This is a genomic window from Kushneria indalinina DSM 14324, assembly GCF_003385845.1.
In the GTDB taxonomy this organism is placed as follows: Bacteria; Pseudomonadota; Gammaproteobacteria; order Pseudomonadales; family Halomonadaceae; genus Kushneria; species Kushneria indalinina.
In genome coordinates this window covers 1-56,603 of the sequence record NZ_QRDJ01000011.1, presented here as the reverse complement: position 1 = coordinate 56,603, position 56,603 = coordinate 1, and the positions used below count along the sequence as shown (strand labels likewise).

General features: G+C 60.0%; 54 protein-coding genes, 5 tRNA genes and 1 other RNA gene (1 of these 60 running past the window's edge). 21 read left to right on the top strand and 39 right to left on the bottom strand.

The genetic code is table 11. The features are described from left to right. The 10 genes from nusA to rlmE form a co-directional block, all read right to left on the bottom strand. Positions 1-288, bottom strand: partial view of a transcription termination factor NusA gene (gene nusA / locus C8D72_RS16585; RefSeq protein WP_115855572.1) — the start only. The gene continues 1,197 nt to the left of window position 1, outside the view; only the first 288 of its 1,485 coding nucleotides appear in the window; the start codon lies at positions 286-288; its stop codon lies beyond the left edge, outside the window. 40 nt (positions 289-328) lie between these two features. Next, complete coding sequence (gene rimP / locus C8D72_RS16580) at positions 329-790, bottom strand: ribosome maturation factor RimP (protein ID WP_170140636.1); 462 nt, start codon at positions 788-790, stop codon at positions 329-331. A 152-nt stretch (positions 791-942) separates the two neighbouring features. After that, positions 943-1,019, bottom strand: a tRNA-Met gene (locus C8D72_RS16575). 75 nt (positions 1,020-1,094) lie between these two features. Continuing rightward, positions 1,095-1,181 (bottom strand) — tRNA-Leu (locus C8D72_RS16570). 146 nt (positions 1,182-1,327) lie between these two features. Next, on the bottom strand, positions 1,328-1,732 hold the full coding sequence (gene secG, locus C8D72_RS16565) for a preprotein translocase subunit SecG (RefSeq protein WP_115855570.1): 405 nt from the start codon (positions 1,730-1,732) through the stop codon (positions 1,328-1,330). Positions 1,733-1,736: 4 nt separating this feature from the next. Then, positions 1,737-2,486 (bottom strand): triose-phosphate isomerase, encoded by a 750-nt coding sequence (gene tpiA / locus C8D72_RS16560; RefSeq protein ID WP_115855569.1) that lies wholly within the window; start codon positions 2,484-2,486, stop codon positions 1,737-1,739. Between the two features lie 109 nt (positions 2,487-2,595). Then, entirely contained in the window at positions 2,596-3,957 is a 1,362-nt protein-coding gene (gene glmM, locus C8D72_RS16555) for a phosphoglucosamine mutase (protein WP_115855568.1), read from the bottom strand. A gap of 2 nt (positions 3,958-3,959) precedes the next feature. Further along, positions 3,960-4,814, bottom strand: coding sequence for a dihydropteroate synthase (gene folP, locus C8D72_RS16550; protein WP_245955315.1), 855 nt, complete (start codon positions 4,812-4,814; stop codon positions 3,960-3,962). 95 nt (positions 4,815-4,909) lie between these two features. Further along, on the bottom strand, positions 4,910-6,886 hold the full coding sequence (gene ftsH / locus C8D72_RS16545; protein ID WP_115855567.1) for an ATP-dependent zinc metalloprotease FtsH: 1,977 nt from the start codon (positions 6,884-6,886) through the stop codon (positions 4,910-4,912). 87 nt (positions 6,887-6,973) lie between these two features. Beyond that, positions 6,974-7,621 carry a 23S rRNA (uridine(2552)-2'-O)-methyltransferase RlmE gene (gene rlmE, locus C8D72_RS16540; protein WP_281271633.1) on the bottom strand — a complete coding sequence of 216 codons (648 nt, stop codon included), beginning with the start codon at positions 7,619-7,621 and terminating at the stop codon, positions 6,974-6,976. A gap of 158 nt (positions 7,622-7,779) precedes the next feature. On the opposite strand from rlmE, the gene yhbY reads away from it, so the two are divergent. Next, a complete protein-coding gene (yhbY, locus tag C8D72_RS16535) occupies positions 7,780-8,091 on the top strand; it encodes a ribosome assembly RNA-binding protein YhbY (RefSeq protein WP_115855565.1) in 312 nt (103 codons plus the stop codon). 96 nt (positions 8,092-8,187) lie between these two features. Here the strand turns inward: yhbY and greA are convergent, their stop codons facing one another. From greA to dapB, 4 genes are all read right to left on the bottom strand, one after another. Further along, positions 8,188-8,667 (bottom strand): transcription elongation factor GreA, encoded by a 480-nt coding sequence (gene greA, locus C8D72_RS16530; protein ID WP_115855564.1) that lies wholly within the window; start codon positions 8,665-8,667, stop codon positions 8,188-8,190. Then, positions 8,664-11,894: a carbamoyl-phosphate synthase large subunit gene (carB, locus tag C8D72_RS16525; protein ID WP_115855563.1), complete on the bottom strand. Its 3,231-nt coding sequence runs from the start codon at positions 11,892-11,894 to the stop codon at positions 8,664-8,666. Before carB ends, greA begins: the two co-directional genes overlap by 4 nt. Before the next feature lie 89 nt (positions 11,895-11,983). After that, positions 11,984-13,138: a glutamine-hydrolyzing carbamoyl-phosphate synthase small subunit gene (carA, locus tag C8D72_RS16520; protein ID WP_211308879.1), complete on the bottom strand. Its 1,155-nt coding sequence runs from the start codon at positions 13,136-13,138 to the stop codon at positions 11,984-11,986. Between the two features lie 265 nt (positions 13,139-13,403). Further along, complete coding sequence (gene dapB / locus C8D72_RS16515; RefSeq protein WP_115855562.1) at positions 13,404-14,237, bottom strand: 4-hydroxy-tetrahydrodipicolinate reductase; 834 nt, start codon at positions 14,235-14,237, stop codon at positions 13,404-13,406. Positions 14,238-14,324: 87 nt separating this feature from the next. Here dapB and C8D72_RS16510 point away from each other — a divergent pair, with 87 nt between their 5' ends. After that, positions 14,325-15,308, top strand: coding sequence for an esterase-like activity of phytase family protein (locus C8D72_RS16510; protein WP_115855561.1), 984 nt, complete (start codon positions 14,325-14,327; stop codon positions 15,306-15,308). A 37-nt stretch (positions 15,309-15,345) separates the two neighbouring features. Here the strand turns inward: C8D72_RS16510 and C8D72_RS16505 are convergent, their stop codons facing one another. After that, positions 15,346-16,425, bottom strand: coding sequence for a substrate-binding domain-containing protein (locus C8D72_RS16505; protein WP_115855560.1), 1,080 nt, complete (start codon positions 16,423-16,425; stop codon positions 15,346-15,348). Positions 16,426-16,570: 145 nt separating this feature from the next. On the opposite strand from C8D72_RS16505, the gene C8D72_RS16500 reads away from it, so the two are divergent. The 7 genes from C8D72_RS16500 (at position 16,571) to C8D72_RS16470 (ending at position 25,145) form a co-directional block, all read left to right on the top strand. Further along, the gene (locus C8D72_RS16500; protein ID WP_115855559.1) at positions 16,571-17,077 is read left to right on the top strand and encodes a formate dehydrogenase subunit gamma; all 507 of its coding nucleotides are present in this window, start codon (positions 16,571-16,573) and stop codon (positions 17,075-17,077) included. Beyond that, on the top strand, positions 17,077-18,645 hold the full coding sequence (locus C8D72_RS16495; protein ID WP_115855558.1) for a formate dehydrogenase beta subunit: 1,569 nt from the start codon (positions 17,077-17,079) through the stop codon (positions 18,643-18,645). The genes C8D72_RS16500 and C8D72_RS16495 overlap by 1 nt, the downstream gene beginning before the upstream one ends. Positions 18,646-18,770: 125 nt before the next feature. Next, positions 18,771-21,605 (top strand): formate dehydrogenase subunit alpha, encoded by a 2,835-nt coding sequence (gene fdhF, locus C8D72_RS16490; RefSeq protein WP_245955316.1) that lies wholly within the window; start codon positions 18,771-18,773, stop codon positions 21,603-21,605. Between the two features lie 40 nt (positions 21,606-21,645). Then, positions 21,646-21,909, top strand: coding sequence for a formate dehydrogenase subunit delta (locus C8D72_RS16485; RefSeq protein WP_115855556.1), 264 nt, complete (start codon positions 21,646-21,648; stop codon positions 21,907-21,909). A gap of 299 nt (positions 21,910-22,208) precedes the next feature. Next, complete coding sequence (locus C8D72_RS16480; protein ID WP_245955314.1) at positions 22,209-23,339, top strand: ABC transporter substrate-binding protein; 1,131 nt, start codon at positions 22,209-22,211, stop codon at positions 23,337-23,339. After that, positions 23,332-24,402, top strand: a complete 1,071-nt coding sequence (locus tag C8D72_RS16475; protein WP_115855554.1) for a FecCD family ABC transporter permease — start codon at positions 23,332-23,334, stop codon at positions 24,400-24,402. Before C8D72_RS16480 ends, C8D72_RS16475 begins: the two co-directional genes overlap by 8 nt. After that, positions 24,396-25,145 carry an ABC transporter ATP-binding protein gene (locus C8D72_RS16470; RefSeq protein WP_115855553.1) on the top strand — a complete coding sequence of 250 codons (750 nt, stop codon included), beginning with the start codon at positions 24,396-24,398 and terminating at the stop codon, positions 25,143-25,145. Before C8D72_RS16475 ends, C8D72_RS16470 begins: the two co-directional genes overlap by 7 nt. Positions 25,146-25,169: 24 nt before the next feature. Here C8D72_RS16470 and C8D72_RS16465 read toward each other — a convergent pair whose 3' ends face one another. The 5 genes from C8D72_RS16465 to grpE form a co-directional block, all read right to left on the bottom strand. Next, complete coding sequence (locus tag C8D72_RS16465) at positions 25,170-25,523, bottom strand: septal ring lytic transglycosylase RlpA family protein (protein WP_115855552.1); 354 nt, start codon at positions 25,521-25,523, stop codon at positions 25,170-25,172. Between the two features lie 134 nt (positions 25,524-25,657). Then, the gene (locus C8D72_RS16460; protein WP_115855551.1) at positions 25,658-26,062 is read right to left on the bottom strand and encodes an Ohr family peroxiredoxin; all 405 of its coding nucleotides are present in this window, start codon (positions 26,060-26,062) and stop codon (positions 25,658-25,660) included. 124 nt (positions 26,063-26,186) lie between these two features. Further along, positions 26,187-27,338: a molecular chaperone DnaJ gene (dnaJ, locus tag C8D72_RS16455; protein WP_115855550.1), complete on the bottom strand. Its 1,152-nt coding sequence runs from the start codon at positions 27,336-27,338 to the stop codon at positions 26,187-26,189. A gap of 87 nt (positions 27,339-27,425) precedes the next feature. Continuing rightward, positions 27,426-29,348, bottom strand: a complete 1,923-nt coding sequence (gene dnaK / locus C8D72_RS16450) for a molecular chaperone DnaK (protein WP_115855549.1) — start codon at positions 29,346-29,348, stop codon at positions 27,426-27,428. 144 nt (positions 29,349-29,492) lie between these two features. Then, positions 29,493-30,119 carry a nucleotide exchange factor GrpE gene (gene grpE / locus C8D72_RS16445; RefSeq protein WP_115855548.1) on the bottom strand — a complete coding sequence of 209 codons (627 nt, stop codon included), beginning with the start codon at positions 30,117-30,119 and terminating at the stop codon, positions 29,493-29,495. Positions 30,120-30,410: 291 nt separating this feature from the next. Between grpE and recN the strand changes: the two genes are divergently transcribed. Then, positions 30,411-32,084 (top strand): DNA repair protein RecN, encoded by a 1,674-nt coding sequence (recN, locus tag C8D72_RS16440; protein ID WP_115855547.1) that lies wholly within the window; start codon positions 30,411-30,413, stop codon positions 32,082-32,084. Between the two features lie 82 nt (positions 32,085-32,166). Here recN and fur read toward each other — a convergent pair whose 3' ends face one another. Then, complete coding sequence (fur, locus tag C8D72_RS16435) at positions 32,167-32,616, bottom strand: ferric iron uptake transcriptional regulator (RefSeq protein WP_090136096.1); 450 nt, start codon at positions 32,614-32,616, stop codon at positions 32,167-32,169. A 73-nt stretch (positions 32,617-32,689) separates the two neighbouring features. On the opposite strand from fur, the gene C8D72_RS16430 reads away from it, so the two are divergent. Beyond that, positions 32,690-33,130: an outer membrane protein assembly factor BamE gene (locus C8D72_RS16430; protein ID WP_115855546.1), complete on the top strand. Its 441-nt coding sequence runs from the start codon at positions 32,690-32,692 to the stop codon at positions 33,128-33,130. Between the two features lie 23 nt (positions 33,131-33,153). Here the strand turns inward: C8D72_RS16430 and C8D72_RS16425 are convergent, their stop codons facing one another. Both C8D72_RS16425 and C8D72_RS16420 read right to left on the bottom strand, forming a co-directional pair. Then, positions 33,154-33,462: an RnfH family protein gene (locus C8D72_RS16425; protein WP_245955313.1), complete on the bottom strand. Its 309-nt coding sequence runs from the start codon at positions 33,460-33,462 to the stop codon at positions 33,154-33,156. Further along, a complete protein-coding gene (locus tag C8D72_RS16420; RefSeq protein WP_115855545.1) occupies positions 33,459-33,893 on the bottom strand; it encodes a type II toxin-antitoxin system RatA family toxin in 435 nt (144 codons plus the stop codon). The genes C8D72_RS16425 and C8D72_RS16420 overlap by 4 nt, the downstream gene beginning before the upstream one ends. A gap of 153 nt (positions 33,894-34,046) precedes the next feature. Between C8D72_RS16420 and smpB the strand changes: the two genes are divergently transcribed. The 3 genes from smpB to C8D72_RS16405 all read left to right on the top strand — a co-directional run bounded on the left by smpB (position 34,047) and on the right by C8D72_RS16405 (position 36,690). Next, positions 34,047-34,523: an SsrA-binding protein SmpB gene (smpB, locus tag C8D72_RS16415; RefSeq protein WP_115855544.1), complete on the top strand. Its 477-nt coding sequence runs from the start codon at positions 34,047-34,049 to the stop codon at positions 34,521-34,523. Between the two features lie 112 nt (positions 34,524-34,635). Continuing rightward, positions 34,636-35,017: a transfer-messenger RNA gene (gene ssrA / locus C8D72_RS16410) on the top strand. A gap of 701 nt (positions 35,018-35,718) precedes the next feature. Then, positions 35,719-36,690 (top strand): ATP-grasp fold amidoligase family protein, encoded by a 972-nt coding sequence (locus C8D72_RS16405; protein ID WP_115855543.1) that lies wholly within the window; start codon positions 35,719-35,721, stop codon positions 36,688-36,690. Positions 36,691-36,735: 45 nt separating this feature from the next. Here C8D72_RS16405 and C8D72_RS16400 read toward each other — a convergent pair whose 3' ends face one another. Continuing rightward, positions 36,736-37,548, bottom strand: coding sequence for a hypothetical protein (locus C8D72_RS16400; protein WP_115855542.1), 813 nt, complete (start codon positions 37,546-37,548; stop codon positions 36,736-36,738). Between the two features lie 156 nt (positions 37,549-37,704). Here C8D72_RS16400 and C8D72_RS16395 point away from each other — a divergent pair, with 156 nt between their 5' ends. Then, positions 37,705-38,298: a Yip1 family protein gene (locus tag C8D72_RS16395; RefSeq protein WP_115855593.1), complete on the top strand. Its 594-nt coding sequence runs from the start codon at positions 37,705-37,707 to the stop codon at positions 38,296-38,298. A gap of 155 nt (positions 38,299-38,453) precedes the next feature. On the opposite strand, the gene C8D72_RS16390 is transcribed toward C8D72_RS16395, so the two are convergent. From C8D72_RS16390 to C8D72_RS16360, 7 genes are all read right to left on the bottom strand, one after another. Then, complete coding sequence (locus C8D72_RS16390) at positions 38,454-38,657, bottom strand: cold-shock protein (RefSeq protein WP_086620861.1); 204 nt, start codon at positions 38,655-38,657, stop codon at positions 38,454-38,456. A gap of 437 nt (positions 38,658-39,094) precedes the next feature. Then, positions 39,095-39,170: transfer RNA gene (locus C8D72_RS16385), tRNA-Thr, on the bottom strand. Between the two features lie 25 nt (positions 39,171-39,195). After that, positions 39,196-39,270, bottom strand: a tRNA-Gln gene (locus C8D72_RS16380). A 5-nt stretch (positions 39,271-39,275) separates the two neighbouring features. After that, positions 39,276-39,351, bottom strand: a tRNA-Phe gene (locus C8D72_RS16375). 74 nt (positions 39,352-39,425) lie between these two features. After that, on the bottom strand, positions 39,426-39,698 hold the full coding sequence (locus tag C8D72_RS16370; RefSeq protein ID WP_115855541.1) for an oxidative damage protection protein: 273 nt from the start codon (positions 39,696-39,698) through the stop codon (positions 39,426-39,428). 25 nt (positions 39,699-39,723) lie between these two features. Continuing rightward, on the bottom strand, positions 39,724-40,812 hold the full coding sequence (gene mutY / locus C8D72_RS16365) for an A/G-specific adenine glycosylase (RefSeq protein ID WP_245955312.1): 1,089 nt from the start codon (positions 40,810-40,812) through the stop codon (positions 39,724-39,726). 87 nt (positions 40,813-40,899) lie between these two features. Further along, a complete protein-coding gene (locus C8D72_RS16360; RefSeq protein ID WP_115855539.1) occupies positions 40,900-43,233 on the bottom strand; it encodes an AsmA family protein in 2,334 nt (777 codons plus the stop codon). A gap of 262 nt (positions 43,234-43,495) precedes the next feature. On the opposite strand from C8D72_RS16360, the gene hisB reads away from it, so the two are divergent. The 4 genes from hisB to hisF are packed head-to-tail and all read left to right on the top strand — an operon-like array spanning position 43,496 to position 46,375. Beyond that, positions 43,496-44,095: an imidazoleglycerol-phosphate dehydratase HisB gene (gene hisB, locus C8D72_RS16355; RefSeq protein ID WP_115855538.1), complete on the top strand. Its 600-nt coding sequence runs from the start codon at positions 43,496-43,498 to the stop codon at positions 44,093-44,095. Positions 44,096-44,145: 50 nt separating this feature from the next. After that, positions 44,146-44,790 (top strand): imidazole glycerol phosphate synthase subunit HisH, encoded by a 645-nt coding sequence (gene hisH, locus C8D72_RS16350; protein WP_115855537.1) that lies wholly within the window; start codon positions 44,146-44,148, stop codon positions 44,788-44,790. Positions 44,791-44,837: 47 nt separating this feature from the next. Next, entirely contained in the window at positions 44,838-45,584 is a 747-nt protein-coding gene (gene hisA / locus C8D72_RS16345) for a 1-(5-phosphoribosyl)-5-[(5-phosphoribosylamino)methylideneamino]imidazole-4-carboxamide isomerase (RefSeq protein ID WP_115855536.1), read from the top strand. A 17-nt stretch (positions 45,585-45,601) separates the two neighbouring features. Next, a complete protein-coding gene (hisF, locus tag C8D72_RS16340) occupies positions 45,602-46,375 on the top strand; it encodes an imidazole glycerol phosphate synthase subunit HisF (RefSeq protein WP_115855535.1) in 774 nt (257 codons plus the stop codon). 60 nt (positions 46,376-46,435) lie between these two features. On the opposite strand, the gene C8D72_RS16335 is transcribed toward hisF, so the two are convergent. Both C8D72_RS16335 and C8D72_RS16330 read right to left on the bottom strand, forming a co-directional pair. Then, a complete protein-coding gene (locus C8D72_RS16335) occupies positions 46,436-47,038 on the bottom strand; it encodes a YjaG family protein (RefSeq protein WP_342768081.1) in 603 nt (200 codons plus the stop codon). A gap of 142 nt (positions 47,039-47,180) precedes the next feature. After that, a complete protein-coding gene (locus tag C8D72_RS16330) occupies positions 47,181-47,474 on the bottom strand; it encodes an MGMT family protein (protein ID WP_115855534.1) in 294 nt (97 codons plus the stop codon). Positions 47,475-47,595: 121 nt separating this feature from the next. Here C8D72_RS16330 and C8D72_RS16325 point away from each other — a divergent pair, with 121 nt between their 5' ends. Continuing rightward, a complete protein-coding gene (locus C8D72_RS16325) occupies positions 47,596-48,222 on the top strand; it encodes a type 1 glutamine amidotransferase (RefSeq protein WP_342768080.1) in 627 nt (208 codons plus the stop codon). A 3-nt stretch (positions 48,223-48,225) separates the two neighbouring features. On the opposite strand, the gene mnmH is transcribed toward C8D72_RS16325, so the two are convergent. The 6 genes from mnmH to C8D72_RS16295 form a co-directional block, all read right to left on the bottom strand. Further along, a complete protein-coding gene (gene mnmH / locus C8D72_RS16320; RefSeq protein WP_115855532.1) occupies positions 48,226-49,347 on the bottom strand; it encodes a tRNA 2-selenouridine(34) synthase MnmH in 1,122 nt (373 codons plus the stop codon). After that, positions 49,334-50,371 (bottom strand): selenide, water dikinase SelD, encoded by a 1,038-nt coding sequence (gene selD / locus C8D72_RS16315; RefSeq protein ID WP_115855531.1) that lies wholly within the window; start codon positions 50,369-50,371, stop codon positions 49,334-49,336. Before selD ends, mnmH begins: the two co-directional genes overlap by 14 nt. A gap of 101 nt (positions 50,372-50,472) precedes the next feature. Then, entirely contained in the window at positions 50,473-51,849 is a 1,377-nt protein-coding gene (gene radA, locus C8D72_RS16310; protein WP_115855530.1) for a DNA repair protein RadA, read from the bottom strand. Between the two features lie 96 nt (positions 51,850-51,945). Then, on the bottom strand, positions 51,946-52,425 hold the full coding sequence (locus C8D72_RS16305; RefSeq protein ID WP_115855529.1) for a copper resistance protein NlpE N-terminal domain-containing protein: 480 nt from the start codon (positions 52,423-52,425) through the stop codon (positions 51,946-51,948). Between the two features lie 127 nt (positions 52,426-52,552). Further along, positions 52,553-53,662, bottom strand: coding sequence for an alkene reductase (locus C8D72_RS16300; protein WP_115855528.1), 1,110 nt, complete (start codon positions 53,660-53,662; stop codon positions 52,553-52,555). 122 nt (positions 53,663-53,784) lie between these two features. Then, entirely contained in the window at positions 53,785-55,365 is a 1,581-nt protein-coding gene (locus C8D72_RS16295; RefSeq protein WP_115855527.1) for a sulfatase-like hydrolase/transferase, read from the bottom strand. Positions 55,366-55,521: 156 nt separating this feature from the next. On the opposite strand from C8D72_RS16295, the gene hisC reads away from it, so the two are divergent. Next, positions 55,522-56,589, top strand: a complete 1,068-nt coding sequence (hisC, locus tag C8D72_RS16290) for a histidinol-phosphate transaminase (RefSeq protein ID WP_115855526.1) — start codon at positions 55,522-55,524, stop codon at positions 56,587-56,589. Positions 56,590-56,603 lie beyond the last annotated feature (14 nt).

Sequence of the window (56,603 nt, the reverse complement as noted above, 5' to 3'; positions counted from 1 at the left end):
CACCACGGCATTCAGACCCAGCGGCTCATCGCGCTCTTCTGCGGCACCCAGTGGTATCTGACGTGCCGAGGTGGTGTAGTCCTCATCAGGCACGACCGTCCAGCGCCTGAAGGTATCGTAATCGCCGCTGTTGCGATCGATACGCACACGAATGTCGACATCCTTGCCTTCGTAGCGCTTGCGGGAGGCGCTGGCCAGCGCCGCCTCAACGGCTTCGAAAATAATGTCGCGGGGGACACCCTTTTCATTCGATATTGCATCGACGACCAGCAAAATGTCCTTGCTCATGCCTGTGCCTCGCCAGAAAAGTCCTTGTTATCATCAAGCATCAGTTATCAAACCCGGGCACAACACGTGCCTGCTCAATGGTCTCGATAGGAAATCCATACTCTTCGTCGTTAAACTGCAGCAGCACTTCATCACCCTCGACACCTGCCAACAGCCCCTTGAAACGACGCTGCCCTTCAAAGGGCGCACGCAGCTTCAATGTAATCGTGTGACCGGCAAATCGGGTGAAATGTGACAGGAAGTAAAGCGGGCGATCCATCCCGGGAGAGGACACTTCAAGTTGATACTGTCCGGGAAGAGGATCTTCTACATCCAGAAGAGCACTTACCTGCCGACTGACATCGGCACAATCATCCACACCAACACCATTTTCGTGTTCGATATAGACCACCAGCTTGGAATGCTTGCCCTGGGCGCTGTAATCGATGCCCCAGAGTTCGAAGCCGAGCGCTGCGACGGCGGGTTCTATCAGCGTATGCAGTGTTTCTTGCCTGGTTGGCACGACATGGCCTCCTGCAGTGGCATCAGGCACCTGAGCGAAAATACAGGAGAGCAGATGAGGTGACTGATGAGCGATCTTGTTGCGCTGTAACAAAAAGCCCCTTCGATGGAAGGGGCTTTTCGGGAAAAAATTTCCATCCATTAACACCTGGATGGTAGCGGGGGCCGGATTTGAACCGACGACCTTCGGGTTATGAGCCCGACGAGCTACCAGGCTGCTCCACCCCGCATCAATAGCGCAATCAGTATAAGGACTTTGTCCTGCCGAATCAACATGATCCGTCTGTCGCGACTTTCAGTTCCGATGGTGCCGAAGGCGGGACTTGAACCCGCACGACCATACAGTCACTACCCCCTCAAGATAGCGTGTCTACCAATTCCACCACTTCGGCTTTCGGTTTGACAGAAACCTGCTTTCTGTCATGCCCGACAACTTCTGTCAGACAAGTGATAAAGCGCTACTGTGTAAGCGCCTCATCACTGGCGCGAGATTATGCATCCCCTGACGCGATTCGTCAAGCGATGCATGAAACCTGCATTAATTACCGCTATTGTCATCTGTAGAAGGCACGGTCAGACCCTCTGCATCGCTACCGCTACCCTGCTGGTTCGCAGGTGCCCTGGGGGCATCGTCGCCATCATCCAGGCTCGGTGCGCTGCTGCGCTGCTGCTCGATGACGCTGGCGTCGGGAATACCGCTTTGAGATTCATTGCCGCTATCCACCAGCCAGGCAATGCCCAGCGATGTTGCGAAAAACAGGGCAGCCAGTACGGCGGTCAGGCGTGCAAGCGTCTTGGAAGCGCCCTGCGAGCCCAGTACCGTTTGCGAGGCACCGCCGCCAAAGGCAGCACCGGCCTCGGCTCCCTTGCCGCGCTGCAAGAGCACCAGCGCAATCAGGCTGATGGCAAGAAGGACGTGAATCAGAATGATGGCAACGTACATTTAATCAACCTGCTGCGTGACAAATCGCAATAAAGTCATCGGGTTTAAGCGAGGCGCCGCCTATCAGCCCCCCATCGATATCCGGCTGGGAAAGAAGATCGCCAGCATTGTCGGCCTTCATGCTGCCGCCATAGAGCAGACGCATGCCTTCTCCCAGAGCTGGATCCTTGTCTGACAGCCAGGAACGAATCATGGCATGTACCTGCTGCGCCTGCTCGGGGGTCGCCGTACGGCCCGTACCGATGGCCCAGACCGGCTCATAGGCCATCACCAGTCTTGAGCGCTCCTCTGCGGAAAGGGCATCAATGACGGTTTTAACCTGGCCCAGCACCACCGTTTCTACCCGATCAGCTTCCCGCTCTTCGAGCGTTTCACCGATACACAACACGGGGGTCAGTCCGGCGCCGAGGGCTGCCCTGACCCGAGCCAGCACGGCCTGATCATCTTCAGCGAACAGGGTACGGCGCTCGGAATGGCCCACCAGCACATAGCCGACACCGCACTCTGTCAGCATGGAAGCACTGATCTCACCGGTGTAGGCGCCTGATGATTCGGGATGAAGGGTTTGCGCGCCGAGTCCTGTCGAACTTCCCGCCAACACCTCTTTTGCTGACATGAGCAGCGTGAAGGGCGGAATGATGGCGACATCAACGCTGGAGGAAATCTGTGCAGACGTCAGTGCCTGCTTCATTGTTTCCAGCAGCTCCAGCGAACCATTCATCTTCCAGTTGCCGGCAATCAGTGGCTTACGCATGGTGACTTCTCCCTAGCCTGTCGGGAACAGGAAAGTAGTGGTAGACGCCTCCGCAAGGAGGGCGATGTTAATGGAGCGATGGCGTGAACACAACCACGCCCCGCCTTCTTCAATCACTGGCAGCCGACATCCCCTGTTCGATTTCATCGGCGATCTGCCGGGCCAGCGCCTGAACATCAAAGCGTGGACGCCCTTCCACCATGACGCGAATCAATGGTTCAGTGCCTGAAGGCCTCAGCAGCACACGACCGGATTCGCCGAGCGTCTGCTCGACATCCCTGACGGCCGCTGCAACCGGAGCACTCTCCATCAGCGCTGCCTTGTCGATGCCGGGGACCAGACGAACATTGACCAGTGCCTGCGGCGCCTTTTCCATTCCCTCCAGCAAATCGGCAAGGCGTCGCTCTTCGATCACCATGGTCGCCAGGACCTGAAGTGCAGAAACGATCCCGTCACCGGTGGTCTGTGCATGACCACACAGAATATGGCCCGAGGATTCCCCGCCCAGCTGCCAGTCACGCGCCTGCATCTGTTCGATGACATAGCGATCGCCGACCCTGGCACGCTCAAAGGGGATACCCAGTTCTTCCAGCGCTGACGCCAGGCCAAAGTTGCTCATCAGGGTGCCGACGACCCCACCGCCCAGCACACCACGACGCTGGCGGTCGCGTGCGATGATATAAAGGATGTCATCACCGTCCACAATGCGACCGGAATGATCCACCATGATCACACGGTCACCGTCACCATCAAAGGCGATGCCCAGATCCGCGCCGGTCTCGAGCACCTTGTCACGCATGATCTCAGGATGGGTGGAGCCGACCTGCTGATTGATGTTGAGTCCGTCAGGTGTCACACCCAGCGTAATGACTTCGGCGCCCAGCTCACGAAAGACATTGGGAGCAATGTGGTAAGTGGCGCCATTGGCGCAGTCGATAACGATCTTCAGGCCATGCAGACCGAAGCGGTTGGGCACCGTCGACTTGCAGAACTCTATATAGCGTCCGGCGGCATCCTCGATACGTACCGCCTTGCCCAGCCGGTCAGGCCCTACTGTTTCCTGAAGCCCTTCCAGCTCACGCTCGATCTCGTCTTCCAGCGCATCCGGGAGCTTGGTGCCATGCTGCGAGAAAAACTTGATGCCGTTGTCCTGATACGGATTGTGCGAGGCGCTGATGACCACGCCGGCGCTGGCGCGCAGCGTACTTGTCAGATAGGCAATGCCGGGCGTGGGCATCGGCCCCAGTAGTGCCACATCCACCCCGGCCGCCGAGAAGCCGGCCTCCAGTGCAGACTCGAACATATAGCCGGAGATACGGGTATCCTTGCCGATCAGCACACGCGCCCGACGATTCTGACGCGCAAAGACACGCCCGGCCGCCCACCCCAGACGCAGCATGAAATCTGCCGTGATGGGCGCCTGACCGACCGTGCCGCGAATACCATCCGTACCAAAATATTGTCTTGCCATTGCTATTTGCCTTCCTTGAGTACTGCACAGGTCATGCCAACGGCATCAGCGCTGGCCGCGACATCATGTGTTCTGATTATCCAGGCCCCCTTGCTGACGGCAAGAGCTGTCAACGCCAACCCACCATGGAGACGTTCATCAACCTTGCGAGACAGCGCACGACCGATCATGCCCTTGCGAGAGGTACCGACCAGCAGGGGGTAACCCAGACGCTGGAGATACTCTAGGCGATTCATCAGACGCAAATTGTGCGCAAGCGTCTTTGCAAACCCAAAGCCCGGATCGACCAGTAGTCGCTCGGCAGCGATGCCGGCGTCACGGCAGCGGGCGAGCTGCTGGTCCAGAAAGGTCGCCACTTCCTCTTCAATGGGACGCTCATATTGCGGATCATTTTGCATGTTATCGGGCTCACCCACCATATGCATCAGGCATACCGGCAATCCCGATTCAGCCGCCGCCTCAAGCGCACCCGGACGCCTTAGTGAGCGGACATCGTTGATCATGCCGGCCCCCGCGGCGGTGATGGCGGTCATGACCTCCGGTGCACTGGTATCTACTGATACCAGCGCCCCCAGCTCGCCTGCCAACCGCTCCACGATCGGCGCGACCCGATCCATCTCCTCCTGTACGCCGACAGGTGTCGCGCCGGGCCGGGTGGATTCTCCCCCGACATCGATAATATCAGCGCCCTCTCGAAGCATCTCTTCAGCACGACGCAGCGCAGCATCACCCACGGCATGTTGCCCCCCATCGGAAAAGGAGTCCGGAGTGACGTTGAGAATTCCCATCACATGAGGCCTGTCCAGCGCCAGCTGGTGGCGCTCGCCGCATGTCATGTAGGTAGATGCATTCGACATGGAGATTCCTGAAACCTGGACTAACGATCCGTCATTGTAATCGTCGGGCATAAAAAAACCGCCCCGAAGGGCGGTCATGATACGTAAAACCTGGGTCAATGTCCGGAGGAACCGCCCAGCGGATCCGACGGGCGACGCCGTGTATCGTCAGCGCTGTCCCCTTCCGGATCATCATCGGCCGGACGGACATCCGAAGGAGTGGTATCGGGAGTCCCCAGACCACCGCTCGGACCACTGCTGCCCGGCTCCTTCGGCGGACGTGGATCACGTCCTTCCATGATGTCGTTGATCTGTTCGGCATCGATGGTTTCGAACTTGATCAAGGCGTCCGTCATCGCATCCAGCTTGTCGCGATTGTCGTGCAGAATCTGTTCGGCCTGCTGATAGCACTCATCAATGATGCGGCGAATCTCACGATCCAGCCTCGACGATGTTTCCGCCGAGCTGAACTTGCTGCCTCCGCCACCCGGGCCACCCAGGAACTGATGCGACTCATCCTCGTCGTACATCAGCGGGCCCATCTCCTGCGACAGCCCCCACTTGGCGACCATGTTGTGAGCCAGCTCGGTGGCACGCTTGATATCGTTGGAAGCCCCGGTCGTCACGCCATTGGGCCCCAGCGTCATCTCTTCGGCAATACGCCCGCCGAACAGTGAACAGATCTGACTGATGATCTGCTGGCGCGTATAGCTGTAACGATCCTCGTTGGGGAGGAACATGGTCACACCCAGTGCCCGGCCACGCGGAATGATGGTGACCTTGTAGACCGAATCATGCTCCGGCATCAAAAGCCCGATAATGGCATGCCCGGCTTCATGGTAGGCCGTATTGCGCTTTTCCTTCTCGGACATGACCATCGAGCGCTTTTCAGCTCCCATCATGATCTTGTCCTTGGCCATTTCGAGCTCGGCCATACCGATCAGTCGACGGTTCTTGCGAGCTGCAAAAAGAGCGGCCTCGTTCACCACGTTGGCAAGCTCGGCGCCCGAAAAGCCCGGCGTCCCGCGTGCGATCATCTCGGGCTTGACGTCATCGGCCAGCGGCACCTTGCGAAGGTGTACGCCCAGAATATGCTCGCGGCCTCGAATGTCGGGGAGTCCGACGGTCACCTGACGGTCAAAGCGGCCCGGGCGCAACAGCGCAGGGTCAAGTACGTCAGGGCGGTTGGTCGCGGCAATGATGATGATGCCTTCATTGGCTTCAAAACCATCCATCTCGACCAGCAGCTGATTGAGGGTCTGCTCGCGCTCATCATGACCGCCACCCATGCCGGAACCACGCGAGCGGCCCACGGCATCGATCTCATCGATGAAGATGATGCAGGGCGCCTGCTTTTTGGCCTGCTCGAACATGTCACGCACTCGAGAGGCGCCGACACCCACGAACATTTCAACGAAGTCCGACCCCGAAATGGTAAAGAAAGGTACCCGCGCCTCGCCGGCGATGGCCTTTGCGAGCAGGGTCTTGCCGGTGCCGGGAGGGCCTACCAGCAGCACACCCCGTGGGATCTGTCCGCCAAGACGCTGAAACTTGGAAGGATCCTTCAGGAAGTCGACCAGCTCTTCGACTTCCTCCTTGGCCTCGTCACATCCGGCCACATCCTTGAAGGTCGTCTTGACCTGTTCATGAGAAAGCAGCTTGGCCTTGGACTTGCCAAAGCTCATGGGGCCGCCCTTGCCGGTGCCACCGCCCTGCATCTGGCGCATGAAAAACAGGAAAATGCCCAGAATCAGCAATATCGGGAAGCTGGCAATCAACAGCCGCGACCAGATGCTTTGCTGATCGGGCTCCTTGCCTACCACCGTAACGTTGTTGCTGAGCAGATCATCCATCAGGCGCGGGTCTTCGGCAGACGGCCTGATGGTCTGAAAGCTGGAACCATCGTCACGCTCACCACGAATGTCGTAACCATCGATGGTGACCTGACGGATCTGGTTGTTTTGCACCTGCTCGACGAACTGGGAGTAGTTCATCGCCTGCGGCGAATTATCGACGCTGAAGTTGTTGAATACCGTCAGCAAAACCGCTGCGATAATCAACCATAGGATCAGATTCTTGGCCATGTCGTTCAAGGGGACACCCTCACTACGTGATTCTGCCTGCCAGGCGTGGCCCGGTATGTGTCGAATAGCTTGGGGCGCGGCCTGTCGATTACAAGCTCAAGCGCGAAAACCACGCCCCAGCAGATATACTTCTCGCGATCTTGGACGCGAGGCATCGGGCTTGCGAGTCACTACCTTATCGAACCGGAGACGCATTTCCTTTAGATACTGATCAAAACCTTCGCCCTGGAAGATTTTGGTCAGGAAATCGCCACCCGGCATCAGCACCTGCTGAGCCATATCAAGCGCCAGCTCTACAAGATACATGGCGCCTGGCTGATCAATGGCCATCTGCCCACTCAGGTTGGGCGCCATGTCCGATAACACAACATTGACCCGCCGATTCCCGAGCGCCTTGAGCATAGCATGCAGCGTCTGCTCTTCCGTAAAGTCACCCTGAATGAAATCCACGCCTGCAATGGCATCCATGTCGAGAATATCAGTGGCGATCACCTGCCCCTGCTCCCCTACACGCGCCATGGCGACCTGACTCCATCCACCCGGTGCGGCACCAAGATCCACCACACTCATGCCCGGCGCAAACAGACGATCGCGATCGTCTATTTCAAGCAGCTTGTAGCTGGCGCGGGAGCGATAGCCATCGGCCCAGCTGCGCTTTACCCAGATATCGTCAAAATGTTCCTTCATCCAGCCGTTATCGGCTGAAGCCTTTTTGCCGACAGGCGGCTTTTTGGCTCGTGTCACGTTAACTTCCGAAAAAAGGGATTGCAGTGCTACAGCGATCAAACGCCAGCATGACCAAAGGATAAGGCCACCGAACGCGATACAACCGTTGGCGCCACTGCCGTTGTCTGGAGTAAGATGGTTGCACATGAAAAGGGATCGAGAGTTTTCAACATATCATGAGCCTTACAGCGGCACAAAAGAAAACCCTGCGAAGCGTCGGCCATATTCTCAATCCGGTTGTCCGGATCGGTGACAAGGGCCTGACCGAGGGTGTCATGGGCGAGCTGGAGCGTGCACTCGCCGACCACGAACTGATCAAGGTCAGCATTGCCGGCGCCGAGCGCGACGAGCGGGCCGAAATCATCAATCACCTGCTGGAGCAATCCGGGGCCGAACTGGTACAAAGCATCGGCAAGACTGCCCTGCTTTATCGCCACAACCCGAAGGCAGACCCCAGACTCTCCAACGTGGCACGCTATACGCAGTAATCGCCACGCAGTACCTGCCTGCGACAGGTGAGCACCATGCAAAAGCCCCCGACAGTGTCGGGGGCTTTTTTCGTGGCGCAGATCACATGGCCTGAATCAGCCGACATGCTCGACGCTGTCGATTTCATACTCAACGTCGCCGCCGGGCGTGCGCACATTGACCACATCGCCTTCGGCCTTGCCTACCAGCGCACGGGCGATGGGGGAATTGACCGAAATCTTGCCGTCCTTGATGCTGGCCTCATCCTCACCGACGATGCGGTAGGCCACCTCCTCGTCAGTATCGAGGTTTAAAAGCCTGACCGTGGTACCAAAGATGACCTTGCCGGTATGCGGCATCTTGGTGACATCAATGACCTGAGCATTGGACAGGCGCGATTCGATTTCCTGAATGCGCCCTTCGATAAACCCCTGCTGCTCACGCGCGGCGTGATACTCGGCGTTCTCCTTGAGATCGCCGTGTTCGCGCGCCTCGGAAATGTCCGCGATCACACGCGGACGATCAACACTCTTGAGCTGGTTGAGCTCTTCACGCAGGGCCTGTTCGCCCTGCACCGTCATCGGAACCCTGGTCATGCCGTTACACTCGTATGGAGTTCCTGAAGTCGCCGCACGGTAATCTCGTTACCATACTCAAGCGCCATGCACACAGCACGGGCCCCGGCCAGTGTCGTGGCATAGGGAACCTTGTGTGACAGCGCCGAACGGCGAATCATGGAAGAATCGTTAATGGCCTGCCGCCCCTCGGTCGTATTAACAATGTAGGCAACCTCATCGTTTTTGATCATGTCGACAATATGGGGGCGGCCTTCAAACACCTTGTTGACCGGCTCGACCGGCAGACCGGCAGCATCGAGTGCCTGTGCCGTACCGTGCGTGGCGATCAACGTAAAGCCTAATGTTAACAGAGAACGCGCTACCTCAATAACGCCTTCCTTATCCGGGTCACGTACGGACAAAAATGCCCGGCGATCGCCGCTGAGCGCTGGGATGGCCTCCCCTGCACCCAGCTGCGCCTTGTAGAAGGCTTCGGCAAAGGTGGTTCCGGTACCCATGACCTCACCAGTCGACTTCATCTCCGGCGTCAGGATCGGATCCACCCCCGGGAACTTGTTGAACGGGAAGACCGCTTCCTTGACGCTATAGAAATCCGGAATGTGCTCACGGGTAAACTCAAGCTCTACCAGCGTCTTGCCGGCCATGACGCGAGCCGCCAGCTGTGCCAGCGAGCGCCCGATGCACTTGGAGACAAACGGCACGGTACGCGAGGCGCGCGGATTGACCTCGATGACATAGACCTCGTTATCCTGCCAGGCCAGCTGCACGTTCATCAGGCCCACAACATTGAGTTCCAGCGCCATGCGCTGCACCTGATCACGCATGCGATCCTGCACTTCACTCGGCAACGAATAGGGCGGCAGCGAGCAGGCCGAGTCACCGGAGTGGACGCCAGCCTGCTCGATGTGCTGCATGATGCCGCCGATCACGACATCCTTGCCGTCGCTGATGGCATCGATATCCACCTCGATGGCGGCATTGAGGAAGTGATCCAGCAGGACCGGCGAGTCGTTGGAGACCTTGACCGCATGGGTCATATAATTCTCGAGCTCGTCGGCCGAATAGACAATCTCCATGGCGCGCCCACCCAGCACATAGGAGGGACGTACGACCAGCGGATAGCCAATCTTTGCCGCCTTGACGAAGGCGTCTTCAAAGCTGCGCGCCGTCGCGTTGTTGGGCTGCTTGAGGCCGAGCTTGTCGATCATCTGCTGAAAGCGCTCACGATCCTCGGCGCGATCGATCGCATCCGGGGAGGTGCCGATAATGGGCACGCCTGCCGCTTCCAGATCACGTGCCAGCTTCAGCGGCGTCTGACCACCGAACTGCACGATCACGCCGACCGGCCTTTCCGTTTCAACGATCGCCAGCACATCTTCCAGCGTGACCGGCTCGAAGTAGAGACGATCGGAGGTGTCATAGTCGGTCGACACGGTTTCCGGGTTGCAGTTGACCATGATGGTCTCATAGCCATCCTCGCGCATGGCGAGTGCGGCATGGACGCAGCAGTAGTCAAACTCGATGCCCTGACCGATCCGGTTGGGGCCGCCGCCCAGTACCATGATCTTTTGTCGATCGCTGGGGTTGGCCTCGCACTCCTCTTCATAGGTGGAGTACATGTAGGCCGTGGACGTTGCAAACTCGGCCGCGCAGGTATCGACCCGCTTGAAGACCGGTCGCACATCCATCGCCTGACGATGCTCACGGAAGGCCTTTTCGCTGACGCCGATGAGGCGGGCCAGGCGCGCATCGCCAAAGCCGCGACGCTTGTAGAAATAGACCTGCTTGCGACTGAGCTCCTTCAAAGAGGTCTTGGCGATCTGGCCTTCCAGAACCATCAGCTCCTGAATCTGGATCAGGAACCAGCGATCGATTTTGGTGAAGTTGAACACTTCATCCAGCGACAGCCCCGCCCGGAAGGCATCGGCCACATAGAAGATACGATCGGCGCCCGGGCGCTGCAGCTCGCCCTGCATCAGCTGACGTGACGTCTCGTCAAAATTCGCAAGCTTCGGATCCAGCCCGTCGACACCGATCTCAAGACCACGCAGCGCCTTTTGCAGCGACTCCTGGAAGGTGCGCCCGATGGCCATGACCTCGCCCACCGACTTCATCTGAGTGGTCAGACGGTCGTTGGCCTGGGGAAACTTCTCGAAGGTAAAACGCGGAATCTTGGTAACCACGTAGTCGATGGCCGGCTCGAACGAGGCGGGCGTGGCGCCGCCGGTAATCTCGTTTTGCAGCTCATCAAGCGTATAGCCCACCGCCAGCTTGGCGGCGACCTTGGCGATCGGGAAGCCGGTTGCCTTGGACGCCAACGCCGACGAACGCGACACGCGCGGGTTCATCTCGATGACCACCATGCGCCCGGTCTCCGGATCAACGCCGAACTGCACGTTGGAACCACCTGTTTCCACACCGATCTCGCGCAGCACCGCAAGCGATGCGTTGCGCATGATCTGGTATTCCTTGTCGGTCAGCGTCTGGGCCGGCGCCACGGTAATGGAGTCGCCGGTGTGCACGCCCATCGGATCGAAGTTCTCGATCGCGCAGACAATGATGCAGTTATCGCTTTTGTCGCGCACGACCTCCATCTCGTACTCTTTCCAGCCCAGCAGCGACTCATCGATCAGCAGCTCATGGTTGGAGGAGAGCTCGAAACCGCGATGGCAGATCTCTTCAAACTCTTCCCGGTTATAGGCCACGCCGCCACCGGAGCCGCCCATGGTGTAGGACGGACGAATGATGCAGGGAAAGCCCAGCTCGGCCTGAATCTCCCAGGCTTCCTCCATCGCATGTGCAACCTTGGCCTTCGGGCACTCAAGGCCGATATTTTTCATCGCCTTGTCAAAGAGGTCGCGATCCTCGGCCTTTTCGATCGTCTGGGCATTGGCGCCGATCAGCTCCACGCCAAACTCATCAAGAATGCCGCGGCGGTCCAGCTCGAGGGCGCAGTTGAGTGCTGTCTGACCGCCCATGGTCGGCAGCACCGCATCGGGGCGTTCACGCTCGATGATGCGCGCCACCGTCTCCCAGGTCACCGGCTCGATATAGGTGGCATCCGCCATGACCGGGTCAGTCATGATGGTGGCCGGGTTGGAGTTGACCAGAATGACCCGGTACCCCTCCTCGCGCAGCGCCTTGCAGGCCTGGGCGCCGGAATAGTCGAACTCACAGGCCTGGCCGATAACGATGGGGCCTGCGCCAATGATCAGAATGCTTTTCAGGTCGGTACGTTTTGGCATGACGATTTCACTGCGTCGAAAAATGGGATGCGAACAAGTCGAATGCGATGGCGGCCCGAACGGCGGCGTACGCCGCCGTCGGAGCCGGATCAGGCCGCCTGACGGCGGCGTTCCATCATGGCCACGAAGCGATCAAACAGCGGGGAAACGTCATGTGGCCCGGGACTGGCTTCCGGATGTCCCTGAAAACTGAATGCCGGTGTATCGGTCAGCTCGATCCCCTGGAGGGTGTGATCAAACAGCGACCGATGGGTGGCGCGCACGTTGGCCGGCAGTGACGCCTCGTCAACGGCAAAGCCGTGGTTCTGACTGGTAATCATGACATGGCCGCCATCGATATCCAGCACCGGATGATTGGCACCATGGTGGCCCTGCTTCATCTTGACGGTTGTGGCACCGCTGGCCAGCGCCAGCAGCTGATGCCCCAGGCAGATGCCAAAGACCGGCGTATTGGTCGCCAGAATCTCCTGAATGGCCCGGATGGCATAATCACAGGGCTCCGGGTCGCCGGGGCCATTGGCCAGGAAAACACCGTCGGGATTCATCGCCAGCACCTCGCTGGCCGGTGTCTGGGGCGGTACCACGGTCAGACGACACCCCCGGCTGGTCAGCATGCGAAAGATGTTGTGCTTGGTGCCAAAGTCATAGGCCACCACATGCCAGGGGCGCTCGCGCTGGCGAAAATCGGCGTAGCCCTTGCTCAGCTGCCATTCACCATCATGCCATTCATGAATCTCGCGAGTGCCGGCCTCGCGGGCCAGATCCATGCCCTTGAGTCCCGGAAAAGCGTTGGCCGCCGCCAGCGCGCGTGCCACCGCCTCTTCGCCCTGGGCATCGGCGCCGGCAATAATGGCACCGTTTTGCGCGCCCTTGTCACGCAGCAGACGCGTCAGACGGCGGGTATCGATATCGGCAATGCCCAGAATGCCGTGGGCGGCGAGATAGTCGTCCAGTGCCCGCACGCTGCGGAAATTGCTGACCAGACGAGGGAGGTCGCGAATGACGAGACCGGCGGCATGAATGCGGTGGGATTCGACATCCTCTTCATTGATGCCGGTGTTGCCGATATGGGGATAGGTGAGCGTGACAATCTGGCGAGAGTAGGAAGGGTCGGTCAGGATCTCCTGATAGCCCGTCATGGCCGTATTAAAGACCACCTCGCCACTGGTTTCTCCGTCGGCGCCGATGGAGACGCCGTGAAATACGCTGCCATCCTCGAGCGCCAGAATCGCGGGTTTGATCAATGCAACGTCCTCCACAGGGCAAAAGAGACTGTCAGCGAAAGCGACATGCCACAACGCTGACCGCAAAACCGGCCGTTTGCCGACCCCGTCGACCATGCCCTTCCTGCGCGCCTGACGGTAAAGCGCGACCCCGGGCTGCAAAAAAGCGGGACGAAACCCTGAAGGGTTTCATCCCGCTTTTATTATCGCCATGGTCTGCGGGTTCGACCCGGCCAAATTGTGCCGATAATATCGGATTTCATCCCCGCATGCCATCACGCAATGATCACTGCCCTGCAGTGTCAGGCCGGGACTGCTTGAGTCCCAGCACATCCTGCATGTCGTAATGACCTGTCTGCTGATCCATAAGCCAGTGCGCCGCCCGTACCGCACCGCGACCAAACGTCAGCCGGCTGGAGGCCTTGTGGGTGATCTCGATCCGCTCACCTTCGGCGGCAAACAGCACGGTGTGCTCGCCCACGATATCGCCGCCGCGCACGGTGGAAAAGCCGATCTCGCGTGCACTGCGGGGCCCGATCTGGCCGACGCGCTGATAGACGCCATCGGCCTTCAGATCACGCCCCAGCGGCTGCGCTACGGCACGCCCCATCATCAGGGCCGTGCCCGAGGGCGCATCGACCTTGTGGCGGTGATGGGCCTCGATGATCTCGATATCAAAGCCGGCATCGCCCAGCGCCCGCGCCGCCGTGGCGAGCAGATTGAGCGAGAGATTGACGCCGGTACTCATGTTGGCGGCAAACACGAACGCCACTTTTGAGGCGTAGCCTTCAAGCGTTTTCAACTGCTCGTCATTGAACCCGGTTGTCCCGATCACGAGGCGCTTGTCGTGTTCGGCGCAGAAGGCCAGATTGTCGAGCGTCAGAGCCGGCGTGGTGAAATCGATCAGGACATCAAAATCATCGGCGATCTCCTCGAGACTGCCGGCAAGCACCACGCCCAGACGTCCCTGACCGGCCAGTTCACCGGCATCGGCCCCTTTCAACGAGCTGTCCGGGCGCACCACGGCACCGGTCAATCGAGCCGTGTCATCACCGCTGACCGCCTCGATCAGCATTTTGCCCATACGCCCTGCAGCGCCCATGATGGCAATTCGTGTCACACATCCCCCTGTTCGTTTCATGTTCATCGTTTGCCCACGCGCATATCTGCCACTATAACCCATCACAATACGCAACCGGACGGCCTCATGGCGGACAGACGCGCTCACTACTTTCTTTCTGCAGTCACGCTGGGTCTGTGGCTGGCGATGCTGCCCGGCTGTACCCGAGCCGGCGTCATCGACCCGGGCGGCCCGCCGGGCGGGTCAAGACCCGAGCAGCTCGAGTGGTGCGGCATGCTGGAGCTGCCGGACCGCATGCCCGACGGTCAGCCGCTGGGCGGCCTGTCGGAGCTGGCGTATGACCCGCAGGGCAACCTGTTATACCTGCTTTCCGATCGCGCCCGGCTCTATCGCGCCCGCCCCCATTTCGATGACCGCCAGCAGCTGAGTCGCCTTGAGCTGCTCGACTCGACGCCCCTGCAGGATCAGGAAGAAGAGCCGCTCGAGATGCCCTGGGCCGACAGTGAATCGATGGTGCTGATCGAGGGTGACAACGGAGAGCCGGAGCTTCTGATCGGTTTTGAGCGCCGCCACCGGCTGCAGCGCTTCACGCCTGAGGGCGCGCCGCTGGGCGAGGCCATCGTACCTTCGGCGCTGGAAGGTGCCCAATACAATGGAAGCCTGGAAGCGCTGGTCAACCATCCCGCCCACGGCATCATCGCCGGCCTGGAATTTGCATCAGAGGGGATGGCCGACAATGAAAGCCGCCTGTTCGATCTCGACGGCCACCAGTGGCGCTGGCAGCGCACTGGCAATGACAGCGGGCTGACGGCGATGGCCCCACTGGGGGAGGATCTTTTGATGCTGGAGCGCGACTTCAAGGTCGGTCGCCCCCTGATCATCTCGCTGCGCCGCGCCCGTATCACCGACGGGCCACACAACAGCGTGATCCCCGGCAATACCATCGCCCGCCTGCCCAGCGACGAGGGCTGGCGGCTGGACAATTTTGAAGGGCTAACCCGCATTGCGCCGCAGCGCTATCTGATGGTCAGCGATGACAACTTCAGCTGGCTGCAGCGCTCGCTGCTGGGATGTTTCGAGGTGCCTGACGACCCGGCCGCCGGCTCATGAGCTGGCGTATGCCAGTGACGGCTGCCAACAGTGGCCTTCAGACACTCCCTGCGTTTTCCGCCAGCAGCGCCTCAAAGGTCGTCACTTCACCACAGTGATCCGGAGCGTAGCCATTCAGCGCGGCCACTTCAGCCAGAAAGCCCTTTGACGCCATATAGGTCAGCAGCGCCTGCATGTTCTCCTGGGCCAGGCGCTCGGCCTGGCAGACCAGCAGGTAGTGCTCGGTCGCCAGCGGGACAAAATCCAGCCCGAACTGCGTGGCGGCTGCCTCCACCCCGAAACCGGCATCCGCCATCCCTGCTGCCACATAAGCCGCCACCGCCGTATGCGTAAACTCCTCGTGGCGCGCATCGGGAATATCGGTCTCGTTAATCCCATGCTCTGCCAGCAACAGATCGAACAGCATGCGGGTGCCGGAGCGCTCGTTGCGCGGGATGAATCGAATATCACCGCGTGCGAGATCCTTCATGGCGCGAATTCGGTCGCGATCCTCGTGACGCAGCATCAACCCCTGCCGACGGGTCACGAAGCGGATGACGTTCAGATTCTGTCCTGACAGATACGGGCGATAGACCGCCATGACCTGCTCGGCCAGCTGCGTCTGCACCGGCAGATGAAGGCTGGCCAGATCGCACTCGTCGCGACGCAGCGCCTCGAGCGCCTCCACGGAGGAGCAGTAGCGCAGGTCCAGCTCGCCCGGAAAATCCGGCAGAAGCGCCACGGCATAGCCATGACTGGCGTGCAGACGCAGCACGGGGTGCGCGCCGTCCAGCAGCTGCTGCAGCTGGTGGTTGAGCTCGGAGGCCATGCTGTCGATCTGAGGACCCAGTCGCGCCCGCACCCGCTGCTCCGCCCACAACAGTTTCTCCCCCAGCGGTGACAGCCGCGTGCCATGCCCGCGGCGCATTTCCACCAGCGCCATGCCGAAAAAGGCCTCGGCCCGATTAAGCAGATTCCAGGCGTGGCGATAGGAAATGTTCGCCCTGCTGGCGGCATGGGTCAGCTTGCCGGTTTCTCGCAGACCACCCAGCAGCACGAACAGCACCGGATCAAGCAGCTCGCCATCATCGCGATAAAAGCGCCATGTCGGGACGATGTTCAACTTTTTGCTAAGCATTTTCGTTCATATTTTGCCGCCGTATCGAGAGTGCTAGTTTGGTCCCGAAGGTGACCCTGACTTAAAGCAGTTATGAACAACGATTCCTATAAGACGATCGGATGAGCGCTGTCGCTTCAATCCTCCGACCTGATGAGATCCGGCCATGTCACAGACCCATTCCCCCGTCGCCGACGCCTGGACGCCGGCGCAACTGCAGGCAGTGATCGACGCCCACAGCAGGATGCCGGGCGCCATGCTACCGACACTGCACGCCATTCAGGACCGCTTCGGCTTCATCCCTGATGCCGCAGTGCCCATGATCGCCGAAGCGTTGCGTCATACCCGCGCCGAAGTTCACGGCATCATCAGCTTCTACCATCACTTTCGCACCCACCCCCCGGGGCGCAGCGTGATTCAGATCTGTCGCGCCGAGGCATGCCAATCGGTTGGCAGCCGCCAGCTCGAGGCCCACGCGCGAAAGGCCCTGGGCATCGATTATCACCAGACAACGCCGGATCACGAGTTCACGCTCGAGCCGGTCTACTGTCTGGGCAACTGCGCCTGTGGCCCCTCCGTTCGCGTCAATGACGACGTTTACGGGCGCATGAGCCCCGAGCAGTTCGATCAACTGACCGATGAGCTGTCGGCGACCGTCGTGGAGGTGAAGTGATGGCCATTACCCTGTATGTCCCGCGTGACACCACCGCCCGGGCACTGGGTGCCGACCGGGTCGCGGCCCGCATCGAGCGCGGCGCCCGTGCACGCGACGTGGCGCTCAACCTGGTACGCAACGGCTCCCGCGGACTGTTCTATCTGGAGCCGCTGATCGAGGTCGACACCCCCGAGGGGCGCGTCGCCTATGGCCCGGTCACGCCGGGCGATGTCGATGCCCTGATCGAGGCCGGACTGTTCGAGGGTCGCCAGGACCACGCGCTGTCACTGGGGCTGACCGAAGAGATCAAGTATCTCAAGCGCCAGCAGCGCCTGACCTTTTCGCGCATCGGCATCACCGATCCCGTATCGCTTGAGGACTACACCGCGCTGCGCGGCTTTGAAGGCCTGAAAAAGGCCTTGTCGCTGGACAGCCAGGCCGTTGTCGACGAGGTCAAGACCTCGGGGCTGCGCGGTCGCGGCGGAGCGGCCTTCCCGACCGGCATCAAGTGGCAGACCGTGCACGACCAGCCGCCGGGAGAGAAGTACGTAGTCTGCAATGCCGATGAGGGCGACTCCGGTACCTTTGCCGACCGTCTGGTGATGGAGTGCGACCCCTACATGCTGATCGAGGGCATGACCATTGCCGGTCTCGCCACGGGCGCCGATCAGGGCTACATCTATCTGCGCTCGGAATATCCGCTGGCTCACGACATTCTCGATGAGGCGATCGAGCGCGCCGTGGCCGCCGGCTATCTCGGCGACAACATTCTGGGCAGCGGTCGCACCTTTCATCTGGAGGTCCGCCTCGGCGCCGGTGCCTATATCTGTGGCGAGGAGACCTCATTGCTGGAGAGTCTTGAAGGCAAGCGCGGGCTGGTGCGTGCCAAGCCGCCGCTGCCCGCCATCGAGGGGCTGTTCGGCCGGCCCACCGTGGTCAACAACGTGCTGTCGCTGGCGGCCGTGCCCTTCATTCTCGACCAGGGCGGCCAGGCTTACGCCGACTACGGGCTGGGACGCTCGCGCGGAACGCTGGCCATCCAGCTGGCCGGCAACGTCAAGCGCGGCGGGCTGGTCGAGCTGGCCTTTGGCACCAGCCTGAGTGAGCTGATGGAAGGCTTTGGCGGCGGCACCCTGAGCGGGCGCCCGCTCAAGGCCGTCCAGGTCGGTGGCCCGCTGGGCGCCTACCTGCCACAAAGCCAGTGGGACAATCCGATCGACTACGAAGGCTTTGCCGCCTTCGGTGGCGTCGTGGGGCACGGCGGCGTGGTGATGTTCGACGACAGCGTCGACATGGGCGATCAGGCCCGCTTTGCCATGGAGTTCTGCAGCGTTGAATCCTGCGGCAAGTGCACGCCGTGCCGGATCGGCGCGGTGCGCGGCGTGGAGGTGATCGATCGCATCCGCGCCGGCGAGTCGGCTGACAAGAACCTCGTGTTGCTCACCGAGCTCTGCGAGACCATGGTCGATGGCTCCCTGTGCGCCATGGGCGGCATGGCGCCGTTCCCGGTCCAGAGCGTCATGCAGCATTTTCCCGATGATCTGACACCTCGACAGGCCGCAACGGCGGGAGGTACGACATGCTGAACCATTTTGATCCCAAAACCGAAAAAGCCAATCCCCAACAACCGAATGCCCAACAGTTCAATGCAGGACTGGGCGGCGTCGGTGAGTACCAGAACACCTTCAACCCGGCCTTTTTTGACCGCGACATGGGTACGCCGGCGCGCGTGTCCGAAACACCGGTCGAGCTGACCATCGACGGCACCGCGATTCGCGTGCCGGAGGGCACCTCGGTGATGCGTGCCGCAGCACTGGCCGGCATCACGATTCCCCGACTGTGCGCCTCGGACAATCTCGAGGCGTTCGGGTCCTGCCGACTCTGCGCGGTGGAAATCGAAGGCCGTCGCGGCATGCCGGCCTCGTGCACCACGCCGGTGGTTGAGGGCATGGCCGTCACCACGCAGAACGCCAAAATCGCGAAGCTGCGTCGCAACATCATGGAGCTCTACATCTCCGACCACCCGCTGGACTGTCTGACCTGTCCGGCCAACGGGGATTGCGAGCTGCAGGACATGGCCGGCGTCGTGGGGCTTCGCGAGGTGCGCTACGGCTTCGATGGCGCCAACCATCTCGACGCCGAGGTCGACGACTCCAACCCCTACTTCAGCTTTGACCCCAGCAAGTGCATCGTCTGCTCACGCTGCGTGCGCGCCTGCAACGAGGTGCAGGGCACCTTTGCCCTGACCATCGAGGGCCGCGGTTTTGATTCGAAAGTGGCCGCCAGCCAGAACGAGCCGTTCATGGATTCGGAGTGCGTCTCCTGCGGCGCCTGCGTACAGGCCTGCCCGACATCGACGCTGATGGAGAAAAGCGTCATCGAGGAGGGCGTACCCGAGCACAGCGTGGTGACCACCTGCGCCTACTGCGGCGTGGGCTGCTCGTTCGAGGCACAGATGAAGGGCGACAAGCTGGTGCGCATGGTGCCGTACAAGGGCGGTGACGCCAACCACGGCCACTCCTGCGTCAAGGGCCGCTTCGCCTTTGGCTACGCCACCCACAAGGATCGCATTCGCGAGCCGATGATTCGCGACTCGATCGACCAGCCCTGGCGTGCCGTCTCCTGGGAAGAAGCCATCAGCTTTGCCGCACGGCGCCTCAGGGAAATTCAGACGCAGTACGGTCGTGACAGCGTTGGCGGCATTACCTCGTCGCGCTGCACCAACGAAGAGACCTACCTAGTCCAGAAACTGGTCCGCGCGGCGTTCGGCAACAACAATACCGACACCTGCGCCCGCGTCTGTCATTCGCCCACCGGCTACGGTCTCAAGACCACGCTGGGCGAGTCCGCCGGCACCCAGACGTTTGACTCGGTCATGAAGGCGGACACCATTCTGGTGATCGGTGCCAACCCCACCGATGCCCACCCGGTGTTTGCCTCCCAGATGAAGCGCCGGCTGCGCCAGGGCGCCACGCTGATCGTTGCCGACCCGCGCCGCATCGACCTGCTCAGCACGCCTCACGGCGGCAAGGGCCTGCACCTGGCGCTCAAGCCCGGTACCAACGTGGCGCTGGTCAACGCGCTGGGCCATGTGGTGGTCACAGAAGGGCTCGAGGACACCGACTTCATCGCCCGGCGCTGTGACACCGAGGGCTATCAGCGCTGGCGCGCGTTCATCTCCGATGCGCGCCACGCGCCGGAAGCCGTGGAAGCCGAGACCGGCGTGCCTGCTCAGGCGGTTCGCGATGCCGCGCGCGCCTATGCCAGTGCCGGCAACGGCGCGATCTATTACGGGCTGGGCGTCACCGAGCACAGCCAGGGCTCGACCACGGTCATGGCGATCGCCAACCTGGCGATGGCGACCGGCAACATCGGTCGTGAAGGCGTCGGGGTCAACCCGCTGCGCGGACAGAACAACGTGCAGGGCTCCTGCGACATGGGCTCGTTCCCGCACGAGCTGCCGGGGTACCAGCATGTCTCCGACCCCGAGATCCGCCAGCGTTTTGAAACCGTGTGGAACGCCAAACTCGACGACGAGCCGGGTCTGCGTATTCCCAACATGTTCGACGCTGCCATCAACGGCACCTTCAAGGCGCTCTATGTGCAGGGCGAGGACATCGCGCAGTCCGACCCCAATACGCAGCACGTCGAATCGGCGCTGTCGGCGCTGGACTGTCTGATCGTGCAGGACATCTTCCTCAACGAGACGGCGAAATACGCCCATGTGCTGTTGCCGGGCGCCACCTTCCTCGAGAAGAACGGTACCTTCACCAACGCCGAACGGCGTATCAACCGCGTGCGCCGGGTCATGCCGCCGGTGGCCGGCAAGGAGGACTGGGAGGTCACGCAGGATCTTGCCAACGCACTGGGTTATCCCATGAACTACAGCCATCCTTCCGAAATCATGGACGAGGTGGCCAGTCTGACGCCGACCTTTACCGGGGTGAGCTACGACAAGCTCGAACAGCTCGGCAGCATTCAGTGGCCCTGCAATGACGATTACCCGCTCGGCACACCCACCATGCATGGCGTGGACTTCCCGATCGGCAAGGGGCACTTTGCCATCACCGAGTACGTGGCCACCGAAGAAAAGGTCAACGCACGCTATCCGCTGCTTTTGACCACCGGACGCATTCTCAGCCAGTACAATGTTGGCGCGCAGACACGACGTACCGCCAACAGCAGCTGGCATTCGGAAGACGTGCTGGAGATCCACCCGGCAGATGCCGAGGATCGCGGCCTGCGTGACGGTGACTGGCTCGGCATTCGCAGCCGGGTGGGTCATACGGTGCTGCGCTGTCTGGTCAGCGATCGCATGGCGCCGGGCGTGGTCTACACCACCTTCCACCATCCGGGCAGCGGTGCCAACGTGATCACGACCGACAACTCCGACTGGGCCACCAACTGTCCCGAGTACAAGGTGACGGCGGTGCAGGTCGAGAAGGTCTCGCAGCCCTCGTCGTGGCAACAGCAGTTCCAGCGCTTCGACGAACGTCAGCAGCGCTACCTGGCCGATGCCGATGCCCCGGAACCGGCGCTCAAATGAGCGCCGGTTGTCATGACCTTACCCGGACCACGAGGTTGCCATGAACGATTCCATAACGCCGCTGATCAAAATGGTCAATCAGATCAGCCTCAATAACCGTCATCATGACAGCGATGAGGCGGCGGCCGAGCAGATTGCCGGCCATCTCAAGAAGTTCTGGGCCCGCGACATGAAACGCCAGATCATCGACTATGCCGACAATGACGGCAGCGAGCTGGACCCGGTCGCCCGCCTGGCCGTGGCACGACTCAAGACCCTGTCGGGCGTGGTGAGAGACTGGGAGGAGACCTCCGACGCGGGGTAATACAAACGCCCTGCCACCCTGTCGTGGCATCACGAAGGGCCCCGTTCGCAGTGTGCGAACGGGGCCCTTTTTTATGCCCGCGCCGCCCCGGGGTGTATCCGACTCGAGTGCGCCGCCCAGGTGCCCGGATGCGGTTTTGCCCGCGGCGTGCGATTTCTATCCGGCACCGCTCGACGGTGTGTTTGAAACCTCGCATAATGCCGAAAAATGCAAATGATAAACCTTATCATCAATCGACATGACGCTCTCCGGTACCGCACTGGTGACGAGTGTCTCCCTCTCTGGCCATGACAACCATCATGAAACGACATCTGCTGTTTACCGCTGCTGTAGCGCTTGCCCTGCTCTCCTGCCTCGCTCAGGCACGAGAAGTGACCGTCACCGATGTCGCAGGCCGCCAGGTCGAGATCGACACGCCGGTCAAACGCATGATTCTGGGTGAAGGGCGCCAGATCTATCTGCTGAGCGTGCTGCAGCCACAGACGCCATTCGAGGGTGTGGTGGGCTGGCGCGAGGATCTGGCCCAGGCCGACCCCGAGACCTATGCCGCTTATGCCGAGCAGTTTCCCGAGGTGAAGGAGATTCCAACCTTTGGCGGTTTCAAGGACGGCACCTTTGATGTCGAGCAGGCAGCAGCCCTGAGACCCGACGTGGTTTTCATGAACATCGAGGCCAGGACGGCCACCGAGGATGCCGGCTATGAAGACAAGCTCGCGGCACTGGGCATTCCTATCGTTTATGTCGACTTTCGTGAAGATCCCATCAAGCACACCTCGGCCTCGATCCGACTGATGGGCCAGCTTCTGGACAAGAGTGATGAGGCAGAGCGCTTCATCGAGTTTTCCGACGAGCAGATGGCGCGCGTCACCGACGTGATTGAACAGGCCAACCCTGAACGTCCACGCGTGTTCATCGATCGCGCCGGCGGCTATTCTGATGACTGCTGCATGAGCTTTGGCCCGCACAATTTCGGCGAATACGTCGACATCGCCGGTGGGCAGAACATTGCCGACGACATCATCCCCACCACCTTTGGCACCCTCAACCCCGAACAGATCATCGCCTCCAATCCGGAGCAGATGGTGGTGACCGGCGGTGACTGGGAAGCCTATGTGCCCGGCGGTGCCTGGGTCGGTGTCGGACCGGGCACCGACATGAATGAGGCCCGGCGCAAGCTTGAGGCCCTGACGCATCGCACCGCCATGACCGGCATCGATGCGGTCAAGCAGGACCAGGTGCATGCCATCTGGCATCAGTTCTACAACAGCCCCTACTACTTTGTCGCCATCCAGCAGCTGGCCAAATGGTTCCACCCCGAGCTTTTCGAGGATCTGGACCCTGACGCCACCCTGCGCGAGCTTCATGAGCGCTTTTTGCCACTGAGCTATCAGCCGGGGTACTGGGTATCGCTTGAGGCGGGTCATGAGTAAGCCAACGGCCGCCATGACCTCCCCCGAACAGGGGCGCACCTTCTATCGCGCCATGGTTCTGCGCCGGCAGCTGATCCTGATCGGCCTCCTTGTCGCGCTGTTTCTGAGCTTTTGCGTTGATCTGGCGCTGGGGCCGGCCCGCTATGACCTGAGCCAGGTGCTGAGCGCCCTGCTGACCCCGGGCTCGGTCAGCGAGCAGGTCAGCGTCATCGTCTGGCAGATCCGCATGCCGGTGGCACTGATGGCGATCGTGGTCGGCGCCAGCCTGTCGATTGCCGGGGCGCAGATGCAGACCATCCTGAGCAATCCACTGGCGAGTCCCTTTACACTGGGCATTTCAGCCGGCGCCGGGTTCGGTGCCGCCCTGGCGCTGGCCTTTGGCGTCTCGATCGTGCCGGCCGCGGTGGATTACATCGTGCCGATCAATGCCTTTCTGGTCGCCATGCTGACGGCACTGATGATTCATCTGCTGAGCATGCGCCGGGGCGTGACGATTGAAACCATCGTCCTGCTGGGCATTGCCATGGTGTTTATCTTCAATGCCCTCATGGCGCTGATCCAGTTCTTTGCCAGCCAGCAGGCCCTGTCGGCCGTGGTGTTCTGGACCATGGGCAGCCTGACCAAGGCGACCTGGCCCAAGTTCTGGGTGGCGCTCACGGTGCTGGCGATTGCGATTCCGCTGCTGGCCCGCCATGGCTGGGCGCTGACCGCCATGCGGCTGGGCGATGCCAAGGCCGAGAGCATGGGCGTGCGCCCGCGACGGTTGCGGCTTCAGGTGTTGATGCTGGTATCGCTGCTGGCGTCAGTATCGGTGGCCTTTGTCGGCACGATCGGCTTTATCGGACTGGTGGGTCCGCATATTGCGCGGATGCTGGTAGGCGAGGACCAACGCTTCTTTTTGCCGGCTTCGGCCCTGTGCGGCGCCCTGATCCTGTCGGTAGGCTCGGTGATTTCCAAGATGCTGATCCCGGGCACGGTGATCCCCATCGGGATTATCACCTCGCTGGTGGGCATCCCATTTTTCCTCTTTCTTGTTCTCAACCAGAAGAAATCGACATGGTAAGCCTGACGCTGGAACAGGTCACCGCCCATTACGGCAAGCGCGAAGTGCTTTCAAGCATTACCACGCCGACGCTGTCGGGCGGTCAGGTGGTGGCGCTGCTGGGCCCCAACGCCGCGGGCAAGTCAACGCTGTTTCGACGCATCCTGGGGCTTTTGTCCGGAGCAGGACACGTTCGAATTGCCGGGACACACGCCGAGCGCCCGGTGGCCTACATGCCGCAGGAAACCCGCATTGATGCGGTGTTAAGCGTCTATGAAAGCGTGCTGCTGGCGCGCATGCAGGGCCGGCGCCTCAAGGTGCAGCCCGAGGATCTCGCCCAGGTGGATGCGGCACTCGATGAGTTGAACCTGCAGCATCTGGCGCAGCGCGATATCGGCGATCTCAGCGGTGGCCAGCGTCAGCTGGTCAGCGCCGCCCAGGCGCTGGTACAGGCGCCGGACATCCTGCTGCTCGATGAGCCGACCTCTGCACTCGACCTGCATCGCCAGATCGGCCTTTTGAGCGTGCTTCGCCGGCTGGCCGAACAGCGCCAGATGCTGATCATCGTGGCCCTGCATGATCTGGGGCACGCCCTGCGCTTTTCCGATCAGGCCATCGTGCTGGCCGGGGGTGCCCTGAAGGCGTGTGGCCCGACGCGGGCGGTGGTCACGGCAGAACTCCTGCGGGAGGTCTATCAGGTCGAAGGACGGATCGAAACCTGTTCAAGAGGCACACCGCTGCTGGTGGTCGAAACCGCCCTTTGATGCGCGACATCCAAAGGCCCCGGCTTATTTCAACACTTCCAGCCTGACCGGTACCACGCCGCTGCGGATCATGCCGATCCGCTCGGCCGCGGCGCGGGAGAGATCGATCACGCGACCGCCAGTAAAGGGGCCCCGATCGTTGATGCGCACAACGGCCTGACGCTGATTGTTCAGGTTGGTCACCCGCACCCGGGTGCCGAAGGCCAGTGTCCGGTGGGCTGCCGTCATGGCACTTCTGTCATAGCGCTCACCGCTGGCGGTTCGCGCGCCCTGATGCTGATCGCTGTAATAGGAGGCCTTGCCTGACGAGGTCGCCCCGGGCGTATCGGACAGCTGGCTGCCGGCGCATCCGGCCAGTCCGAGCAGACACACCAGCATCAGAAATCGCCATCCTCTTGATCGGCAAACTGCCTTCGTTGACACCATCGATATGACCCCGTGACCTGTATAAAAAAACGCACCGCAGTCTATCAGAGCTGCGGTGCGTTGTTGGCAAGGCTCACCGGGTTATGTCAGTGGCCCTTCACTTCGATATCGACCTGAATATTGCCGCGTGTGGCCTTGGAGTAGGGGCACATCTCGTGGGCCTGTGCGATCAGCTTTTCCGCCTCGTCCTGAGGCAGGGCAACCTCTGCCGTCAGCTTGACCGTCAGATTGTAGTCATGATTTTCAGAGTCCAGCGCGACGTGAGCCGCGACCGGAATATCATCAAGCTTGTGCCCCTGCTGGCGCGCCACACCCATGGCGGCGCTGGCAAAACAGGCGGCATAGCCGGCCGCAAAGAGCTGCTCCGGATTGGTTGCATCAGTACCGCTGCCCGGCATGGCAAGATCGACATCGAGAATGCCGTCATCACTTCTGGCGTGTCCCTTGCGCCCGCCGGAAACGTTGACCGTGGTTTCATACATGACTGCCATGATGCTCTCCCTGTCGTGAAAACCTGTGGCAAGCGTAGCTGATGTCTCCTCACTACGCCTCCCCCTGCGTGTGGCCATAAAAAAACCCTGCCGGTTGGCAGGGTCCTGATATCGATGCGAGCGCTTACGGACGCATGTCATCGAAAAACTTTTTCACGCCGTCAAACCAGCGGCTTTTACGCGGCGAATGACGCGTGTCCGTGCCGTCCAGGCTTTCCTGGAACTGGCGCAGCAGCTGCTTTTGCTCTTCGTCGAGATTGATGGGCGTTTCCAGCACTACCTTGCACATCAGATCGCCCGGCGCGCCGCCGCGTACCGGCTTGACGCCCTTGCCGCGCAGCCGGAAGAGCTTGCCGGTCTGGGTCTCGGGCGGAATGCGCAGCTTGACGCGGCCTTCAAGCGTTGGCACTTCCAGCTCACCACCGAGTGTGGCATCCACGAAGTTGATGGGCACTTCACAGTAGAGATCGCGCCCGTCACGCTCGAAAATGGCGTGGGTCTTGATGGCCACCTGGACATACAGATCGCCTGCGGGGCCACCGTTGACGCCGGCTTCACCTTCACCGTTAAGGCGAATGCGGTCGCCGGTATCCACGCCGGCCGGGATCTTGACCGACAGGGTGCGCGTTTCCTGAATGCGGCCTTCGCCATGGCACTTGCGGCACGGCGTATCAACGCTTTGCCCCTGACCATGACAGGTCGGGCAGGGCTGCTGCACGGCAAAGAAGCCCTGCTGCATGCGAACCTGGCCCATGCCGTTACAGGTCGAACAGGTGCGCTTGCTGGTACCGGGCTCGGCGCAGTCCCCGTGACAGCGATCGCACTCTACAAGACGCGGTACGCGAATATCGACGGTCGTGCCGGCAACGGCCTCTTCCAGGTCGATCTCCAGGTTGTAGCGCAGGTCACTGCCGCGAGCGGCACCACCCGGACCACGACGCCCGCCGGCGCCGCCGAAGATGTCACCAAAGACATCGCCGAAGATATCGCTGAAGCCACCTGCGCCACCGGCACCGCCGAAGCCGCCGCCACCAAAGCCACCGCCCTGACCATCAACGCCGGCATGGCCGAACTGGTCGTAGGCGGCCCGCTTTTCGCTGTCGGCCAGGACTTCATAGGCGTCAGAGACCTCGCGAAACTTTTCGGCGGCAGTCTCATCGTCCGGATTGCGATCAGGATGATATTTCTGTGCCAGCCGGCGATAGGCCTTCTTTATTTCCTTGTCGTCGGCGCCGCGCTCGACGCCGAGGACCTCATAATAGTCGCGCTTGGACATGGTGTAACGGATCCTCCGAAGTCTGACACCTGCAAAAACAACGCGGGAGCAAGGCCCCCGCGTTGGACAGATCAGGCGTTAAAAGCCTTACTGCTTTTTCTGGTCGTCGTTGACTTCTTCGTAGTCCGCATCGACCACATCATCGCCGCTCTTCTGCTCGCCTTCCGACTGCTCGCCCTGGGCCTGTTCGCCCTGTTCGGCGTACATCTTCTGCGCCAGGTTGCCGGACGCTTCGGTCAGGGCATCCAGTTTCGGCTGGATCTGCTCCTGATCGTCAGTCTTGAGCGCTTCCTCGAGCTCGGAGATGGCGGTCTCGATGCTCTGACGATCTTCGTCAGTGGCCTTGTCACCGGCTTCTTCCAGCGTCTTGCGAGAAGCGTGGATCATGCCGTCAGCCTGGTTGCGCAGCTGCACGAGCTCTTCGAACTTCTTGTCCTCGGCCTCATGCGCCTCGGCGTCCTGCACCATCTGATCGATCTCTTCATCGGAGAGACCACCGGAGGACTTGATGACGATCGACTGTTCCTTGCCGGTCGCCTTGTCCTTCGCGGTGATGTTCAGGATACCGTTGGCGTCGAGATCGAAGGCGACCTCGATCTGCGGTACACCGCGCGGTGCCGGCGGAATGTCGGCCAGATCGAAGCGACCCAGTGACTTGTTCTGTGCCGCCTGCTTGCGCTCACCCTGCAGTGCATGGATGGTCACTGCCGTCTGATTGTCCTCGGCCGTGGAGAAGGTCTGAGTCTTCTTGGTCGGGATCGTGGTGTTTTTCTCGATCAGCGGCGTCATGACACCACCCATCGTTTCGATGCCCAGCGTCAGCGGCGTGACGTCGAGCAGCAGCACGTCCTTGACGTCACCGCCCAGTACGCCGCCCTGAAGCGCGGCACCCATGGCGACGGCTTCGTCAGGGTTGACGTCCTTGCGAGCGTCCTGACCAAAGAATTCGGCAACCTTTTGCTGAACCATCGGCATGCGCGTCTGGCCACCGACCAGGATGACATCCTGAATCTCGCTGTTGGAGAGACCGGCATCCTGCATGGCCGTCTTGCACGGGCCGAGCGAGCGCTGAACCAGATCTTCGACCAGCGACTCGAGCTTGGCGCGTGTGACCTTGACCGCCAGGTGCTTGGGACCGGTCTGGTCTGCCGTGACATAGGGCAGGTTGACTTCGGTCTGCTGCGCGGAGGACAGCTCGATCTTGGCCTTCTCGGCGGCTTCCTTCAGACGCTGCATGGCGAGCGAATCACCCGACAGGTCGATACCGGAATCGGCCTTGAACTGCTGGACAAGATAGTCAATCAGCTTGAGGTCAAAGTCTTCGCCGCCAAGGAAGGTGTCACCATTGGTGGCAAGCACTTCGAACTGCTTTTCACCATCGACATCAGCCACTTCGATGATGGAGATATCGAAGGTACCGCCGCCCAGGTCATAAACCGCGATGGTACGGTCGCCACCCTTGCTGTCCATGCCGTAGGCCAGCGCGGCTGCCGTCGGCTCGTTGATGATGCGCTTGACTTCAAGCCCGGCGATACGACCGGCATCCTTGGTGGCCTGACGCTGAGAGTCGTTGAAGTAGGCCGGTACGGTGATGACCGCTTCGGTCACTTCTTCACCGAGATAGTCCTCGGCGGTCTTTTTCATCTTCTTCAGGACTTCGGCGCTGACCTGCGGCGGCGCCATCTTGTTGTCGTTGACCTGGACCCAGGCATCACCGTTGTCGGCTTCGATGATGCTGTAGGGCACCATCTTGATGTCCTTTTGAACAACGTCATCCTTGAACTTGCGGCCGATCAGACGCTTGACCGCATACAGGGTGTTGTTCGGGTTGGTCACGGCCTGGCGCTTGGCCGCCTGACCGACCAGTGTTTCGCCGTCATCGGTATAGCCGATGATGGAAGGCGTCGTGCGTGCGCCTTCAGCGTTTTCGATTACGCGGGTCTTGTCGCCATCAAGCACAGCCACACAGGAGTTGGTTGTGCCAAGGTCGATACCAATAATGCGTCCCATAGTGTCACCTCGAAAAATCTTCTGAACCAAAAATGCTTTCGATGCGCAGCGAGTGCTGCGTGGATGTCTGCCTATGTGTGGGCATTACGTCGCTTTTCAAGACCCCACACGACTCATTGTCGACAAAACATCCGTGGCCGGGTATCAGGCCTGCTTGCTCACCACCACCATGGCCGGACGTACCAGACGGCCGTTGAGCGTATAACCCTTCTGCATGACCTCCATGACCGTATTGGGATCCATCTCCGGATTGGCCACCTGAGTCATGGCTTCATGATACTGGGGATCAAAGGGTTCGCCGTGCGGATCGATCTGCTCGACGCCAAACTTCGAGAGCACATCGAGCTGCATTTTCAGCGTCATCGACACCCCTTCACGGTGGGTTTCGCTGACATCCTCGCTCATGCTCTCAAGACCCTTTTCAAGGCTGTCCACGACCGGCAGCAGCTCCTTGACGAACTTTTCCAGCGCGAACTTTTTCGCCTTGTCGGCATCCTGCTCGGCGCGACGGCGGGCGTTTTGCGCCTCGGCCGCGGCGCGGACCTGCTGGTCCTTTGCCTCGGCCAGCTCTTGTTCAAGCTCGGCGACACGGCCGGCCAGAACATCGGCTTCCTGGTCGCTCGGGCTCAGCGTTTCCTCATCGTCTGCCTGCAGTACACCTTCGATATCCTCGAGGGTATTCGTGTTATCGGCGTCAAACGGTTGCGGCTCGCCCTCGCGCTCGGCGCGCTCGAGCTCTTCATCCTTCGGATTATGCGGCTTGTTGGTCATACCCCACTCCTGACTCGCTGTGTCTGCCTTTCAAGTTGTGCCGCTCATTGTGCGCGGGCAGTACGCAACCGACTGTCAGTGCGTCATCCTGTAGAGCGACATTGATGCTGAAAACTGTTTACCCAGATGGGGGATCCGGGTCGCGATCTCAAGGCGTAGGGACGATGAAATTACCAATTCGGGGTATTGAAGCTCGATCAGAGCCGCTGTATAAAAACACACTCACTGTATATAAAATCAGTCCCTAATCCACAAACCCAGTCATCTGCGCCAACGCACACGGGAGTGGCCATGCTGTCTCAGCTATCCATCAGTAACTACGCCATCGTTGAACATCTGGAACTGGATTTCCGGGATGGCATGACGGCCATTACCGGCGAAACCGGGGCCGGCAAGTCCATTCTTCTGGATGCCCTGTCGCTTTGCCTGGGAGAAAGAGCCGATGCCGGCAGCGTACGCCATGGCGCATCACGAGCCGACCTGGCCGTACGCTTTGATATCGAAGGGCTGCCGGATGCGCGTGCCTGGCTTGCCGAGCGCGATCTGGACGACACGGAATGCCTGCTGCGCCGCTCGGTCACTGCCAATGGCCGCTCCAGGGCCTGGATCAACGGCGTGCCGGCCACGCTTGCCGATCTCAAGGCACTGAGCGAACACCTGATCGATATCCATGGCCAGCATGCCCACCAGACCCTGATGCGCGAGGAAACACACCTGCGCCTTCTGGATGACTTTGCCGGCCACAGCGATAAGGTCGAACAGCTCACACAGATCTATCGCCAGTGGCAGCAGGCCAGTCGTCGCCTGAAAGCAGCTCGTGAAAATGGTGACGAGCAGCAGGCTCGCTGTCAGCTGCTGCGTTATCAGGTAGAAGAACTCGATGCGCTGGCCCTGGGCGAGGAAGAGCTTTCAGCGCTGGAGGAGGAGCAGACTCGCCTGGCCAATGCAGAAGAGCTCATCACCCAGGCACAGTTTGCCGCCGACTGCTGCGATGATGACGAAAGCGGTGCCCTGAACCAACTGAACCAGGCACGGCAGCGTCTGGAGCAGCTGCCCGGCAGCGACAGCGGCGCACTGGCCAATATCCTGAGCATGCTGAATGATGCCTGCATTCAGCTGCAGGAAGCCGGTTATGAGCTGCATCGCTATGTCAGTAGCACCGAACTTGATCCTGATCGCCTGATGACGGTCGAGTCCCGACTGGCGGAAATTCATCGTATCGCTCGCAAGCACCATGTCATGCCCGAGGAAGTCCCGGCGCTGCATCAACGTCTGCAGGCAGAACTTTCCGAGCTACAGGACGGCGGAGAAGACATGGAGACGCTGGTAGAAGCCACGGAAACGGCGCGCAATGCCTGGCGCGAGCTGGCTCACCGGATCTCCGAGCAGCGTATGGAGGCGGCACGCCGCATGGGCGAGGAAGTCCAGTCCCAGCTGGCGTTTCTGGGCATGGAAAAGGCCGACTTTACCGTCGATATCACGCGCCGCGACACCGCTCAGCCAGAGGGCATGGACCGGGTCGGTTTTCTGATCAGTGCCAACCCCGGCCAACCGGCCCGGGCATTGACCCGCGTAGCGTCAGGCGGCGAGCTGTCTCGTGTGAGCCTGGCCATTCAGGTGGTGGCCGCACAACATAGCACCATCCCGACGCTGGTCTTTGATGAAGTCGACGTGGGCATTTCAGGCGCCACGGCAGAGATCGTCGGCCAACTGCTGCGCCAGCTGGGCAGCCACGGTCAGATTCTTTGCGTTACCCATCTACCTCAGGTGGCGGCTCAGGGGCATCAACATCTGCATATCGAGAAGCAGGCGGATGAGCAAACCACCCATACCACCATGGCACTGCTCGACGAGGGGGGGCGTGTACGGGAGCTGGCCCGCATGCTGGGGGGCGTGCATCTTTCAGAGCGTACGCTGGCCCATGCCCGGGAAATGCTGGATGTCAGCCAGCGATCGGCCCACTAGCCGGAATCTTCTACGTGCCAACGTTAAAACGCCGCGAATATTCGCGGCGTTTTCATGATCACCCCTGCCTGCGCACTTCTGATCAACGGCGGTTGCCGCCATCCTGTCGCGTAGCGCTGGATCCCTTGGGTCGCACATACAGTACCAGAGCGTGATCGACCAGCTCGTAGCCACGCTCTTCTGCAAGCTCACGCTGACGACGCTCGATATCGCGATCAAAGAATTCGACGACTTCCCCCGTCTCCAGGCACAGCATGTGATCGTGATGCTCTTCCTGAGACATCTCGAATACGGCATGGCCGCCGTCAAAGTTATGACGTACCACCAGTCCTGCGGACTCAAACTGAGTCAGCACACGATAAACAGTGGCCAGACCGACGTCTTCACCGGAATCCAGCAGCGCCTTGTAGACGTCTTCAGCGCTCATGTGCAGATCCTCTTCTCGGGTTGCCTCGAGGATCTGAAGGATTTTTACGCGAGGCAGGGTCACCTTGAGCCCCGCTTTGCGTAACTCCTGATTTCTATCGGCCATGGTAGCTCTTCGCAGTCTCTGGATGTATCGGGTATGATCGATCAAGGCAAACGATAGGGAAAGTCCCAGGCAAATGCAAAACACGCTCAAGATTATAATTTTTTCTTTTTTGGTCAGCCTGTTAGCAGCATGCGTCTACAAGCGCGACCTGCCACAGGGCAATCTAATCACCCCCGATATGGTGTCGCAACTACAGCCCGGCATGAGCCGTCAGCAGGTTGTACAGGTCATGGGAAGTCCCTTGATGTACAACGCCTTTGACGATGCAAGCTGGAACTATGTCTATCGGCTGAAGGATGCTGACGACAATATCACTGAAAAGCAGGTTTCGCTTGTCTTTAATGGCAATCAACTGGCAGATATTCAGACGGCCGGTGATATTGGCGCAACGCCCAGAATCCAGCAGCGTGATGCCCCCGCCTCTGCTGCATCCGCCGGGCCGGGAGAGGTCGTATCGCCGATGGGCAGTCCCGCATCAAACCCCGAAGGCGGCTCCGCCGATCCAACCCTGTAGGTTGTCGGAAAAGCAGCCTGCATTCAAACCTTTCGTCGGGCCCGGGCCCGACGAGCCTGCTTTGGATCAACATGAAGCGGCCTGTAAATCTCGATGCGCTCGCCCTGATGCACCACCCGATCGGCAGGCGATTTGACATGCTCTCCGAAGATTCCAAGCTCCAGCTCGTCAGCGGGCATGTTCATCAGCTCGTCTACTCGTCGGCAAAGACCTGATGCTTCAAGGGCTGCCAGTACCGTGGTTCCCTGCGGCACGGTAACAGCTTCCAGATACTGCTTCTCCGGCCTCGCCCAGGCGACCTCACAGGTAATACCTTCCTCTTCCTGTATCAACGTTCGTACACCCTGTCCGCACGTTCGATAAAGGCATCGACCAGCTGGCCGGCCAACTGGTTGAAAAGACGCCCAAAGGCCATGCCCAGCAGGCGGCTGGAAAATTCAAATTCCAGATGCAGCTCGACCCGACAGGAACGGTCATCAAGTGCTACAAACTTCCAGTAGCCCTCAAAGCGCTTGAATGGCCCACTCGCCAGCGACAGGTCGATACGATCAAAGGGCTTGAGAGCATTATGAGTACGAAAGGTCTGCTCGATGCCTCCCTTGCCAAGGGTTAATTCCCCTATCAGGTGATCCTCTCCCCTTTCTACCGTACGCGCGTTACGACAGTTGGGAAGAAACTCGGGGTAACGCTCGAAATCATTCACCAGCTCAAACATCTGCCGGTCGGTATGACGCACCATCGCGGAGCGATCAACGGTGGGCATGCCCTTCTCCCATGACGCAGGTACGCTCAGCGCGTACCATGGTTGACGTTTGTTCACACATGCTTGAATGATATCACGCCTCCCCCCATTTTAAGGTGAGCACGCGCATGTGATGCATTGCATGATTTCTATAGTCAAGGAGATGACATTTCGATGGGCAAGAAGAAACATCAGCCCTCCGGCAATCTGATTGCCCAGAACCGAAAGGCGCGCCATGAGTACCATATCGAAGAGAGCTTTGAGGCAGGGCTCTCGCTATCAGGGTGGGAAGTCAAGAGTCTGCGCGCAGGCAAGGCCCAGTTAACGGATACCTATATTCTGGTACGCCGTGGCGAGGCTTGGCTCATGGGCGCCCATTTTACGCCCTTGAATACCACCAGTACGCATGAGGTAGTCGACCCTGCCCGAACACGTAAGCTGCTGCTGCATCGAAAGGAAATTGCCAAAATCTTTTCACGCACGCAGGACAAGGGACATACCTGTGTGCCGCTGAGGCTTTACTGGAAAGGACATCTGGTCAAGTGCGAGCTGGCCCTGGTAGTGGGCAAGCAAAAGCATGACAAGCGCGAAACCGAAAAGAAACGGGACTGGGAGCGACAAAAGGCTCGTGTCGTGCGTGAGCAGCGTTAGTTCTGAAGCCTGCTCATACAGTAGCCACCAGTAGCCACCAGTAGCCACGAAAAATCGAAATTTGCCATGATTGGCGCCAGCACTGATTGTTGCTATAATCTTTCAGTGATCTGGGGGCGTTATGGATTCGACGCTGGTTGCAGATCCTGAGGTGCATGCCGAGAGCGTAACGTATCTCGTAAATACCACGTTACTCTAAAATAGTCGCAAACGACGAAAACTATGCTCAAGAGGGCGCGCTGGCAGCTTAAACCCTGCTGGTAACCTTCTTACCCCGAAGCGATGTGCCTGTTCATCGTAACGGGGCTACGAGCTACAGCTGACAGGATCGTGGTTGGCTTTGTTCTCGCGTCAACCGCTAAACATTAGAGAGCCCGCTGCATCGGATCCTGCTCGTCGGAGCCGATGCGGTTGAACCAAAAGACGAACCTAAGCATGTAGAGCTGATGGACGAGTGCCGGCGGACGGGGGTTCAACTCCCCCCGCCTCCACCAAACATAAAAAAGCCGCTGATTTTCAGCGGCTTTTTTATTTTGTAAGTCGTTGCTGATCGCACAGCCAATAGCCACTGACAACTTCCACATAAAACTTAATGCTATCGGCCCTGCAAGAGAAATTCTTATAATTTAATTGGCGATAAAAATATCCTTATATTAAAAAGTGCTCTTCAGGTTGAAATAATGCATCTAAACTTGCCTGAGTCTTTCAAGAAAGATTAAACACTTTTTCCAGCTAAGCTTATGACCACACCTGACTGCCGTTTCCGATGGCACTGACCGTCACTTTGCGCGTTCCAGCCTACCTGTCAGGCCGGACTGCACGATTTAATGTCGTGGATCATTGCAGCTATTTTTTTAATTACCCTGGTTGGCGGCGGTAATTATGCAGAAAGTAACAAAAGATACATTAAGTGACTTTCAGAATCACTTCGGCACATCTCGGTAATGAGCACGCTGCCAACATTACGCTATCGCAGCTAATAACTATCGGAATGATGTTTTCCATGGATGGCGCCATATCATTTTTCGGATCAAACTGAAAAATTGTACGAATACCTTCATACACGGTTCAGCGAGCTTTTAATTATTCGTTAACCGGCAAGGTTGCTCATGGCCAAAACAGGACATCATCCGATACATCAGCCTGATTTGAAGGGCAGCTGTATCGCAGGGTATCCAAGAATGAAGGAGGGCATATGCCCAGGGCCGTAAAAAACCTGTTTGCCGACTCGCTGACGGCTGAATCGGAGCCTCAAATGAAGAAGCAGGACAGCAGGGCTGTCGATGTGGAGAAGAAGGACCACATCGGTGAATACCTGCGCCTGGCGCGTCGCAGCATCATGAATGTCCTTCCCGACAAGTGGCATACGGCACTTCGCTATCGACGGGTGTTCGGCGAATTTCCCGATCTTGAAAATCCGCGCACCTTTAATGAGAAAATCTGCTATCGCAAGATCAATCCTCAGCCCATCTATTCCGTTCTGAGCGACAAGATCGCAGCACGTGATTATGTTGCGCATACCATCGGCGAACAGTACCTGGTCCCCTGTTATGCGATAGAGTCCGAACCGACACCGGCCACCTATTCAACACTGCCGGAAAGCTTCGTCATGAAAGCCAATCATGGCTTTGGATATAACCTGCTTGTACGTGACAAGGCCGACCATCCGTTTCCTCAGATCTACAACCTGGGACGGCACTGGCTGGGACAGGACTTCTATGATGTCTGCCGGGAAGCACACTACCGCGAGATCAAGCCCTGCCTGATCTTCGAAAAGCTGCTGCTGGACGATCTTGGCAACATCCCCAAGGACTTCAAGTTCCATTGCTTCCAACGCGAAGGCGAGGACCCGGTCGTTTATATTGAAGTGACTCACGACCGTTTTACCAACTACAAGGTCGATTTTTACGATCAGGACTGGGAACTCGTGGAAGTCCGTCGACCCGAAGTCAGCACCGGGCAGGCCATGCCTCGACCACAGCAGCTTGATGAAGCCCTTGATCTGGCGATCAAGCTTGCCAACGGCTTCTCTTATGTACGCGTGGACTTCTATCTGGTAGGCGACGCCATCTATTTTGGCGAAATGACCTTTACACCTACTGCCGGACTGACAAAGTTCAAGGATCGCGAAACCGATCGTCAGTGGGGCGCCTTGTTCGACGTTTAAAGCTGTTGTCTCGACCCGGCAATCATTCGATCGCCGGGTCGATATCTACTCTCCCTGTTTTGTACCAGAATCCAGCGGCATTCGAAGATCACGCTGCCACCTGCGCACCTTGAGCCGTTGACGACGCTTGCCCAACTGCTGGGTACCGATCGTTTCAGGAACAAGACTCAGTCTCTTGTCATCGTCATATTTCATGTTGAACCGCCGGCTGGCGCCTATTGGGCTTGTTTCGGCACCAAAAATCATGATTAGACGAATTTCAACGCTACTGAAGCCCTCTTTTCCGGTCGGATGACAGCTTTCGTCGACACTGATGCCATGCTCACTGGCAACCTTTTGCAACAGTGTCCGGAAGGTGCCTGCATTCATGTATTCACCGGATCCCAATGGGCCCTGACGCGTCACCTGACGCAGCTCCTTCATGTCTACGTCGCTACCGCTCTCTCCCTGCTCATCTACCGTATCGGTAACGTCCGTGACGTATTGACCATCGCTGGTTTCGAGCTTGACGATAATACTGTCGACGAAAACGGCAGACTGACTCATGTTACTGACGATGCAACGAGAATCGATGCCACGCCCATAACCATGATTGATAATGATCTGGGGACGTCGCTGCATGCGAAAGTTGTGCAAAAGAAGCTGTAGATAGACACCCCATATCAACAGCATTCCAACACTGGTCAGACCACTAAAGACCGTGGCGTTTTCCTGTATCCAGTCCCATAGATTACTTAAAAAATAGATCACTACCGCCCCCTGAAAAGTATGCGCCCGGATACCGCCCCAACCCATCCACCGAGGCGTACTTTCTGTCATCACAAGCATGGCTGAAAAAGCGCCGCTCTGCCTGAGCATACCCTTCTATCGACCAATAGATGTCTGAACCCATTACATCGCCAACTATAGTACCTGATAGGCGACCGTTTCCCGGTAGCCAACCACATGAAGCATGGCTCGTTCGTCAGTGACATCAACACTGTTTTGGGCCTCAAACGGTCCTGGGAGTGCATCATGATTCACCATGTCTGGGGCCTGATGGCTCACCCTCACCGAGAGTGGAAACACATCGAAGGTGAACACGAAAGCGCAACCCACATGTATGCCAGTCACGTTTTATTGCTGGCTACCATACCCGTCGTTTGCGCATTTATCGGCACCACCACCGTAGGCTGGGGCTTCGGCCGTTCGGCCGTGGTAACACTTTCCATGGTCAGTGCACTACAACTGGCTATCCTCTTCTATCTTGCCATTCTGGGCGCCATCGCCTTGATGGGGCTTGTTGTTCATCGCATGGCACAGCGATACCCCACCCATCCCGACCTGAACCGCTGCATTGTTTTTGCTGGATACGTTGCCACCCCCATGTTTCTGGCAGGTTTGGTGGCCCTGTACCCAATGCTATGGCTGTGTGTGCTGGCCGGTGTCGCGGGGCTTTGCTATACGGGCTACCTGCTCTATCTGGGTATACCGGGCTTTCTGGGCATAGATCGCAAGGAGGGCTTTATCGTTTCCAGCTCGACGCTGGGGATTGGCGTGCTGGTACTTGAAGTACTGCTTGCCATTGCCGTACTGCTTTGGGGATATGGCGCGCATCTCGTCTATTGAGTATGTACTGACAGGCAATGATGCAATGAAAGGAATAGAGCGATGCCGAACGGGCAGGTAAACGGTAGACACAAGTAAACAAGGCACTAAAAAGCACAAATAAAAAGGGAGCTGCCAATAGCAGCTCCCTTTACAGCAGAATTTAATCTACCGATTTACTCGGGGCGGATTGCAGAAGCCTGCAGGCCTTTTTTACCCTGAGTGACGTTGAAGGAGACCTTCTGGCCTTCCTGCAGCGACTTGAAACCTTCTGCCTGAATCTCGGAGAAGTGTGCGAACAGATCGTCGCCACCATCGTCAGGAGAAATAAAACCGAAGCCTTTGCTGTCGTTGAACCACTTAACAGTGCCAGTTGCCATGCTTTTGATACCTGTGCAATAAATTAATGATGGTTAGCCCCCAACGGGCAAAAACAAGATAGCCATTCATATGCTCTCGACAGGATCGATTACAACTGACGATATACTGCCTTGTTAACCACCCGGGTCATAGTGCACCTATCGCTCTATCGGGTCAAGTAACCCTTTAGTAGGGGGTATGCGATACAGACAGGATGCACTCCCTGTTTGACACATCCAGCGCGGGCTGGCAACACAAGCATGCCCTATGCTTATCCTGCGATAATGTCAGCCCCTGTTGTAGCCGCATCAGAGCTACCCATGGGGGTTATCCATGCTTTCGACAGAAGCAAGAGCTACCACTGCTTACTGTTACTAGGGCATCGGCATCGATACATAAAAAAACCGCCCTTGGAGGCGGTTTCTTTGTTCCAGATTACACATATGGCAATTTGGAATGGTGCCGGCTGAAGGAGTCGAACCCTCGACCTACTGATTACAAGTCAGTTGCTCTACCAACTGAGCTAAGCCGGCATATTCAGTATGCAAAGTACTGAAGTGGCTGGGGTACCAGGACTCGAACCTGGGAATGCCGATACCAAAAACCGGTGCCTTACCACTTGGCTATACCCCAGCAGATGGTGGCCAGAGACGGAATCGAACCGCCGACACGGGGATTTTCAATCCCCTGCTCTACCGACTGAGCTATCTGGCCGCTGCCAACGGCTGCGTATTAAATCGAAAACCTCTTCTCAGGTCAACACCTGTTTCCAGATTATTTCAAAAAAACTATTCAGAGGGCGGCACATAGCCTTCAGCACTGTCGGTTTCTTCATTGTTGAAGAACTGCGTCATCTGCACCATCAGGTAATCGCGCGTCTCGGGATCGAGCATATTGAGTCGCTTTTCATTGATCAGTCGCGTCTGTAGCGCCTGCCACTCCTCCCAGGCCTTTCTGGAAATGTTGTCATAGATGTCCTGACCTTTTGCGCCAGGCAACGGCGGCATCTGCAGTCCTTCCATGTCCTGCTGGTACTTGCGGCAAAATACCGTACGAGTCATTGCAATACCTCTTGTCAGCGCGTCCTTACAGGAGCGTAGATGATGACAGGGACTCAAGCAGTGCCTTTACCGGCGCCGCCAGTCCTATGCTGTCGGGTTGATCCGGATCGTACCAGCGCCGTCCTGCTTCGGCGTGACGATTCCCCTGGTGGGGTAGATGCGCCTGAACGGGCGTGATCTCAAGTCGAAAGTGCGTAAAGGCATGCGTAAAGCATCGCCATTGCCCCTGTACGACGCTATCGGACATTTCATGGCCCAGCCACGCTTCCAGTGCTCCCTGGTCGTCAAACTGTGGCAATCCCCACAGGCCGCCCCACAGGCCGCTTGATGGGCGCTGTTCGAGTAATATCCGACCATCCTCATCACGCAGCATCAGCATCAGTGTCTGCCGAACGGGTTTCTCCTTTTTCGGCTTCGGCTCGGGAAAGCGATGCTCTTCTCCACGCGCATGCGCCACACAATCTGCCTCAAAGGGACACAGCAGGCAGCTGGGGCGTCGACGTGTACAGAGGGTGGCCCCCATGTCCATCATGGCCTGAGTGAAGTCAGCACAGCGCCAGTGCGGCGTATAGTGCTCGGCCAGCTGCCAGAGCCTGCGCTCGACTTCTGGCCTGCCGGGCCAGCCCTCGACACCGTGCAGCCGCGTCAGTACCCGTTTGACATTGCCATCCAGTATGGGGGCTCGATGGCCCGTGGCCTGTGCGATGATGGCTCCGGCTGTTGAACGCCCGATGCCCGGCAGCCCACTCAGTGCCTCCACGCTTTCGACCGGAAACTCGCCGCCATGCTCATGAACGACGCATTGGGCGGCACGATGCAGGTTCCGGGCACGGGCGTAATAGCCCAGTCCCGTCCAGAGATGCAGCACCTCATCCTGGTCGGCCGCCGCCAGCGCCGCAACGTCCGGAAAACGCTGCATGAAGCGCTCGAAATAGCCGATGACGGTCGCCACCTGCGTCTGCTGCAGCATGATTTCTGATACCCAGACGCGGTAAGGGCTCCTGTCCTGCTGCCACGGCAGGTGGGTGCGGCCATATTGATCAAACCAGCCCAGCAAACGGGTGCGGAAATACTCGGCATCCAGCGGCTGCGGGGCCTTCACAAAAGTACTCACGAATCGGCTCTCGCCCAGAGATAAATACAAAGGTGCAGGCACCACACTCGGTACAGTGCCTGACGTGGAGGGTCGTTACTGAGATCGTTACTGAAAAAGCCCCTTGATGGCGTTTCTCAGATTGCTGCCGGAATCCTCGCCCAGCTTTTCTTCGATGCGCTGGCCCAGCCTGCCTTCAAGCTGCCGGTCCAGATGCTCACGCAGCTTCTCCTGCCCCTCATTGGCGGCTGTCTTTTGCAGAATGGCGCGAAAGGCGCCAGTGTCAAAACGACACCACTGGGCCGGAGCGTCCTTCAGATCTCCCGAGCAGTGCAGCGGCAGCGGTATACGGCTCAGGGTATTGCTGACCGGGCACCCCTGGGTATCAGCGGTATCCACCAGTCGGGCCGCCAGGGCCATATCCAGATTCTGCGCTCCCAAGTCGATCTGGCCGTTACCGGTAATATCGATACCCGGCAGGGCCACCTTCAAATCGTCGTTTTTGATCACCCCATCAACAATATCGAAGGTCGCAGCGAACTCGTCGAACCCGGTATCGCTGCCCCACTCATGCGAGGTGCTGTTGCCCTGCAGCATGGCCGCTGTGGTGCAGAGCTGGCCCGGCAGATTGATGCCCATCATGGCGCCATCAGCGATCTCGAACGCCGCCTTGCCATCAAGGTGAGCCAGCGGGGAGGCATTATTGTCAAAGCTGGAAGACAGTGTCGCACGGGCGTTGAGCGTACCGCGAAAGAGGTTGTCCCGGTCCAGCGCGTCACGCAGCAGAGGCTGCAGCGCCACATCCGCCAGCCGTGGCTCGAAGGAGAGCGCCGTCGAGGAGGCCGCAACGTTCATGGTGCCGCTGGCCCTGAGCGTTCCGTCATAGAGCTCGGCTGCCAGCTCCGGAAGGCGATAGCGCCCCTCACGACCCTGAGCCTTGAGGGTCACGTTCTCGAGCTGGATGCCTCGCACCCTGAGCGCTTCAAGTCGCAGCGCCAGGGCAAGGTCCAGTGCGCGGGCCAGCGCCCGGGCATTCTCGCTTGAGGAGGCCTTCTGACCGGTGGTCTGCGCCGTCTCGCTTTCCCGAACCTGCGGGGTGCCTTCTGCCTGCGGCGGCTGCGTTGCCTTTGGCGGCAGGTAGCGGTCCAGATCCAGCGTGCTTCCTTCCAGATCGGCATGCAAAAGCGGTGCCTCCAGCCCCAGCGACGCCTCCCCTTCAAGGGCAGTACCGTCGACATCGATCGCCAGATCCGTCAACCGCGCCACGTGCCTGTCGCCTTCGACACGAGAAGAGAACCCTACTCGCTGCAGTGCCTGTGCGTCTGCGGTGGCCGGCAGTTGCCCCAGCCGCTCCAGCCAGCTGCGAAGATCGGCCGGTGCCATCTCGACCTGACCCTGCCAGTGCAGATCGTCGCTCAGCTGGTCGGCCTCACCGCTGCCCGTCAGGCGCAGCAGCTGACCGCTGCTGAGCGCAAATTCGGTCAGCACTGCATGATCGTCCCTGAGCGACACCTCGCCACTGATCTCACCGCCCAGCGGCAGGGCAGGCTCGCCCAGAGACGACAGATGAAGGGCCCCGTCAAACGCCGCCTTCTCGAACGTATAGCGCTGCTGGTTCAGATCCGCGACCAGTCTGGGGGCATTGAGGCTGAAGTTCTGATCGCGTGCACTATCCAGCGCCGGCAGACGTGCCGCCCCCTTCAGCGCCAGGCCATTCAGGGTATAAACGGCGTCGTTCAGATCGAGGCTGGCCTGACTCTTCAAACTGACATTGCCGGTCATTTCGGGCTGGGAGCTTTCCACGGCAAAGGACAGCTCCAGCGGAAAAGCGTCCCCCGAGGTGACATTCGACGCCAGCAGAGCCAGCGAGGAGAGCGCGATCTCACGATCGTGCTGGCGATCATCGAAATGCACCCGGCCGTCGGTGACCTGCACACTGGCGACATCCATCGTCAGAGGACGCTCACCGGCCGTCGTGACGCGCTGAGGCCGCCGTGACGTCGAAGCCGCCGGAGCATTCTCCTGATGCGCCACGGTATCGATCAGTGTTTCCCAGTTGCCACGCCCCTGCTCATCTCGCTCAAGGTTGAGACGAAGCCCGTCGAGCGTAAACCCATCGACCTCGATATTGCCGCTCAACAACGGTGCGAATCGTAGCCGCGCCTCAGCCTGGTTGAAGGCGGCAAAGGGTGCGTCATCATCGCTCTGATCAGGAAGACGCGCAGAGGCGTCTTCAACGGTAACCCCGATGCGCGGATAGAAAGTCCAGGACAGAGGCCCGTTGAGCGACAGCTCCAGTCCTGTGCGTTCGCGCACGGCATCGGCCAGCCGCGGTTTGAGATCGTTGGGATCGAGAAAGGTCGTTGCATAAATGACCACGGCCACGGCTAGCAGCCCCAGCACCCCCATCGCCGCCAGCACTATCCTGAACAACGCTTTCATTGAATACTCTCCAGAAGACCCTGTCGCACCCGATAACGTCCCTGACAGGCCTCGTCATCATGTCATGAACCGGCGCATCAATTGCGGGCGCTAGTGTAGCGGATGGTGACTCCCCTTCTCTATAATGACGCGCCGGCGCAAGCGCTCGGGCGCCCTACAAAAGGCCCCGGCGCATCGAGCCGCGCGAGCGTGCCCCGCTTTTGATATCGTTGTTACCCATTACGCCTTAAAGGCGGTGATCCTTTTTCTACAGGGAGCCTTCATGACCCAGTCGCCGCGACGCGCCAGTATTTCACGTCACACCAGCGAAACGCGCGTCAGCGTCTCACTCGATCTTGACGGTCAGGGCGAGCTCAAGGCCGATACCGGTGTGCCCTTTTTCGAGCACATGCTCGACCAGATCGCGCGCCACGGCATGATCGATCTGACAATCCATGCCGACGGTGACCGTCATATCGATGATCACCATACGGTCGAGGACACCGGCATCACCCTGGGTCAGGCCTTCGCCGAAGCCCTGGGCGACAAGCGCGGCATCCATCGCTACGGGCACGCCTACGTCCCGCTGGATGAGGCGCTCTCGCGCGTGGTAATCGATTTTTCCGGCCGCCCGGGACTTTTCATGAACGCCGAGTTCACGCGCGCCACCATCGGCGCCTTCGAGACCCAGCTGGTGTCCGAGTTCTTTCAGGGTTTTGCCAGTCACGCCCGGGCAACGGTGCATATCGACAACCTGAAGGGTGACAACGCCCACCATCAGGTCGAGACCATCTTCAAGGCCTTCGGGCGCGCCCTGCGCATGGCGGTCTCCCCGGATGAACGCATGACAGGGCGTATCGCCTCGACCAAGGGCAGCCTGTAACCAACACCGTCCGGCCGGCGTGATGCCGACCGGCAAGGAGTGTGTCCAGCATGACGATTGCCATCATCGATTACGGCATGGGAAACCTGCACTCGGTGGCCAAGGCCATCGAGCACGTCAGCCCCGATGAGCGGGTCACCATCACGCGGGATGCCCGTGCCATCAAGGGCGCCTCACGGGTGGTACTGCCCGGTCAGGGCGCGATCCGTGACTGCATGGGAGAGCTCGAGCGCACCGAGCTGACCGGGCTGGTCAAGGAGCTTCTGAGTGATGCCAGCAAGCCGCTGCTGGGCATTTGTGTCGGTCAGCAGATGCTGATGGACAAGAGCGAGGAAAACGGCGGCGTGCGCTGCCTGGGCTACATGCCCGGCCGGGTCACGCGCTTTGATGATACGGCCCTGGACGATCAGGGCCAGCGGCTCAAGGTGCCCCACATGGGGTGGAACCGCGTGCATCAGCACCACATGCACCCACTGTGGGAAGGCATCCCGACCGGCGAGCGCTTCTACTTCGTGCACAGCTATTTCGTCCAGGCCGATGACGATGCCCATGCGATGGGCTACATCGATTACGCCGGCAGCCGGGCGCACGTGGCCACCGGCCGTGACGCCGTCTTTGCCGTACAGTTTCATCCGGAAAAAAGTGCCGATGCCGGCCTCAGACTGCTGGCAAACTTTGTGACCTGGTCGCCCTGACGGCTTCTGCGACCGGGACATTTCACGACAAGGATAAAGGAATCCCCATGCTGGTCATCCCCGCCATCGACCTGAAAGACGGTCAGTGTGTTCGCCTCAAGCAGGGCCGAATGGAAGACTCGACCACCTATGGTGAAGACCCGGTGGCCATGGCACAGCGCTGGGTGGATGCCGGCGCACGGCGGCTGCACCTGGTGGATCTCAACGGCGCCTTCGAGGGTCGTCCGGTCAACGCGGACGCCGTCAGGGCGATTGCCGCCCGCTTCCCGGATCTGCCCATCCAGATCGGCGGCGGCATCCGCACCCGCGAGGTGATTCAGAGCTATCTGGACGCCGGCGTCAGCTGGGTCATCATCGGCACCCAGGCCGTCCGCGACCCGGACTTCGTGCGTCAGATGTGCAAGGAATTCCCCGGCCATATCATGGTCGGGCTCGATGCCCGGGACGGCTACGTGGCCACCGACGGCTGGGCGGAAGTCTCCACCATGCGCGCCGTGGATCTGGCCCGCCATTTCGCCGAAGATGGCGTCAGCGCCATTATTTATACCGACATTTCACGCGACGGCATGATGAACGGCGTCAACGTTGAATCCACCGTCGAAATGGCCAGTCACGGCGGGGTGCCGGTCATCGCTTCCGGCGGTGTAACCGATATCGAGGACGTGCAGAAGCTGGCGGATGTGGCCGCTGCAGGAATTGTCGGCGCCATCACCGGGCGGGCCATCTACGAAGACCGGCTCGACCTGGCCGAGGCCCAGACCCTGTGTGACACCATTGAGGCACAGCGCGGCTGATACGCCCGGAGAAGCACATGACACTGGCAAAACGCATTATTCCCTGTCTGGACGTGGACCGCGGTCGCGTGGTCAAGGGCGTCAACTTTCTGGGCATTCGTGATGCCGGCGACCCGGTCGAGGTCGCCCGACGTTACAACGAACAAAATGCCGACGAGATTACCTTTCTCGACATCACCGCCAGCCACGAGGCACGGGGGACCACGCTTGACATGGTCAGCCGGATCGCCGGCGAGGTCTTCATTCCGCTGACCGTCGGCGGCGGTATTCGCAGCTGCGACAACATCCGCGCCCTGCTCAACGCCGGCGCCGACAAGGTGTCGATCAACACGGCCGCCGTGACCGATCCCGACTTCGTATATGAAGCCTCTCAGCGTTTTGGCAGCCAGTGCATCGTTGTGGCCATCGATGCCAAGCGGGTCAGCGAGGGCGGCGAGCCGCCACGCTGGGAGATCTTTACCCATGGCGGGCGCAGGCCAACCGGACTCGACGCGGTTGAATGGTCACGCAAAATGGTGGACTACGGCGCCGGAGAACTGCTGGTGACCAGCATGGACCGTGACGGCACCCGGGAGGGCTTCGATCTGGGCGTCACGCGAGCCATCAGCGACGCCGTGTCGGTGCCGGTCATCGCCTCGGGCGGGGTGGGCAGCCTTGACCATCTGGTCGCAGGCGTAAAGGAAGGCGGCGCAGACGCCGTGCTGGCCGCCAGCATCTTTCATTTTGGCGAGTACACCATCGAACAGGCCAAGCAGTACATGGCCGCTCAGGGCATCGAAATGCGCCTTTGAGCCCTGCCGGCATGCGGCGTCGTCCGTCGGCGCCGCATGCCTTGGTGATCAGCCCTGCGTCTACTCTGCCGTCAGCCCCAGATTGCTGACGCCCTCGTTTTTCCCGAGTTCTCGCAATTCGCGAAGCCCCGCGCGATCCAGCGTCTGCGTCTCGACCCTCTCCAGCACCGCCAGCTGGAAGGCGCGCTCATCGCTCATCAGCGCATGATCATCGATCAATGTCTCGCGCTCGACATCATCATTGATGGCCTCACCGGCGCTCATCTCGATAAAGCGCTCGATACCGCCAATGGACAAACGGCTGACGTCCACCGGCGCCTCACCTGCGGGACCCGACAAAACGTCCATGCAGGCGGACAGGGCAAGCGTCAGATCCCGGGCAATGCGCGCCCCAAAGCTGTCATCGTCTTCCGGCGGTTCACACGCCGCGAGCTTTTCCGCCTGGCGCTCAAAGTTGATTTTGGCATCCCGCACGCCAAGGCTTTCCCACACCAGCGCCAGAATGCTGGTCACGCCGTGGGCATCCCCTGTCGCGCCGATCTCGGCATAGAGGCGATAGTTGGGCATCAACCGCTCACTCAGGGAGGCCATGAAGGCCAGCGCCTGGCGAGGCGACAGCGCCCGCAGACGCTTTTCAAAACCCGGTGCGATCATGGTGGGCATCGGTCAGGCTCCCTGCTCGGAATATATCGTGATGGTGTTGTAATACCAGGTGTTTGACTGAGCCCGGAGGCTGGCGTCGCGCTACGGAGCGGATACGACATGCGATATGCGATATGCAGAGCGAGGTGCTCCTGACCGGCGCTCAGGGCCAGAAAAAACGCTCCGGGATACGTCCGCGCGCATCGAATACTACCCCTTCGGCGCTCAGCATCTCACGCTGAACGCGGGCGCCTTCATGGTCGGCCAAACGGCCGCCGGCGGCCACCACGCGATGCCAGGGCAGCGTGTGCCCTTCCGGCAGCAGGCGCAGCAGTGCGCCAATCGAGCGCGCCGTGGCCCCCTCGGTCATTTTCGCAATGGCCCCATAGGTTGTCACACGCCCTTCGGGAATGCGGGCGATAATGGTGGTGGCCTGTTCGCGTATTGCATCACGCATGGCATCCCCCGGTATCTGTCCATATCGGTGTATGCTGGACGCTCAGCTTATCGTTATCCATCATGGCCCTATCATGCATATCTATTTTTTACAGCATGCGTCTCATTTTGGACCGGCCCGAGTGGCGGACTGGCTTACCAGCATGGGCCACAGCTTTAACGTCTGTCGGCTTTACGCCGATGAAGTACCACCGCGCCCCGGCGATTTCGATGCCCTGATCGTACTGGGCGGTCCCGAACAGATCATTGAGCACGGCTGGACCAAACGCGAACAGCATCTTGTCGAGCGTACGCTCAAGAGCTCAAAACCAATCATGGGGCTGGGCTACGGCGCGGAGCTGATTGCCGCAGCGCTGGGCGCCATTGTCTCTCCCAATACCCACGGCGAATTCGGGTGGCAGACGGTGCACGGCAACGAAGAAGGCGACCTTGATCTGCCCGAGCGCTTTGACGCCTTTCTCTGGCATCGGCGCATTTTCGGACTCCCGGAAGGCGCCATCTCGATCGGGGCCAGCGAGGCCAGCCCCCTGCAGGGCTTTACCTGGGATGGCGCGCGCGTGGTCGCCATGCACTGTCATCTGGAGGCCACACCCGACTGGGTTCGGGAGCTTACCGAGCATGAGGCCAACAGCCTGACAGCGCCCGGCCCCTGGGTGCAGTCGCGTGACGAGATGCTTGAAGACAGCCGCCGCTTCGCACAACAGGCCGCCGTGCTTGACCGGGTCATGATCGACTGGCTGCGCCTGTAACGGTCACTCGACCTCGCCACCCTGGCGCTGCTGATCGACAGCCTCGCGCACGAACGCCAGCACCTCCTGCCATGACCCGGTGAACGCCGGGCCCTGTTCCGCCTGGCGCAGCTGATAGTGGTACATGGGATCGTAGTATTCACTCAAAAGCGGTGACAGCCAGCCATCATGGGCCTGGCTGTCACCCGTGGTGACATGGGCCTCAAAGGCCTGCTGCTGCAGCTGTAAAAGCCGCTCCAGACGCGCACTGCCCAGCCGTTTTTTCAGACGCACCAAGGCACTGACCAGCTGGCGACGCATCAGCGCCCAGCCCAGCCAGGGGCCGTAGGCGTTGCGATACTGTGTCCAGAGATCGTCGATGTAGTCGCGGCGAATCTGGGCGAGGCGCCACTCCAGCGGCATCTCGATCAGCACCCGGGGGGCCGCGCAAAGCCCGTGCCAGAGCGGCAGCGGAATCTCGACACTGCCAATGCGTCGGGACTCGTCCTCAAAGACATAGGGGGCCCGGCAGCTGGCCAGATCCATCGCCAGCGCATGCTCAAAATCGATCTGCGTGGGCGGCTGCCCCGGCTGGCGACCGAAGCTTGAACCCTTGTGACGCGCATGACCTTCCAGATCGATGCCGCTATCGAGGGCCTTGATCATGTCGGTCTTGGCACAGCCGGTCAGCCCGGCAATCACCAGCGACGGCGCCTCGGCGGCCTGCTCGGTCACTGTCATCAGCGCTCGCCGCGCCGCCTTGAAGCCGCCCTTCAGGCGTGGCACCTCAAGGCCTTCTTCTGCCAGCCAGCGCTGGGCGATCCCCGAGCGCTGCCCGCCGCGAGCACAGTAGATCAATGCATCGGGATGACGGGCGATGGCATCTCGCCAGGCCGCAATGCGGCTGTCGCGCAGCGCACCGCTGACCAGCTGATGGCCCAGCCTGAGCGCCGCATCGCCGCCGTTGTGTCGGTAGCAGGTGCCTACCTGAGCACGCTCGTCGTCATCCATCAGGGGCAGATTGATGGCACCGGGCAACGCCCCCTGAGCAAACTCGACCGGCGCACGCACATCGATCAGCAGTGACGCTTCCTTCAACTGATCAGACGTCGGGATAATCTGTTCCCCCTTCCTAGTGCTGGACATGAAAAACTGCTTCACCCTCTCGTGTTACGCATTCGCCAAAGGCTTCCAGCGTCAGGCCATGCTCGCGACCGATACGTTCAACGTCATCCTCATAGGCGGGATCAACGGCCAGCACCAGACCGCCGGAGGTCTGCGGGTCACACAGCCACTGCCAGTGATAGTCATCCATGGCCGGCATCAGTTTGCCCATCGCACGATGATTGCGCTCCGTACCGCCCGGCACGGCCCCCTGACGCAGATAACCATCCGCCTCGGGAATCCGGGGCAGACGCTTGAAATCGATTCGTGCCGCCACGTTACTGGCCGTACAGATTTCGCCCAGATGGCCGGCCAGACCAAAGCCCGTGACGTCGGTCATGGCATGCACACCCGGCACGGTGGCCAGCTTCTGCCCGATGACATTGGTACGCAGCATGGTGTCTCGCGCCAGCCCATGATGCTCCGCTGCCAGCAGACCGCGCTTTTCGGCGGTGGTCAGTACGCCCACACCCAGTGGCTTGGTCAGATAGAGTCGATCACCGGGGCGGGCGCCATTGTTGCGCTTCAGGTGCTCAAGCTTCACCAGTCCGTTGACGGCCAGGCCGAAGATGGGCTCCGGCGCATCGATGGAGTGCCCACCGGCCAGCGCCAGCCCCAGCTCGCGACACACGGACTGGGCACCGGCCAGTACCTCACCGGCCACCTGGGGAGAGAGCTTGTCGATCGGCCAGCCCAGAATGCCCAGCGCCATGATCGGGCGTCCGCCCATGGCGAAAACGTCGCTGATGGCGTTGGTTGCCGCAATGCGACCGAAATCAAAGGGATCATCCACGATCGGCATGAAAAAATCGGTCGTGGCGATCAGCCCCTGGCCGTCGCCCAGATCGTAGACGGCAGCATCTTCCCGGTCCTGATTGCCGACGATCAGCTTGTCGCTGAAGGCACCGGGCCCGGCATTTTTCAGCATCGTATCCAGCACGTCCGGTGCAATCTTGCAGCCGCAGCCGGCACCGTGGCTGTACTGGGTAAGACGAATCTGTGTCATGAGCTGTCCCCTTTGTAATCCGCAGTATATTCGATGGTGTCCACCTGCACTGTGGCACCGTTGCCGGCGACTCGGCCAGCAACCCTGTTCATTCGATCCGGCTAGATGGCCTCGAGCGCCTCGGAGAGCCGATCGACCGCAATGACCTCCATGCCCGCCGGCGATTTCTTCGGGGCGTTGCCTCGCGGGACGATGGCGCGGGTAAAGCCGTGCTTGGATGCCTCGACGATGCGCTCCTGCCCGCTGGGCACCGGGCGAATCTCTCCGGAAAGGCCCACCTCGCCGAACACGACCAGTTCCCGGGGCAGCGAGCGATTCTGAAGACTCGACACCACGGCCAGCAGGACGGCCAGGTCAGCACTGGTCTCCAGCACCTTCATGCCACCCACCACGTTGACGAAAACGTCCTGATCGCCGGTAAACAGCCCCCCGTGACGGTGCAGCACCGCCAGCAGCATGGCCAGTCGCTGGGCATCGAACCCAACGGCCACGCGCCGCGGGTTGCCCAGCGCCGACTCATCCAGCAGTGCCTGCACTTCGACCAGCAGCGGCCGGGTGCCTTCCCAGACCACCATGACCAGACTGCCAGGGGCCATCTCTTCGCCGCGAGAGAGAAAGATGGCGCTCGGGTTTTTCACTTCCCGCAGGCCCTGCTCCAGCATGGCGAACACGCCCAGCTCATTGACCGCGCCAAAACGGTTCTTCTGCCCGCGCAGGGTACGAAAGCGCGAATCCGAACTGCCCTCGAGCAGCAGCGAGGCATCGATCATGTGTTCCAGCACGCGCGGGCCTGCCAGGGCGCCATCCTTGGTAACGTGCCCCACCAGCATCAATACCGTACCGGTCTGCTTGGCAAACCGGGTGAGTGCTGCGGCCGATTCGCGTACCTGCGCCACGCCGCCCGGGGCCGAGGAGACATCCTCCAGGTGCATGGTCTGAATGGAGTCGATGATCAGCACGGCCGGCTTTTCCCGCTCGGCCATGCCAAGGATGGTCTCTACGCTGGTTTCGGCCAGCATCGACAGCCCCTGAGTGGGCAGCGAGAGGCGATTGGCGCGCATGGCTACCTGAGACAGGGACTCCTCACCGGTGACATAGATGACCCGGTGCTGCTGGGCAAGATGACAGGCCGTCTGCAACAGCAGCGTTGACTTGCCGGCACCCGGATCACCGCCCAGTAGAACAGCACCACCGGGCACCAGGCCGCCGCCCAGCACTCGATCGAACTCGTCATAGGTGGTCGAAAAGCGCGGCAGTTCGCTGAGATCGACCTTTGACAGATCGGTCAGCGCCACGCCGGCGCCACCGGCATAGCCCTGGCGAGCCGTACTACCTGTACTGCTGCCGGGGCGAGAGGCGCTCGAAAGACGTATTTCGGTCAACGTATTCCATTCACGGCAGCTGCTGCACTGCCCCTGCCACTTGGAATACTCTGCACCGCACTCGGTACATACAAATGCGCTTTTGGCCTTTGCCATGCTGCCTGTGTGTCCTCTCGGTGGTTTCAGACATGAAAAAGGGCGGCATGGCGCCGCCCTCTGATCGACACTGCCACAGAGGCAGCACGTCTGACATTACTGCTGTCGAGTCAGACGCAGGGTCTCTCCATTTTCAAAACGACGCAGCTGCGGATCCACCAGCTCAAGCGTTGCATCGTTGACGCGCTCGAAGTAGTAGACCTGACCTTCACCGGAAGGCGTCAGCTCATACACTGTGGCCGAAGGATCATCCTGCATGCCGCTGATCACGTCCCAGTTACCGCTATAGGTTTCGGTCGGCGGATTCTGGGGATGGTTCTGATACTGCGCGTCCAGCTCGAACGTACGGTCCTGCGGATTGGTGGCGTTTTCGTCGCCCTGCAGATCGACCGTCAGTGCAATACCGCTACAGTTGCGGCACGGCAACGTGCCCGTATAGGTTCGCGTTTCGCTCTGTGCCTGCGAGGACGAGGCAGTCGCCCCCGTGCTATCGGTACCCTGTTCGCCGCCGGAACCAGCACAACCGGCCAGTAGCGCCATCAGTGCCGAACCGGCCAGCAACGTTTTCATCTGCATGAAGCTTCACTCCTGATGCATGTTTTTTGGCCGTTCAAACGACCGGTACCCCCTAGCATAGCTGCTTGTCGGGGGCCCCGGAAAGACACTAGTGCATATAGAGTCACTATGGCAGGGTCAGAAGCCGTTAGTGCCTGTGATCATCCAGAAAGGGGTAGTCGGTATAGCCCGTTTCATCGCCGCCGTAGAAGGTATCGGGGTTGGGTTCGGCAAGCTCGGCGCCGACACGAAAACGCTCGGGCAGATCAGGATTGGCAATGAAGGGCCGACCGAAGACGGCAGCATCGGCGATACCGCGCTCGATCAGATCGACCTCGCCTTCCGCCGTATAATGACCGCAGAAGAGCAGCGCGCCATTGCGGAAGCGGGCACGCAGGGCACGACGGAAATCATCGGTCAGATGAATGTCGCCACCGGCCCAGTCGGGCTCGTTGACATGCAGGTAGGCCAGCTCACGCACGTTGAGCTGATCGGCCAGGTAATAGGCCATCTGCTCGGATTCATCATCCTTGAGCCCGAAAATCTCGATAAAGGGCGAGATGCGGATGCCCAACCGATCGTAGCCAAAGACGCTGGCGACCGCGTCAATGATCTCGAGCACAACGCGGGCGCGATTTTCGATCGAGCCGCCATAGCGGTCGGTACGCTGGTTGGAGCCGGTGGCCAGAAACTGCTGCAGCAGGTAGGCATTGGCGGCATGGACTTCAATCATGTCAAAACCGGCACGTCGAGCACGTACGGCGGCCTGACGATAATCCTCGACCAGCTGAGGAATCTCCTCGGTTTCCAGTGCCCTTGGGGTACTGGCATCTTCCCGACCGGAGCTGCCGTCGTCGAATTCCACGAAGGCCTGGGCGCCTTCACCGCGCAGGGCGCTGGGGGCAACCGGCTGCTGGCCCTCGGGCTGGACACGCTCGTTGGAGACACGGCCCACATGCCAGAGCTGCAGGGCAATGCGGCCACCGCGGGCATGCACGGCTTCCACGACGCCTTTCCAGCCGGCTTCCTGCTCGTCGGTCCAGATGCCCGGGGTATAGACATAGCCTGTGGCAGTCGGCGAGATGTTGGTAGCCTCGGCGATAATCAGCCCGGCCCCGGCGCGCTGACCGTAATAGATTTCCTGCATGCGTCCCGGGATGCGATCCGGCGTGCGCGCGCGTGTCAGGGGCGCCATGATGACCCGGTTGGGAATTTCCAGCGAGCCCAGCTGAAGCGGTTCGAATAGAACATCGTGCATGGTGTGAACCTCCGTGTTCGATGAGACTGTTAAATGAGACTAATTGTTTAATCCAGCCTTCTAGATGGAGACTGTTAGCCTGCTTATCAAGTCGTTAGGTGTCAAATAATTCATCGCCCCGTTTACGGTGCGCCAAACCCTTCAATCAGACGCTGACGCAGGGCGTCCATTCCCCAGTGGGCACTGTCCTGATCCGGCAGCATTCCAGCGTGCCAGCCCCATTCTTCAAACTGATCCAGTACGCTCGCATCCCGGCTCATGACATGGACGGGGACATCCAGGCTGGCGCCTTCGCCGGTAATCAGGGTCGCTGGCTGATGATCGCCCATGGCGATGACCACCAGGTTATCGTCGCCGTAATGGGTCACGAAAGAGGCCAGCGTTTCAAGCGCATAATCCACGGACTTGAGATACTGCGAGCGCACACGCTCGCTGTCCTGCCAGACCACATCGGGCGGATCACCGGCGCTGGCCCACTGATTGAAGATGCGACCATCGCCCACCTGCGCCCAGTCGATCAGCGGCGGAATCGGCGTCCAGGGGGCATGGCTGCTCAGCGTGGCAATTTCTGCCATGACGGGCGCGCGTTCGGTATCGGCAAGTTCAAGACGCTGTAGTGTCGCATAGGTGTACTGATCCGGCATGGTGACCCAGTTAAAGGGCTCACCCTTGTAGCCGAGATTGCGGGCATCATAGACCTGATCGAAGCGATAATAGCGATTGGCCAGCCATTCACGTGTCAGTGCCGGCTCCACGGCCATGGTCCGCCATCCGGCGCGATTGAAAAGGCGTGCCAGTGAGACACGCTCGGTCCCCAGCAGCCAGTTATAGCGCCGCTGCGAGTTGATCCAGAGCCCCGACTGCAGCGTGGCATGGGCCAGCCAGCTCTGACCGCCCACTGTCGGAGAAGCAAGCCAGGCACTGCGGGCACCAAACCCTGCCTGTCCAAGTTCGTCATCGATGGCGGCCATGCGCGAACGCATCACCCCGGCATAGCGCTCATCTTCCAGTGCCGTACGACCGTAGGATTCGATAAAGACAAAGAGAACGTCATGGCCTTTCAGTCCGCTCAGGAGCTTACCGGCAGGCATCCCCGCAATAGGGTCCTGTTCGGCATGTTCCTTGAGAGCGGCAAGATCCTGAAGGTTTTGTCGGGACTGCGCCACGTGCTCGACCACCAGTCGTGATGACTCGGCAGGTCGGGGCGTGTCATGCCAGACAAGCCCTGAAAGCGATACCAGCAGCAGCCCTGTTGCCATGGTCCACAGCACCACACGCGACCGCTTCGGGCCGCCTGATGCCCCATGGCGAGCCAGCAGCAGCAGCCCGGTAATCATGAGCGCTAGCACCAGCAGCAGTGCTGCGCTCACGGCGGCAGCCAGCAGCCAGGCCTTGTCGGCACCTATCGTGCCACTGAGCACATTCCACCCGGGTCCCAGCAAACGCCAGTCCGAGATAGGGTCGAAAATTCGCCAGTAGGCCTGCAGTGCGACCATGTCAGCCAGTTTGATCAGAACGACCAGTAGCAGTACGACAGCCAGCAGCGGCGCCAGAAAGTGTCGGATTCGACGCGGAGCACACCAGAGCGCCAACAGCATCAGCGGAAGTTCGAGCGGGGGGAACCACCAGTCAGACTGGTTGAGGGCACTGGTCTGATGGGGCAATGCCAGCACGAAATAGCCCAGCAACAGCGTTATCACCATGACGCTTGTGCGCCCTATCCTTCCAGCCACCGGCCTACCCCTTCACCATTTGATAAAGCCCTTTAGATTAGCAGAGACCGGCACATGGATGAGGCTTGCGAACGTTACAGGCAGGGGTCAACATGACGCCACCGTATCCCCTTGCAGAGAGCAGCGATGAGCAAGTTCTGGAGTCCTGGAGTAGAAGCATTGACCCCTTATGTGCCCGGGGAACAACCCCGGCAGCGCATGATCAAGCTCAATACCAATGAGAATCCCTACCCACCTTCCAGAGGGGTAGAAAACGTCCTTAGACAATTTTCCTGCGAACAGCTGCGACGCTACCCCGATCCCGAATCGCTGGCCCTGCGCGATATGCTGGCCAGGACCTATAACGTCACTCGGGAACAGGTCTTCGTGGGTAATGGCTCGGATGAGGTGCTGGCCTTTGCGTTTCGCGCCTTTTTCCTGCGTGAAGGCGAGGCGCTTGCGATTCCGCAACATACCTACAGTTTCTATCCGGTGTACTGCCAGCTTTATGGCATTGATCTGCAAAAGGTGGCTCTGAACGAGCGCTGGGAAGTGCCACTGGAGCACTTTCCCGAGCAGGGCCATGCCGGTATTGCCTTTGCCAATCCGAACGCGCCCACGGGTCATGCGCATTCACGCCTAGCCATCAAATCGCTGCTGGAAAAACAGCGTGAACGTGTTGTACTGGTGGATGAAGCCTATTACGGCTTTGGCAGCGAAAGTGCCGTGCCGCTGACCAATGAGCATCCCAATCTGCTGGTCACGGGGACCTTCTCGAAATCCCGCAGTCTGGCAGGCATGCGCATCGGGTTTGCCATAGGCTCAAGAGAATTGATCGAGGGGCTGGAGCGCATCAAGGACTCCTTCAACTCCTACCCCATCGACCCGCTGGCCAGTGCCGTGGGCATTGCAGCGTTGGAAGACACTCAGCACCATGATGAGTGCTGTCGCGCCATCATGGCGACCAGAGAAAATACGTCTCAGGCGCTGAGACATCTGGATATTGAAGTCCTGCCCTCCCAGGCCAACTTCCTGTTTGCCAGACCCAAACGGCATGACGCCGCCTCGGTAGCGGCCAGCCTTCGTGCGTCCGGCATACTGGTTCGTCACTTTGGCACGCCGGGTCTTTCCGACTGGCTGCGGATTTCGGTGGGCACCGAGGCCGAGATGGCAGCACTGGTGGCGGCGCTGGAAGCGCTGCCGGCCGCGTCCTGAGGATCCGCCCGGCG

What these genes read in the sequence shown, in the direction of transcription:
- C8D72_RS16420 (WP_115855545.1), bottom strand. Translation starts at nt 33,893, where the DNA reads ATGCCCACCGTTGATCGCTCCGCGATGGTGCGTCATACCGACCGGCAG.
- C8D72_RS16480 (WP_245955314.1), top strand. Translation starts at nt 22,209, where the DNA reads ATGAAACGACATCTGCTGTTTACCGCTGCTGTAGCGCTTGCCCTGCTC.
- yhbY (WP_115855565.1), top strand. Translation starts at nt 7,780, where the DNA reads ATGAGCCTTACAGCGGCACAAAAGAAAACCCTGCGAAGCGTCGGCCAT.
- smpB (WP_115855544.1), top strand. Translation starts at nt 34,047, where the DNA reads ATGGGCAAGAAGAAACATCAGCCCTCCGGCAATCTGATTGCCCAGAAC.
- C8D72_RS16305 (WP_115855529.1), bottom strand. Translation starts at nt 52,425, where the DNA reads ATGCAGATGAAAACGTTGCTGGCCGGTTCGGCACTGATGGCGCTACTG.
- C8D72_RS16370 (WP_115855541.1), bottom strand. Translation starts at nt 39,698, where the DNA reads ATGACTCGTACGGTATTTTGCCGCAAGTACCAGCAGGACATGGAAGGA.
- radA (WP_115855530.1), bottom strand. Translation starts at nt 51,849, where the DNA reads ATGGCAAAGGCCAAAAGCGCATTTGTATGTACCGAGTGCGGTGCAGAG.
- dnaK (WP_115855549.1), bottom strand. Translation starts at nt 29,348, where the DNA reads ATGGGACGCATTATTGGTATCGACCTTGGCACAACCAACTCCTGTGTG.
- C8D72_RS16495 (WP_115855558.1), top strand. Translation starts at nt 17,077, where the DNA reads ATGGCCATTACCCTGTATGTCCCGCGTGACACCACCGCCCGGGCACTG.
- C8D72_RS16335 (WP_342768081.1), bottom strand. Translation starts at nt 47,038, where the DNA reads ATGCCCACCATGATCGCACCGGGTTTTGAAAAGCGTCTGCGGGCGCTG.
- grpE (WP_115855548.1), bottom strand. Translation starts at nt 30,119, where the DNA reads ATGACCAACAAGCCGCATAATCCGAAGGATGAAGAGCTCGAGCGCGCC.
- hisC (WP_115855526.1), top strand. Translation starts at nt 55,522, where the DNA reads ATGAGCAAGTTCTGGAGTCCTGGAGTAGAAGCATTGACCCCTTATGTG.
- mnmH (WP_115855532.1), bottom strand. Translation starts at nt 49,347, where the DNA reads ATGTCCAGCACTAGGAAGGGGGAACAGATTATCCCGACGTCTGATCAG.
- C8D72_RS16465 (WP_115855552.1), bottom strand. Translation starts at nt 25,523, where the DNA reads ATGCTGGTGTGTCTGCTCGGACTGGCCGGATGCGCCGGCAGCCAGCTG.
- selD (WP_115855531.1), bottom strand. Translation starts at nt 50,371, where the DNA reads ATGACACAGATTCGTCTTACCCAGTACAGCCACGGTGCCGGCTGCGGC.
- C8D72_RS16510 (WP_115855561.1), top strand. Translation starts at nt 14,325, where the DNA reads ATGGCGGACAGACGCGCTCACTACTTTCTTTCTGCAGTCACGCTGGGT.
- C8D72_RS16460 (WP_115855551.1), bottom strand. Translation starts at nt 26,062, where the DNA reads ATGGCAGTCATGTATGAAACCACGGTCAACGTTTCCGGCGGGCGCAAG.
- C8D72_RS16430 (WP_115855546.1), top strand. Translation starts at nt 32,690, where the DNA reads ATGCAAAACACGCTCAAGATTATAATTTTTTCTTTTTTGGTCAGCCTG.
- C8D72_RS16395 (WP_115855593.1), top strand. Translation starts at nt 37,705, where the DNA reads ATGATTCACCATGTCTGGGGCCTGATGGCTCACCCTCACCGAGAGTGG.
- C8D72_RS16485 (WP_115855556.1), top strand. Translation starts at nt 21,646, where the DNA reads ATGAACGATTCCATAACGCCGCTGATCAAAATGGTCAATCAGATCAGC.
- C8D72_RS16295 (WP_115855527.1), bottom strand. Translation starts at nt 55,365, where the DNA reads ATGGTGATAACGCTGTTGCTGGGCTATTTCGTGCTGGCATTGCCCCAT.
- hisF (WP_115855535.1), top strand. Translation starts at nt 45,602, where the DNA reads ATGACACTGGCAAAACGCATTATTCCCTGTCTGGACGTGGACCGCGGT.
- hisH (WP_115855537.1), top strand. Translation starts at nt 44,146, where the DNA reads ATGACGATTGCCATCATCGATTACGGCATGGGAAACCTGCACTCGGTG.
- C8D72_RS16330 (WP_115855534.1), bottom strand. Translation starts at nt 47,474, where the DNA reads ATGCGTGATGCAATACGCGAACAGGCCACCACCATTATCGCCCGCATT.
- recN (WP_115855547.1), top strand. Translation starts at nt 30,411, where the DNA reads ATGCTGTCTCAGCTATCCATCAGTAACTACGCCATCGTTGAACATCTG.
- fur (WP_090136096.1), bottom strand. Translation starts at nt 32,616, where the DNA reads ATGGCCGATAGAAATCAGGAGTTACGCAAAGCGGGGCTCAAGGTGACC.
- C8D72_RS16390 (WP_086620861.1), bottom strand. Translation starts at nt 38,657, where the DNA reads ATGGCAACTGGCACTGTTAAGTGGTTCAACGACAGCAAAGGCTTCGGT.
- hisA (WP_115855536.1), top strand. Translation starts at nt 44,838, where the DNA reads ATGCTGGTCATCCCCGCCATCGACCTGAAAGACGGTCAGTGTGTTCGC.
- C8D72_RS16400 (WP_115855542.1), bottom strand. Translation starts at nt 37,548, where the DNA reads ATGCTCAGGCAGAGCGGCGCTTTTTCAGCCATGCTTGTGATGACAGAA.
- C8D72_RS16505 (WP_115855560.1), bottom strand. Translation starts at nt 16,425, where the DNA reads ATGCTTAGCAAAAAGTTGAACATCGTCCCGACATGGCGCTTTTATCGC.
- dnaJ (WP_115855550.1), bottom strand. Translation starts at nt 27,338, where the DNA reads ATGTCCAAGCGCGACTATTATGAGGTCCTCGGCGTCGAGCGCGGCGCC.
- C8D72_RS16475 (WP_115855554.1), top strand. Translation starts at nt 23,332, where the DNA reads ATGAGTAAGCCAACGGCCGCCATGACCTCCCCCGAACAGGGGCGCACC.
- C8D72_RS16500 (WP_115855559.1), top strand. Translation starts at nt 16,571, where the DNA reads ATGTCACAGACCCATTCCCCCGTCGCCGACGCCTGGACGCCGGCGCAA.
- carB (WP_115855563.1), bottom strand. Translation starts at nt 11,894, where the DNA reads ATGCCAAAACGTACCGACCTGAAAAGCATTCTGATCATTGGCGCAGGC.
- glmM (WP_115855568.1), bottom strand. Translation starts at nt 3,957, where the DNA reads ATGGCAAGACAATATTTTGGTACGGATGGTATTCGCGGCACGGTCGGT.
- tpiA (WP_115855569.1), bottom strand. Translation starts at nt 2,486, where the DNA reads ATGCGTAAGCCACTGATTGCCGGCAACTGGAAGATGAATGGTTCGCTG.
- C8D72_RS16360 (WP_115855539.1), bottom strand. Translation starts at nt 43,233, where the DNA reads ATGAAAGCGTTGTTCAGGATAGTGCTGGCGGCGATGGGGGTGCTGGGG.
- secG (WP_115855570.1), bottom strand. Translation starts at nt 1,732, where the DNA reads ATGTACGTTGCCATCATTCTGATTCACGTCCTTCTTGCCATCAGCCTG.
- hisB (WP_115855538.1), top strand. Translation starts at nt 43,496, where the DNA reads ATGACCCAGTCGCCGCGACGCGCCAGTATTTCACGTCACACCAGCGAA.
- folP (WP_245955315.1), bottom strand. Translation starts at nt 4,814, where the DNA reads ATGTCGAATGCATCTACCTACATGACATGCGGCGAGCGCCACCAGCTG.
- C8D72_RS16470 (WP_115855553.1), top strand. Translation starts at nt 24,396, where the DNA reads ATGGTAAGCCTGACGCTGGAACAGGTCACCGCCCATTACGGCAAGCGC.
- greA (WP_115855564.1), bottom strand. Translation starts at nt 8,667, where the DNA reads ATGACCAGGGTTCCGATGACGGTGCAGGGCGAACAGGCCCTGCGTGAA.
- C8D72_RS16300 (WP_115855528.1), bottom strand. Translation starts at nt 53,662, where the DNA reads ATGCACGATGTTCTATTCGAACCGCTTCAGCTGGGCTCGCTGGAAATT.
- C8D72_RS16405 (WP_115855543.1), top strand. Translation starts at nt 35,719, where the DNA reads ATGCCCAGGGCCGTAAAAAACCTGTTTGCCGACTCGCTGACGGCTGAA.
- fdhF (WP_245955316.1), top strand. Translation starts at nt 18,771, where the DNA reads ATGGGTACGCCGGCGCGCGTGTCCGAAACACCGGTCGAGCTGACCATC.